The 46,997-nt window shown below is 70.6% G+C and carries 45 protein-coding genes, 1 tRNA gene and 2 pseudogenes; 25 read left to right on the forward strand and 23 right to left on the reverse strand.

What is annotated here, in order from left to right; translation table 11 throughout:
- Positions 1 to 459: pseudogene (locus ND748_RS01880) on the reverse strand (hypothetical protein); the annotation flags it as partial.
- Between the two features lie 188 nt (positions 460 to 647).
- Here ND748_RS01880 and ND748_RS01885 point away from each other — a divergent pair.
- From ND748_RS01885 to ND748_RS01900, 4 genes are read left to right on the forward strand one after another with little or no spacing between them, the layout of a single operon-like run.
- Positions 648 to 1,067 carry a roadblock/LC7 domain-containing protein gene (locus ND748_RS01885; protein WP_044885945.1) on the forward strand — a complete coding sequence of 140 codons (420 nt, stop codon included), beginning with the start codon at positions 648 to 650 and terminating at the stop codon, positions 1,065 to 1,067.
- A complete protein-coding gene (locus ND748_RS01890) occupies positions 1,064 to 1,423 on the forward strand; it encodes a DUF742 domain-containing protein (protein ID WP_044885944.1) in 360 nt (119 codons plus the stop codon). Before ND748_RS01885 ends, ND748_RS01890 begins: the two co-directional genes overlap by 4 nt.
- A complete protein-coding gene (locus tag ND748_RS01895) occupies positions 1,404 to 2,030 on the forward strand; it encodes an ATP/GTP-binding protein (protein WP_251743637.1) in 627 nt (208 codons plus the stop codon). The genes ND748_RS01890 and ND748_RS01895 overlap by 20 nt, the downstream gene beginning before the upstream one ends.
- Positions 2,027 to 3,307: a cytochrome P450 gene (locus ND748_RS01900; RefSeq protein ID WP_251743638.1), complete on the forward strand. Its 1,281-nt coding sequence runs from the start codon at positions 2,027 to 2,029 to the stop codon at positions 3,305 to 3,307. Before ND748_RS01895 ends, ND748_RS01900 begins: the two co-directional genes overlap by 4 nt.
- An 88-nt stretch (positions 3,308 to 3,395) precedes the next feature.
- Here ND748_RS01900 and ND748_RS01905 read toward each other — a convergent pair whose 3' ends face one another.
- Positions 3,396 to 4,244: an alpha/beta fold hydrolase gene (locus tag ND748_RS01905; RefSeq protein ID WP_251743639.1), complete on the reverse strand. Its 849-nt coding sequence runs from the start codon at positions 4,242 to 4,244 to the stop codon at positions 3,396 to 3,398.
- 232 nt (positions 4,245 to 4,476) lie between these two features.
- On the opposite strand from ND748_RS01905, the gene ND748_RS01910 reads away from it, so the two are divergent.
- Positions 4,477 to 4,549: transfer RNA gene (locus tag ND748_RS01910), tRNA-Lys, on the forward strand.
- 198 nt (positions 4,550 to 4,747) lie between these two features.
- Here the strand turns inward: ND748_RS01910 and ND748_RS01915 are convergent.
- Positions 4,748 to 4,966, reverse strand: a complete 219-nt coding sequence (locus tag ND748_RS01915) for an XRE family transcriptional regulator (RefSeq protein WP_308205571.1) — start codon at positions 4,964 to 4,966, stop codon at positions 4,748 to 4,750.
- Between the two features lie 127 nt (positions 4,967 to 5,093).
- Positions 5,094 to 5,783, reverse strand: coding sequence for a histidine phosphatase family protein (locus tag ND748_RS01920; RefSeq protein ID WP_374215823.1), 690 nt, complete (start codon positions 5,781 to 5,783; stop codon positions 5,094 to 5,096).
- A 272-nt stretch (positions 5,784 to 6,055) separates the two neighbouring features.
- On the opposite strand from ND748_RS01920, the gene ND748_RS01925 reads away from it, so the two are divergent.
- The 9 genes from ND748_RS01925 (at position 6,056) to ND748_RS01965 (ending at position 16,490) form a co-directional block, all read left to right on the forward strand.
- Positions 6,056 to 6,964, forward strand: coding sequence for a hypothetical protein (locus ND748_RS01925; protein WP_251743642.1), 909 nt, complete (start codon positions 6,056 to 6,058; stop codon positions 6,962 to 6,964).
- 172 nt (positions 6,965 to 7,136) lie between these two features.
- Positions 7,137 to 8,057: a MurR/RpiR family transcriptional regulator gene (locus ND748_RS01930; protein ID WP_251743700.1), complete on the forward strand. Its 921-nt coding sequence runs from the start codon at positions 7,137 to 7,139 to the stop codon at positions 8,055 to 8,057.
- Positions 8,058 to 8,197: 140 nt separating this feature from the next.
- Entirely contained in the window at positions 8,198 to 10,396 is a 2,199-nt protein-coding gene (locus tag ND748_RS01935; protein WP_251743643.1) for a PQQ-binding-like beta-propeller repeat protein, read from the forward strand.
- Positions 10,393 to 11,319, forward strand: a complete 927-nt coding sequence (locus ND748_RS01940; protein WP_251743646.1) for a carbohydrate ABC transporter permease — start codon at positions 10,393 to 10,395, stop codon at positions 11,317 to 11,319. The genes ND748_RS01935 and ND748_RS01940 overlap by 4 nt, the downstream gene beginning before the upstream one ends.
- A complete protein-coding gene (locus ND748_RS01945; RefSeq protein WP_251743647.1) occupies positions 11,316 to 12,146 on the forward strand; it encodes a carbohydrate ABC transporter permease in 831 nt (276 codons plus the stop codon). Before ND748_RS01940 ends, ND748_RS01945 begins: the two co-directional genes overlap by 4 nt.
- A gap of 135 nt (positions 12,147 to 12,281) precedes the next feature.
- Positions 12,282 to 13,610: a hypothetical protein gene (locus ND748_RS01950; protein WP_251743649.1), complete on the forward strand. Its 1,329-nt coding sequence runs from the start codon at positions 12,282 to 12,284 to the stop codon at positions 13,608 to 13,610.
- A gap of 6 nt (positions 13,611 to 13,616) precedes the next feature.
- Positions 13,617 to 14,720, forward strand: a complete 1,104-nt coding sequence (locus ND748_RS01955; protein WP_251743650.1) for an ABC transporter ATP-binding protein — start codon at positions 13,617 to 13,619, stop codon at positions 14,718 to 14,720.
- Complete coding sequence (locus ND748_RS01960) at positions 14,717 to 15,430, forward strand: HAD family hydrolase (protein WP_251743652.1); 714 nt, start codon at positions 14,717 to 14,719, stop codon at positions 15,428 to 15,430. Before ND748_RS01955 ends, ND748_RS01960 begins: the two co-directional genes overlap by 4 nt.
- Positions 15,423 to 16,490 carry a metallophosphoesterase gene (locus ND748_RS01965; RefSeq protein ID WP_251743654.1) on the forward strand — a complete coding sequence of 356 codons (1,068 nt, stop codon included), beginning with the start codon at positions 15,423 to 15,425 and terminating at the stop codon, positions 16,488 to 16,490. The genes ND748_RS01960 and ND748_RS01965 overlap by 8 nt, the downstream gene beginning before the upstream one ends.
- Before the next feature lie 109 nt (positions 16,491 to 16,599).
- Here ND748_RS01965 and ND748_RS01970 read toward each other — a convergent pair whose 3' ends face one another.
- The gene (locus ND748_RS01970) at positions 16,600 to 17,088 is read right to left on the reverse strand and encodes a universal stress protein (protein WP_251743655.1); all 489 of its coding nucleotides are present in this window, start codon (positions 17,086 to 17,088) and stop codon (positions 16,600 to 16,602) included.
- 1 nt (position 17,089) lies between these two features.
- Positions 17,090 to 18,544 carry an MFS transporter gene (locus ND748_RS01975; protein WP_251743658.1) on the reverse strand — a complete coding sequence of 485 codons (1,455 nt, stop codon included), beginning with the start codon at positions 18,542 to 18,544 and terminating at the stop codon, positions 17,090 to 17,092.
- 1,375 nt (positions 18,545 to 19,919) lie between these two features.
- Between ND748_RS01975 and ND748_RS01980 the strand changes: the two genes are divergently transcribed.
- Positions 19,920 to 20,132, forward strand: coding sequence for a hypothetical protein (locus ND748_RS01980; RefSeq protein WP_251743659.1), 213 nt, complete (start codon positions 19,920 to 19,922; stop codon positions 20,130 to 20,132).
- 239 nt (positions 20,133 to 20,371) lie between these two features.
- Here ND748_RS01980 and ND748_RS01985 read toward each other — a convergent pair whose 3' ends face one another.
- Both ND748_RS01985 and ND748_RS01990 read right to left on the reverse strand, forming a co-directional pair.
- Positions 20,372 to 20,644 carry a hypothetical protein gene (locus ND748_RS01985; RefSeq protein ID WP_251743661.1) on the reverse strand — a complete coding sequence of 91 codons (273 nt, stop codon included), beginning with the start codon at positions 20,642 to 20,644 and terminating at the stop codon, positions 20,372 to 20,374.
- Between the two features lie 58 nt (positions 20,645 to 20,702).
- Positions 20,703 to 20,957: a hypothetical protein gene (locus ND748_RS01990; protein ID WP_251743663.1), complete on the reverse strand. Its 255-nt coding sequence runs from the start codon at positions 20,955 to 20,957 to the stop codon at positions 20,703 to 20,705.
- A gap of 200 nt (positions 20,958 to 21,157) precedes the next feature.
- On the opposite strand from ND748_RS01990, the gene ND748_RS01995 reads away from it, so the two are divergent.
- Both ND748_RS01995 and ND748_RS02000 read left to right on the forward strand, forming a co-directional pair.
- Entirely contained in the window at positions 21,158 to 21,964 is an 807-nt protein-coding gene (locus ND748_RS01995; protein ID WP_251743665.1) for a helix-turn-helix transcriptional regulator, read from the forward strand.
- Between the two features lie 2 nt (positions 21,965 to 21,966).
- Complete coding sequence (locus ND748_RS02000; RefSeq protein ID WP_251743667.1) at positions 21,967 to 22,434, forward strand: NUDIX domain-containing protein; 468 nt, start codon at positions 21,967 to 21,969, stop codon at positions 22,432 to 22,434.
- 292 nt (positions 22,435 to 22,726) lie between these two features.
- Here the strand turns inward: ND748_RS02000 and ND748_RS02005 are convergent, their stop codons facing one another.
- Positions 22,727 to 23,188, reverse strand: coding sequence for a MarR family transcriptional regulator (locus ND748_RS02005; protein WP_251743668.1), 462 nt, complete (start codon positions 23,186 to 23,188; stop codon positions 22,727 to 22,729).
- Positions 23,189 to 23,693: 505 nt separating this feature from the next.
- On the opposite strand from ND748_RS02005, the gene ND748_RS02010 reads away from it, so the two are divergent.
- The gene (locus ND748_RS02010; RefSeq protein ID WP_251743670.1) at positions 23,694 to 24,635 is read left to right on the forward strand and encodes a methyltransferase domain-containing protein; all 942 of its coding nucleotides are present in this window, start codon (positions 23,694 to 23,696) and stop codon (positions 24,633 to 24,635) included.
- An 8-nt stretch (positions 24,636 to 24,643) separates the two neighbouring features.
- On the opposite strand, the gene ND748_RS02015 is transcribed toward ND748_RS02010, so the two are convergent.
- From ND748_RS02015 to ND748_RS02025, 3 genes are all read right to left on the reverse strand, one after another.
- Positions 24,644 to 27,352, reverse strand: coding sequence for an FAD/NAD(P)-binding protein (locus ND748_RS02015; protein ID WP_251743672.1), 2,709 nt, complete (start codon positions 27,350 to 27,352; stop codon positions 24,644 to 24,646).
- Between the two features lie 414 nt (positions 27,353 to 27,766).
- Positions 27,767 to 28,378 carry a hypothetical protein gene (locus tag ND748_RS02020; RefSeq protein WP_251743674.1) on the reverse strand — a complete coding sequence of 204 codons (612 nt, stop codon included), beginning with the start codon at positions 28,376 to 28,378 and terminating at the stop codon, positions 27,767 to 27,769.
- Positions 28,379 to 28,767: 389 nt separating this feature from the next.
- The gene (locus ND748_RS02025; RefSeq protein ID WP_251743676.1) at positions 28,768 to 29,703 is read right to left on the reverse strand and encodes an SDR family oxidoreductase; all 936 of its coding nucleotides are present in this window, start codon (positions 29,701 to 29,703) and stop codon (positions 28,768 to 28,770) included.
- Positions 29,704 to 29,850: 147 nt separating this feature from the next.
- Here ND748_RS02025 and ND748_RS02030 point away from each other — a divergent pair, with 147 nt between their 5' ends.
- Positions 29,851 to 30,444 (forward strand): TetR/AcrR family transcriptional regulator, encoded by a 594-nt coding sequence (locus ND748_RS02030; RefSeq protein ID WP_251743678.1) that lies wholly within the window; start codon positions 29,851 to 29,853, stop codon positions 30,442 to 30,444.
- 22 nt (positions 30,445 to 30,466) lie between these two features.
- Here the strand turns inward: ND748_RS02030 and ND748_RS02035 are convergent, their stop codons facing one another.
- Positions 30,467 to 31,321 carry a helix-turn-helix transcriptional regulator gene (locus ND748_RS02035; RefSeq protein ID WP_251743679.1) on the reverse strand — a complete coding sequence of 285 codons (855 nt, stop codon included), beginning with the start codon at positions 31,319 to 31,321 and terminating at the stop codon, positions 30,467 to 30,469.
- Positions 31,322 to 31,464: 143 nt separating this feature from the next.
- On the opposite strand from ND748_RS02035, the gene ND748_RS02040 reads away from it, so the two are divergent.
- Positions 31,465 to 32,460 carry an aldo/keto reductase gene (locus ND748_RS02040; protein WP_251743681.1) on the forward strand — a complete coding sequence of 332 codons (996 nt, stop codon included), beginning with the start codon at positions 31,465 to 31,467 and terminating at the stop codon, positions 32,458 to 32,460.
- 12 nt (positions 32,461 to 32,472) lie between these two features.
- Here ND748_RS02040 and ND748_RS02045 read toward each other — a convergent pair whose 3' ends face one another.
- The 3 genes from ND748_RS02045 to ND748_RS02055 form a co-directional block, all read right to left on the reverse strand.
- Positions 32,473 to 33,231 (reverse strand): SDR family NAD(P)-dependent oxidoreductase, encoded by a 759-nt coding sequence (locus ND748_RS02045; protein ID WP_251743683.1) that lies wholly within the window; start codon positions 33,229 to 33,231, stop codon positions 32,473 to 32,475.
- 531 nt (positions 33,232 to 33,762) lie between these two features.
- Positions 33,763 to 34,449 (reverse strand): nucleoside deaminase, encoded by a 687-nt coding sequence (locus ND748_RS02050; RefSeq protein WP_251743685.1) that lies wholly within the window; start codon positions 34,447 to 34,449, stop codon positions 33,763 to 33,765.
- A 23-nt stretch (positions 34,450 to 34,472) separates the two neighbouring features.
- Positions 34,473 to 35,624, reverse strand: coding sequence for an aromatic ring-hydroxylating dioxygenase subunit alpha (locus tag ND748_RS02055; RefSeq protein WP_251743686.1), 1,152 nt, complete (start codon positions 35,622 to 35,624; stop codon positions 34,473 to 34,475).
- Between the two features lie 393 nt (positions 35,625 to 36,017).
- On the opposite strand from ND748_RS02055, the gene ND748_RS02060 reads away from it, so the two are divergent.
- From ND748_RS02060 to ND748_RS02075, 4 genes are all read left to right on the forward strand, one after another.
- Entirely contained in the window at positions 36,018 to 36,632 is a 615-nt protein-coding gene (locus tag ND748_RS02060; RefSeq protein WP_251743688.1) for a hypothetical protein, read from the forward strand.
- A 173-nt stretch (positions 36,633 to 36,805) separates the two neighbouring features.
- Entirely contained in the window at positions 36,806 to 38,020 is a 1,215-nt protein-coding gene (locus ND748_RS02065) for a septum formation family protein (RefSeq protein ID WP_251743690.1), read from the forward strand.
- A 234-nt stretch (positions 38,021 to 38,254) separates the two neighbouring features.
- A complete protein-coding gene (locus ND748_RS02070; RefSeq protein ID WP_251743692.1) occupies positions 38,255 to 39,124 on the forward strand; it encodes a DUF72 domain-containing protein in 870 nt (289 codons plus the stop codon).
- Positions 39,125 to 39,293: 169 nt separating this feature from the next.
- The gene (locus ND748_RS02075) at positions 39,294 to 39,707 is read left to right on the forward strand and encodes a hypothetical protein (RefSeq protein ID WP_251743693.1); all 414 of its coding nucleotides are present in this window, start codon (positions 39,294 to 39,296) and stop codon (positions 39,705 to 39,707) included.
- A 165-nt stretch (positions 39,708 to 39,872) separates the two neighbouring features.
- Here ND748_RS02075 and ND748_RS02080 read toward each other — a convergent pair whose 3' ends face one another.
- Positions 39,873 to 41,021, reverse strand: a complete 1,149-nt coding sequence (locus ND748_RS02080; RefSeq protein WP_251743694.1) for an acyl-CoA dehydrogenase family protein — start codon at positions 41,019 to 41,021, stop codon at positions 39,873 to 39,875.
- A gap of 169 nt (positions 41,022 to 41,190) precedes the next feature.
- Positions 41,191 to 42,036 carry an SAM-dependent methyltransferase gene (locus ND748_RS02085; protein ID WP_251743701.1) on the reverse strand — a complete coding sequence of 282 codons (846 nt, stop codon included), beginning with the start codon at positions 42,034 to 42,036 and terminating at the stop codon, positions 41,191 to 41,193.
- A 245-nt stretch (positions 42,037 to 42,281) separates the two neighbouring features.
- Between ND748_RS02085 and ND748_RS02090 the strand changes: the two genes are divergently transcribed.
- Positions 42,282 to 44,195, forward strand: a complete 1,914-nt coding sequence (locus ND748_RS02090; RefSeq protein WP_251743695.1) for a DEAD/DEAH box helicase — start codon at positions 42,282 to 42,284, stop codon at positions 44,193 to 44,195.
- A 50-nt stretch (positions 44,196 to 44,245) separates the two neighbouring features.
- On the opposite strand, the gene ND748_RS02095 is transcribed toward ND748_RS02090, so the two are convergent.
- The 5 genes and pseudogenes from ND748_RS02095 to ND748_RS02115 form a co-directional block, all read right to left on the reverse strand.
- Complete coding sequence (locus tag ND748_RS02095) at positions 44,246 to 45,376, reverse strand: thiolase family protein (RefSeq protein ID WP_251743696.1); 1,131 nt, start codon at positions 45,374 to 45,376, stop codon at positions 44,246 to 44,248.
- Positions 45,373 to 45,816: a Zn-ribbon domain-containing OB-fold protein gene (locus ND748_RS02100; protein ID WP_251743697.1), complete on the reverse strand. Its 444-nt coding sequence runs from the start codon at positions 45,814 to 45,816 to the stop codon at positions 45,373 to 45,375. The genes ND748_RS02095 and ND748_RS02100 overlap by 4 nt, the downstream gene beginning before the upstream one ends.
- Positions 45,817 to 46,063: 247 nt before the next feature.
- Positions 46,064 to 46,411, reverse strand: a complete 348-nt coding sequence (locus tag ND748_RS02105; protein WP_251743698.1) for a glyoxalase/bleomycin resistance/extradiol dioxygenase family protein — start codon at positions 46,409 to 46,411, stop codon at positions 46,064 to 46,066.
- 1 nt (position 46,412) lies between these two features.
- The gene (locus ND748_RS02110; protein WP_374215824.1) at positions 46,413 to 46,625 is read right to left on the reverse strand and encodes a CopG family transcriptional regulator; all 213 of its coding nucleotides are present in this window, start codon (positions 46,623 to 46,625) and stop codon (positions 46,413 to 46,415) included.
- A gap of 171 nt (positions 46,626 to 46,796) precedes the next feature.
- Positions 46,797 to 46,997: pseudogene (locus ND748_RS02115) on the reverse strand (TetR/AcrR family transcriptional regulator); the annotation flags it as partial.

Raw genomic sequence — 46,997 nt, forward strand, 5'->3', positions numbered from 1 at the left:
CCGCAGGGCTGCCCGTTCGCGTCGCCGGTCGAGCGCGGCGACGGCCTGGGCGATCGAGGGCAGCTCCGCGGCGTCCCCGGCCCCGGCCCCGGCCGGCAGCGTTGCGGCAGGTCGGGCCGCTGAGCTGCCGGTGGGCCGGTCGACGCCGTCGCGGCCGAGGACATTCGGGAGATCGGCGAGGTCGTCGGCGGTGAGGTCGATGCCCCGCGGCCGGAACCAGTCGCCGGTCGGCGTGTACGAGGCGAAGCCGCCCAACGCAGGCTCCTCGCCGGACACGGAGACCTCGCCGGGTGCCGGGACCTCGCCGGGTGCCGGGATCTGACCGAAGTCGGGGCTCGTGCCGGAGGAGGACACCTGACCGAGGGTCGGCGTGTCAGCGAGAGCGGCCGAGCCACCGCCGGCGGCAGGGTTCCGGCCGTTGCCGCCGTTGCCGCCCTTGCCGCTACCGCCGTCACGCACGGGACCGACCGCGCTGCCGGATCCGGCGGAAGGGCTCCCCGATGCCGGGGGCACCGCCAGCAGTCCGGACAAGGGCACGTGGTTCCAGACGCGGGGCGGGGCCGATGCCGACGGGCCCACCCCCGGCGGCCGTCCCACCGGGCGCAACGGCAACTCCTGATCGCTCCTACGCACGGCCGGAGAAAAGCATGAACACGAGAACCCGTGACCTCGACTGGCTGCTGGAGAACCTGTTGGAGCGGACTCCGGGAACCCGACACGCCCTGGTGCTCTCCAAGGACGGGCTCAAGCTCTGCCGCAGTTCCGGGCTCAGCGTTGATCAGGCGGACCAGCTCGCCGCCATCGCCTCCGGGATCCAGAGTCTCTCGCACGGCGCGTCGGTGGAGTTCGGGGATGGCAGCGGCGGCGTGCGGCAGTCCATGACCGAGTTCCACGGCGGGCTGCTGTTCATCATCGAGGCCGGCCAGGGCGCTCACCTCGCCGTCGTGGCGACCGATGACGCCGACGCCGGCGTCATCGGGCACAACATGAACGAGCTGGTCGAGCAGATCGGCGACTACCTCAGCGCCCCGCCCCGCGAGGCCGCCCCCGGGTTCGCGGCCTCGTGATCCGCGAGGCCATTGACGGAGAGAACCCCGACCGGCTCTACACCGTCACCGGCGGGCGCAGCCGCGCCGACGAGAACGCCTTCGACCTCGTCACGTTGATCGTCAGTGAGAGCGACCCGGCGCCGGGCATGCAGTCCGAGCACGCCGCGATCCTGCGGATGTGCCGAACGCCGGTCGCCGTCGTGGAGCTCGCCGCCGAGCTGAAGCTGCCGGTGAGCGTGGTGAAGATCCTGCTCTGCGACCTGCTGGACACCGGTCGGATCGCGGCGCGACATCCCTCGGCCTCCGTCGTCAGGACGCCGTTGCCCCATCCCGAGATCCTGAAGCAGGTGCTCGTTGGACTCAAGAAGCTCTGAGGTCACCGACCAGGCCCCGCCACGCTCCCGCGCCCCGCTGGCAAACACGGTCAACGACGCGCTGAAGATCGTGATCGTCGGCGGATTCGGGGTTGGTAAGACGACGATGGTCCGCGCGGTGAGCGAGATCCGTCCGCTGAGCACCGAGGAGACGATGACCGGCGCCGGCATCGGCATCGACGACACGGGCAGCGTGCGGGAGAAGTCCACCACCACCGTTGCGTTCGACTTCGGCCGGATCAGCCTGAACGAGCGGATGGTGCTCTACCTGTTCGGCGCCCCCGGGCAGGAGCGCTTCTGGTTCCTGTGGGACCGGCTGTTCGCGGGCACGCTCGGCGCGGTGGTCCTCGTCGACACCCGCCGGGTCGCGGACTCCTGGTACGCGATCGACCGGCTGGAACACCACGGGATGCCCTTCATCGTCGCGCGCAACAACTTCGGCGAACCGGAGCACACGCTGCCGCAGTTGCGCGAGGCGTTGTCGCTGTCCGACGACGTCCCGCTCGTCGACTGCGACGCCCGGCACCGCGCGTCGAGCAAGTCGGTGCTGATCGCACTTGTCAACCACCTGTACGCCCTGTCCACCGCCCGGGAGACCTCGCCGTGACACATCCGCACCACGACCACGTCGACGGCTGGGGGCCGGCCGTGGCGGACCACCCGGCGCCGGCCCCGGGCTTCCCGGACCATCCGGGGGCGGTCCGGCTGTACGGCCCGCGCTTCCAGCACAACCCGGCGCAGATGTACCGGGAGATGCGCCGCGTCCACGGCCCCGTCGCGCCGATCCTGCTCGAGGGTGACATCCCCGCCTGGCTGGTCCTCGGCTACCGGGAGCTGCACTACGTGACGAGCAACCCGGAGCTGTACGGCCGCGACCCGCGCCGTTGGAACGCCTGGGACCGGATCCCGCCGGACTGGCCGCTGCTCCCCGTCGTCGGCTACCAGCCGTACACGATGCACCTGGAGGGCGTCGAGTTCGAGCGCCGCTCCGCGATCATGAACGACGTGCTCAGCGACGTGGACCTGTTCGAGCTGCGGGCGCTGTGCGAACGGACCTGCGACGAGCTGATCGACGGTTTCGCCGGGCGCGGCGAGGCGGACCTCATCACCGAGTACGCCCAGTCGATGCCGATGCTGCTGACCGGCCGCATGATCGGCATTCCCGAGGCCGGCCTGCCCGAGCTGCTCGCGTCGATGAACGCGGCCACGGACGGCTCCGGCCCGGAGGCGGTCGCCGGCCACGCCCGGTACGTCGCCATCATCAACGCGCTGCTGGCCGACCGGCGGGCCCGCCCCCGGGCCGACCTCCCGTCCGCGCTGCTCGCCCATCCCGGGAAGCTGACCGACGAGGAGGCGTCCTGGGACCTGCTGCTGATCGTCGGGATCGGCCAGCAGCCGATCACCGACTGGATCGGTAACACGCTGCGGCTGATGCTCACCGACAGCCGCTTCGCCGTCACCCTTTCCGGTGGCCGGCGCAGCGTCGCGCAGGCGCTCAACGAGGTGCTGTGGGAGGACACCCCGCTGCAGAACATGTCCGGCCGCTGGGCGATCCGCAGCACCCAGCTCGCCGGCCAGCACATCCAGGCCGGTGACATGCTCGTGCTGAGCTGCGCCGCGGCGAACGGCGACCCGCAGGTGCGGCCGGACTCCTTCGACGGCCCCGGCGGCAACCACGCCCACATGTCGTTCGGCCACGGCGAGCACCGCTGCCCGTATCCCGCGCAGGAGATCGCCGAGACGATCGTGCGGGGCGCCGTCGAGGTGCTGCTCGACCGGCTGCCCGACGCCGTCCTCGCCGTCTCCCCCGACGCACTGGTCTGGCGTCCGTCACCCTGGCTGCGCGGCCTGTCCGCCCTGCCGGTGCACTTCTCGCCGGCCTGACCCACCGGGCGACGGGCCGCCGACCTGCCGTAGAGCCGCCGTAGAGCCGCTGGACGGTCGCCGGAGGGTCATCGGAGAGCCGACGAGCTCAGACCTCGCCGGAGCGGGGGGCCAGCGCCCAGGCGAGGGCAAGGTCGGCGACCTCCTCCCAGCCGGGCACGCTGGCCGTCAGGTGCGGGCGGCCCGGGAACTCGTGGTACGCCGTGATCGCCCCCGACTTACGCTGGCGGGTGTACGTCTCCCGGCTCACCGATGCCGGGACGGTGTGGTCGGCGCCGTTGCCGAGGACCAGCAGCGGCGCCCGGTCGGTCTTCCCGAAGTCGACCTTGCTCGGCGCCTTCGGGTTGACGTTCGCGAACGCGGCCTGCCACAGCGGCCGGCCCGGGGTGGGCACCTGCAGGCGCGCGAACAGCTCGTCGGACTCGGCCCGGCTGACCGTGTTCGCGAACGCGTAGAACCACTGGTCCGCGGTCAGCCCGACCACCCGGCCGCGAGTCGCCGGCTTCGTCAGCACCGGCGCCGACGAGCGCAGGGTGGCCAGCGGCAGCCGCAGCACGCCCTTCACCGGCGCGGGCGAGATCGCCACCCCGGCCGCCCCGAGCCCACGGTCGAGCAGAAGCTGGACGATCAGCCCGCCGAACGAGTGCCCGACGAGGATCGGCGCCTCCGGCAGGGCCGCGACGATCTTCGCGTAGCTGTCCGTCACCTCGGTCACGCCGACGTGGTTGTCGGCGGTCGGCGCGTCCCGCAACGCCTCGAGGTCACGGTCCATCCCCGGCCACTCCGGGGCGAGACCGGAGTGCCCCCGGGCGGCGAACCGGTCGATCCACGGCTGCCAGCTCGCCGACGTCAGCCACAGCCCGTGAATGAAGACGATCGTGTGCCCCGCACTCGCGACGTTCGGTTCGGATTCGGCGGCCGGGCTGATGTCGCTCACGTGGGCTCCTCGACGCTCGCGGATGCTCGTCCCCCGGCCCGCCTCGGTAGCGTGACACGTCCGGAATCCGGAAGGTGAGGTCGGAGATCGCCATCATCGACGGAAGCGCCGGTCCGGCGCACTGTGACCCGCGTCGCACTATGACCCGCGTCACACTGTGACCACCACCCGGCTCGCATCCCGCGGCCGAAGGCTTCGAGGACCACCCCAACCCGGGTAGGATCGCCCCGCGGGGCCGTTAGCTCAATTGGCAGAGCAGCCGGCTTTTAACCGGCGGGTTCAGGGTTCGAGTCCCTGACGGCCCACCCACTTTCTGGTCATGCTTCTGACCTGGGTGAATACGGTTCGCGATCGATCGCTTTAAGATCCAGCACCATGGAACAGTGCTGGTCAGGGCCTTGACATCTGGTTCGAGCCCTGACCGGACAACCATGTTGCAGCCATGCGAACCGCCTCCGCCTGGCCGAGACGCTGGGGGCGGGCGACGCTACTGGTCGTCGGTGTTAGGTCAGGCGGTACTCCCGATCGCCGAAATCGGCGACGATGCGAAGCTTGCCACCGAGGGCACCAACATAGGCACGCAGGGTGGAGAGGGTGACGCTGTCGAGTTCGCCCCGTTCGAGGGCGGAGACGCGCGGCTGGGAGACTCCCATCGCGGCGGCGAGGTCGGACTGGGTGCGGTCCTGCTCGGCACGGACCTGGGTGAGGTGCCACGCCCGGATGTGATCTTCGGTAACCCCACGTTATTACCGTTGCGCCGGGACCCCAACCCCATCGGTCATTCCTCTGACCGGGTGAAAAGGACACCCGCGGTCGCCACCGGCGGCCGCCGGATCAGTACGACCAACGTTACCCGGCCGCGCGATTCTCGGAGACGGCCTCGCGCAGCGGGGCGCCAGCGACATCGTGGGCGGCGACGTCAGGAAGGGCGGACCCGCCCAGCGGTTCGCCATGCCACTGAACGAGGTTCCAGCCGGCCGAGGGGTCGCCTTCGAGCGTGACCATTCCGGTGTTCGCGAGCCACCGACCCTCGACGGACCCGATGTCGCCGACCCGTATGCCGACCCAGGTTCGGATCGCGGCACCGTGACTGACGAGCACGAGAGCGTCGTTCCTGCGGTGTGTGGCCGCGATGTTCGCGATCGCGGTGTCATAGCCGGCGACGAACATGTGACCGTTCGGCCCACCCGGCATCACACGGTCCAGATCGCCGTGGATCCAGGCGGCGGTGACGTCGAAGTAGGCCGCGATGGCTGTCTTGTCGCTGCGCAGCTCGAGCTCGCCCGCGGCGATCTCCTCGATGCCTTCCACAACTCCGACTCCCAGCCCCCGTGATTCGGCGAGGGGCGCCGCGGTGAGCTGGGTGCGAACGAGGACCGAGGCGTAGATCGCCGAGATCGTCTCACCGCGGAGTGCGTCGGGCAGCGCGCCGGCCTGCGCGTGGCCCAGGGCGGTCAGCTCGGCTCCCGGCCGCCCCGTGTCGAGGGCGCCGACGATGTTGGAGGGGGTTTGGCCATGTCGGAGCAGCATCAGGCGCATCGCGACCGAGTCTAGCGTTGGCGCCGTGGCAGAGCTGTTTCCCCTGCATGCGCTCGTCGACGAGCTACCCCGCGGGACGCCGACACCGCCGGCCGGTCCTGGCCCAGGGCTCACGTGGTCGCGGATGCCGACCCACCCGGCCGGACATTCACCCCACGTTGGATAGGTCCGCCGGTCATTGCTCCACGGCCCGTCGTGGCGTAACCACGTCGACGTAGGCGTGAACCAGGAGGAACGTCGCGGCCGCGAGGCGAGACCGGGGAGGTTCCAGGGTGCCGGAGCATGTGCCGGAGCGTGGCGTCGCAGCTCAGCCGGGTGTGGTGCCCGGGATTCGCCGGGCCGCGGGCACCATGTTCGCTGCTTTGTACGGCGAGTTGGTTCCGCATGCCTGGCGCGATCCCGGGTCGGAGCTGGACGCCTACTCGCTTTTCTACCATCGGTCGATCGCCATGGGTTGGCTTGACGACACCTCGGCCGGGGGCGGCATCGAGGACCGCATGCGGCGCGCACCGGGGCTGTGGGGCATGAACGACGCCGGGTGGAGTCACCCCCTCGCTGCCGCCGGAGCGGGGCTGATCTCGTGGTTCCAGGTCGGGGCGAGCGCGGTGGCCGACGACCGGCCGCTGCCGGTGCAGCCGTTCCTGCGGTGCGCCGTGGACGCGACAGCGCGGGCCGGCACGCCGCACCTGTCCACGGTGCAGGTTCTCCTGCCGGTGCAGGGTCTCGACCCCGCGTCGCGCCCGCCGTACGCGCCCGTGCCGGCGATCCAGACGGTCCCCTGGTTCACCGAGTGCGATCCGGCTGCACGAACGTCGGTGAAGGTCAACATCAACAGTGGCCGGGATCCGGTGATCGGTGCTGTCGCCCAGCGCCTCGTCGACCACCTTGGCCGCCTGGATCAGCACGCGTTCGCCTGCGGATCCCACGAGGTCGCAGGCCAGGACGCCGTCGTCCCTCCGCCGCTCCACGACCGCTCCTGGAACGGCCCTTGCCTGCACGGCGTGGCGCTACGTGGCGAGCTGGCAGAATGGTCGTGCGACGCGGTCGGGTGGCTGGCCGAAGCTGTCGCCGACTGCACCGCCCGCCTTGGCATCCGCCTGCCTCTGCTACTCACCGTCACCCGTTCCCGCGATGGGATGATCACGACGCCCGCGCCGGAGGCTTCTCGCTACAGCAGGTGATGGAAGGCGCGGTCACTGTGCACGCGCCAGCAGCGACCCGGGTCGAACGCCCCAGGATTCCGGCACCATGAAATGTATTTTCGACCCGTCGATCCAGGTGAAACGTTCATCCGTGCTTCATCTGGGCACGATCGGGTGTTCCAGGGCGGGGCCTAACGTGAAATTCGTGACCATGACCCCGCAGAACGTCACCCAACCCGGACCCGCGGGCGTCGCGCCCGGCTCGCCCGGCTCGCATGGCTCGCATGGCTCCCTCGGCCCGATCATGGAGCACGTCCGCGCCAATTCCGCGTCGCTGTCGGCGGCCGAGCAGCGGGTCGCCCGAGCCATCCTGTCCGACCCGGTCGGGGTCGTGCATCTGTCGGTCAGCGACCTGGCCCAGATCGCCGGCAGCTCCCCGGCGACGGTGGTGCGGTTCTGCCAGGCGCTGGGTCTGCGGGGCTTCCAGGAGCTGAAGCTGGCGCTGGCCCGCGAGTCGATCCCGGCCGAGCGACAGCTGCTCGACGAGATCGAGCCGGGCGACGGTCCGGCCGAGGTGACCACCAAGGTCCTCTCCGGCGCGGCCAATGCCCTGCAGTCAGCCGCCCAGTCGGTCAACGCCGAGGCGATGGGGCAGGTCGCCGAACTGCTCGGAGACGCCCGTCGCATCGTCTTCGCCGCCGTCGGTACCTCGGCCTCGCTCGCCGCCGACGTCGCCTACCGCTTCACCACCATCGGACTCGACGCCTCCTTCGCCGCCGACGTGCACGTCCAGCACGTCACGGCTCGGATGCTCACCGCCGAGGATCTGTGCTTCGCGATCAGCCACACCGGCTCGACCGTCGAGACCCTGGCCACCGTCCGAGCCGCCGCCGCTGCGGGCGCCGCGACCGTGGCGCTGACCAGCTTCGCCACCTCGCCACTCACCGAGCTCGTCGATCACGTGCTGGTGGCCGGGAGTCGCGAAACCGCCTATCGCATCGAGGCGATGACCAGCCGCATCGTCCACCTGACCATCCTCGACGCGCTGTTCGTGCTGCTGGCCCTGCGCCAGCCCAACGCCCAGCTCGCCCTCGCCGAGACCGCCGACATCCTCATCGAACACCGCCTGTAACACCACCTGTAACACCGCCCGTACACCGCGTGTGACCCCCGCTGCACCCAACCATTTCCGCCGACCGCCGTGGCCCGAACGGCCATGCCGTGCTGCCCGAAACATGCCGTGCTGCCCACGAGCAGCGAAAGGGAGAAGCGATGCAGGGAAAAGTGCTCGGCGCGCGGGGGGAGCCCGTCCCCAACGTGATGATCAGCGACGGACAGACGATCACGCGCACCGGCTTTGACGGCACGTTCAGCCTGACCCCCACCGGGCCGTTCGTGTTCCTCACCCGCCCGGCCGGCTTCACCGCGGCCCCGTGGTTCGTCCCGGCCACCGCCACCGACGTCACCTTCACCCTCGTCCCGGGCGAGACCGCCGACAGCGGCGTCTACCGGTTCGTGCACGTCTCTGACCTGCACGTCTCGGTCGACAACGGCACGAAGTTCTACCCGCCGGGTGCGGAGATCGGTTCACAGGACGCGCTGAGCCTGTTCCTGCGCGGGCTGCCCGAGCGGGCGGCCGAGGTGCAGTCGGTGATCGCCACCGGTGACCTCACCGACCTGGGCAGCGACGCCGAGTTCGACGCGCTGCGCCGGGCGGTCGACACCTCGACCCTGCCGGTGCACGTGCTACCCGGAAACCACGACCACATGGCCGGCGGCGACGAAGTCGGCTTCGTCGTCAGTCGAAACAACTACGCGATCAACACCGGTGAGCCGAGCGGCTACGAACGCAACCTCGGTCCCCGCTGGTTCTCCTTCGACCTGCCGGGCCTGCACGTGGTGGCGCTCGACTGGCACACCCACGAACTCGGCCTCGACGACGCGGCCCAGGATGCCTGGCTGCGGGCCGACCTCGAGGAGATCGGGCCGACCACCCCGTGGATCCTGCTCAGCCACGACCAGCCCTGGACCTCCATTCTCGACGGGCTGCCCAGCGACCCGGTGGCCACCTTCTCCGGGCACCGGCACACGTCCCGGGTGGTTCGCATCGGCAGGACGATTCATGTCAACACGCCGACGCCGCTGTTCGCCGGGCTGGACTACTCGCCCCCGTCGTACCGGATCGTGCGCTGGGACGGCGAGCAGCTCGGCCTGGAGACACGGGCCATCGCCCGCACCGGCCTGGAGCGGGCCACCTTCGCGATGCCGGCGGCGATCCACCGCGGCACCGCCGGGGGTAACGCGGCCGAGGGCGGCGCCGGCGGGGGCGACGCCAGCGAGGGGGATGCCAGCGAGGGGGATGCGGTCGTGCGCTGGCGCCACCAGCTCTCCGGAGCCGGTCACCGGGCGCCGGTCCGCGTCGAGGGCGATCGGGTCATCGCCGGCGTCAAGCGCGAGGACCTCCCCTCGGGCGCGGTCGAGGTGCTGTCACTGCGCGACGGATCCCAGCTGTGGCAGGCCGAGCTACGGGCCTCGACCAAGGGCACGCCGGTGACCCACCACGGTCACGTCATCGCCGTCGAGGTGAGCGGCGACGTCGTCAGCCTGGACGCCGAGACCGGCACCGAGCGCTGGCGGGTTCCGTCACCGGACCCGCTGCGGCTGTTCGCCTGGGCCGATCCGGTGGTCGCCGACGGCATCCTCATCGTCGGCGACCTGTCCCACGTGCGCGCCCTGGACGCCGACACCGGTGAGCTGCGCTGGGAGCGCACCGACCTGTGCGCGTACCAGACGCTGGTCTCGCACTCCAACCCGCTCGTGCTCGGCGACACCCTCATCCTCGCCAACTTTCCGGCACCGATCGGCATCGCCGGCCTCGACCTGCACACCGGCGAGGTCACCTGGCAGCTCGGCGGCAACCTCACCGATCTCATCGGCAGCCTCTGGCCCATCGGCACCCCGCTCTACGACCAGGCCAGCGACACGTTGTGCGTGCCGACCCCGTCGGGGTTGTCGGCCATCGACGCCCGCGACGGGGCGGGCCGCTGGCAGCTCACCACCGAGCTGCCGTTCAGCCCGGCCACCCCGGCCTCGGTCCCCGACGGCATCGCGGCCGTCTTCGCCGGCACCGACGTCGTCCTGCTCGACCGGGTCGACGGCTCGATCCGATGGCGCACGCCGATGGAGTCGGCCGCCGAGCTCGCGATGGCCAGCTACACCCGCACCCCGCAGGTGCTGTTCGCCGGACCGGTACCCGTCCCGGCCGAGGACGGCTCCGACGGCTCGGTGCGGCTGTTGGTCTCCGGCCTCGACGGGCACATCTACGCCCTCGACGCCGCGTCGGGCAAGCGGCTGGCCGAGGTGAACGTCGGCGCCCCGGTCGCGGCGCCGGTGGCCGTCACCGACGAGCTGATCATCGCCATCGCGGTCGACGGGGTGGTCACCGCCATCGAACGAAACGCGCTGCTGTGACGACCGTCCTCGACAAGCCGGTGCCATCGCCGGCCGCGGCCGACACACTCATCGACCCCAACCGCACCCGCGCGACGCCCTACGTCTTCATCGCCCCGGCGATGAGCGGCATCGGGCTGTTCGTCCTGCTGCCGGCCCTGCTCTCCTTCATCGGCAGCTTCTTCGCCATCCCGCTCGCCCCCGGCGCGAACTGGAAGTGGGTGGGCTTCGACAACTACACGTCCGTGTTCGGCGACCCGGCCGCGCACCGGGCGATCGAGAACACCCTGCTGTACTGCGTGATGACGATCATCCCGAGCCTGGTTCTCGGACTGCTGCTCGCGCTGCTGGCCGAGAGCCTGCGACACGGTCGGACCCTGGTGCGGACCGCGCTGTTCCTGCCGATGACGGCCAACCTGGTCGCGATGGCCGTGGTCTTCAAGTGGATCTTCGCCCTGCAGGGCGGGTTCGCCAACCAGGCGCTCGCCTGGATCGGTGTTGCGCCGATCAACTGGCTCAACGACACCCGGTACTCGCTGATCTCGGTGGCCCTCGTCGGGGTCTGGCGCGGTGTCTCGCTGACCATGCTGCTGTTCCTCGCCGGGCTCACCACCATCCCCGGGGCGATCCACGAGGCAGCGGCGGCCGAGGGTATCCGCGGCTGGGCCAAGCTGCGCACGCTGATCCTACCGATGATCAAGCCGACGATCGTCTTCGCCACGGTGCTCTCGATCCTCACCTCCATCCAGGCCTTCGACCAGATCAACGTGATGACCCAGGGCGGTCCCCAGGAGTCCTCGGAGACCGTCCTCACCTACACCTGGAAGGTCGGTTTCTCGTACTTCCAGCTCGGTAAGGCGTCGGCCCTGTCGTTCGTGCTGATCGCGGTGCTCATCGGCATCGGGCTGATCCGCCGCCGCGCGTTCTCGGCGGAGCAGCGATGACCACCACTGCGCTCCCAGCGCGGCTGATCAGATGGCTGCTGGTACTCATCGCCGTCGTGATCTCGCTGTTCCCCTTCTACTGGATGCTGCGGACCGCACTCGCTCCGCAGAGCCAGCAGCTGGCCGACGGGCTGGGCTTCTGGCCCTCGCACCTGGACTTCGGCAACTTCGCCCGCGCCTGGGACAAGGCCAACCTCGGTCAGGCACTGCTCAACGGGCTCATCATCACCGGCGCGATCCTGCTACTACAGCTGATCACGTGCGTGCCGGCGGCCTACGCCTTCGCCAAGATCCGGTTCAGGGGCAGCGGCGTCCTGTTCGGGGTCGTGCTGGCCTGCCTGCTCATCCCGACCCAGGCCACCATGGTGCCCACGTTCATCGGCATCAACATCTTCGGGCTGGGTGACACCCGGATCGGGCTCGTGCTGCCGTTCTACAGCAGCGCGTTCGGCATCTTCCTGCTCCGCCAGCAGATGCTCGCCATCCCCGACGCGCTGCTCGACGCGGCCAGGACCGACGGGCTCGGCCCGTGGCGCACCCTGCTGCGGGTCGTCGTGCCGATGTCCATGCCCTCGATCGCCGCCTTCGCGATCTTCTCGGTGTTCACCCACTGGAACGACTACCTCTGGCCGCTGCTGGTGGCCCGCAGCCCCGACCTGGCCACTCCCCCACTGCGGCTCGCGGTGTTCCAGCAGGCCGACATCGGCTTCGACTACTCGGCCCTGGCCGCCGGCGCGGCCATCGTCACCGCACCCATCCTGATCCTCTTTCTGTTCGCCCAGCGCCGCTTCGTCCAGGGCATGGCCGGCGGCGAAATCGCCGGCTGACCGTTCCTGACCCGGCGACCCGATTCGCTGATTCGTCCCAAGCGGCCCACGACTTCGCGTTCACCTCCGTCACGCCCGTTCGCCCCCGTTCGCCCCCCACGGCAATCCTCGCCGAACCCAAGGAGTAGGTCTGCCATGTCCACTCGTCGTTCTCTGCTCGGCACCGCGGCACTGGCCGCGGCCACCGCGCTGGCTCTCGCCGCCTGCGGCAGCGGCTCCGGCTCAACTGCCGGTGCCGGCGGCCCGGCGCTGACCGGCACCGTGGCCAAGGCCGCCGACCTGGCCACCTGCAAGCCCGACGGTGTCACCCTCAAGCTCAACTTCGGCCCGCAGTCCGCGCCCGCGGTCAAACTCGCCGTCACCGCGATGGAAAAGAAGTACCCGGGCCTGAAGTTCGACGCCAAAGCCTCGGCGACCGCTTCGTACAACGATCTGACCAAGCAGGTCGTCTCCGACGCCGCCGTGGGCAAGCCCGACGACCTGATCAACACCGGGCTGTCCCAGCTGACCTTCTGGGTCGACAGCTACCACCCCGCCGAGATCGACCAGAGCACGCTGCCCGCCGGCTACCAGAAGCAGTTCCTGGCTGCCGGCACCGCCAACGGCAAGGTCTACATCGCGCCGTTCCAGATCTCGGCCCCGGTGCTGCTGGTCAACCAGACGGCCCTGAAGAACGCCGGCATCGACCCCAGCACGCCGATCACCAGCTACGCCGAACTGATCAAGGCCGCCCAGACGCTGACCGCCAAGACCGGCAAGCCCTCGATCAACATCTCCACCGACGGGCTGCCCGACTGGTTCAGCCAGGGCTTCGTGCAGGCCGCCGGCGGAAAATTCGTCAACGCCGATGGGAGCGCCGGGTTCGGCGACGCCACCGGGGTCAAGGCGCTGAGCATCTGGAGCACCCTGGCCAAGGACAAGGTGCTGCTCAACGTCGGCGGCACCGACGCGATGGCCCAGTTCATGGCCGGCAACCTGCCGTTCATGGCCTACACGACCTCGATCGTGGCCACCATCGGAAAGGGCGTCGGCTCGAAGTTCCAGTGGATGCCCGTCGACCTGCCGACCCTCAACGGCACCGACGCCGGCCCCCTGCCCGCCGGCGGCAACGGCTGGCTCGTGCTGTCCCAGGACCCGTGCAAGGCCGCCTACGCCAACGCGATGATCTCCCTGATGCTCAGCAAGGACATCTCCCTGGCCGCCAGCGGCACCGGCTACAGCTACATCCCGGTGAACTCCGACGCCGCGACCGAGCTGCTGGCCGGGTCGACCGCGACCCCGCAGCTGAAGTACGCCTGGTCCTACGACAAGCCGCTGTCGGTCTGGGGCGGGTTCAAGGGCAGCGCGACGAAGCAGATCTTCGACACGCTGACCACCACGACCCAGCAGCTGTCCACCGGTGCCGATCCGCAGGCGGCGGTGGCCTCGGCGGTCAGCCAGGTCAACAAGCTCGTCGGGAAGTGACGACCGATGCCCACCGTGGAACTGCGCGGAGTCGAGAAGAACTTCGGCACGGTCAAGGCCCTGGACGCGATCGACCTGTCGATCGCCGACGGTGAGCAGGTGGCGATCCTCGGCCCGTCCGGGTCGGGCAAGTCCACCCTGCTGCGGGTCATCGCCGGGCTCGAGACGCATGACTCCGGGACGCTGACCGTGGACGGCGTGGACCAGCGCGCCGTCCCGGCCCACCGCCGCGACATGGCGATCGTGTTCCAGCACTTCGCCCTCTACCCGCACCTGTCCTCGCTGGGCAACATCACCCTCGGCCTGCGGCACGGCCTCAAGCTGTCCAAGCAGGAGGCGCGGGCGCGGGCCCACGACGTGGCCACCCGCATGCAGGTCGAGCACCTGCTGGACCGCAAGCCGCGGGAGATGTCCGGCGGCCAGCGTCAGCGCATCGCGCTGGCCCGGGCGCTGGCTCGCAGGTCGGGCATCGTGCTGCTCGACGAACCACTGTCCGGCCTGGACGCCCAGCTGCACGCCGCGCTGCGCGTCGAGATCGCCGAGCTGTTGCGCTCGGTGCACGCCACCGGGGTCAATGTCACCCACGACCAGGTCGACGCCATGGCCATGGCCGACCGGGTCGCCATCGTCAACCACGGCAAGGTCGAGCAGCTGGGCACCCCGGACGAGCTGTACGCGGTGCCGGCCACCGTGTTCGTCGCGTCGTTCGTCGGCAGCCCGCCCATGAACCTGGCCCCGGTGGGCGAGGATGGCTCGTCGGTGTTCGGCGCGCGGCGGCTGCGGGTGGACGGGCCGGTCATCCTCGGCGTGCGACCCGAACGTCTGCGCTTCACCGCAGGGGACGTCGACCTCGACTGGCACGCCCGCGGACGCGTCGCCCTGATCGAGCCGAACGGGGCCGACCGGGTGGTGCACGTCGAACTCGACACTCCCGGACCCCGCCGCACCTTCGCCGTGCGCTGCCGCTCCGGCGAGCAGCCCCCGCTCCACGCCGCCGTCGACCTGAGCTGCTCGCCGGACGACGTGCACGTCTTTGCCGGCGAGCAGGGCCGACGCAGGGGCACCGTCGCCGAACTCGGCGGCGAACCGGCCATGGCGGGAGCCCAGTGAGCCACGACCACCCCCGCCACGGCGACCACCCCCACGACGGCGACCACCCGAGGAACCCGTACACCGGCGCGGGCATCGAGGCCACCATGGGTGACCTACTGGTGCTCTTCGACTGGAACGGCACGATCGTGGCCGACGCGGCCCGAGCCCGGGCCGCCACCAACACGGTGCTGACCGAACGCGGGCTGGCGGCGATATCGGCCGAGGAGTTCCGCCGCGAGTTCCGCCTCCCCCTCGGGGTCATGTTCACCACGCTGGGCGTGCCGGCCGGCGAGGCGCCGAGCGCCGAGCGGCAGTGGAACCACCTCATGGCTGCCAGCACCTCCCCAGCCCGAGCCGGGGCCGGACCACTCCTGGAGACGCTGCGCGCCCGCGGAGCGCGGGTCGGCGTCGTCTCCGCCGCCGCGGCGGAGACCGTCTGGATCGACCTCAAGCACCTGCACCTCGACGACCTGCTGCACACCGTCGACGCCGGAACCGTCGACAAGCTCGCCACCCTCGCCTCGCGACGCGCCGAGCGGACCCGAGCCGTCTACGTCGGCGACACCGAATACGACATGGTCTGCGCGGTGGATGCCGGCTACACCGCCATCGGAGTCTCCGGCGGCTACTGCCAACCCGAACGGCTGTTCGCTGCCGGCGCCGAGATCGTCATCGACCAGCTCAGCGAGCTGATCCCCCTGCTGGAAATAGAGACCTTCCATGACTGACACACCGTCCACGGCCCACGTGCCGTCCACAGCCGAGACGCCGTCCACGGCCGAGACGCCGTCCACGGCCGAGACGCCGTCCACAGGCGAGGCTTCGTCCACAGCCGAGGCGTCGTCCCTCCCGCCCGGGCTGCGTCTCGACATCCAGGATGGTCCCAACCCGTGGACCGGGCTCGGCCTGCCCACCTCCGCCCACCGGTTCAGCTTCGTGCTGATCTCCGACCGCACCGGTGGCGCTCGGCCCGGCGTCTTCGAACGTGGCCTGGCCGTGACCGACCTGCTGGCGCCCAGCTTCGCCATTCAGCTCGGCGACATGATCGAGGGCTATACCAACGACCAGGCCGAACTGGACACGCAATGGGACCAGATCGACGCCATGTTCGCCGGGCTGACCACCAACGTGTTCCACGTGCCCGGCAACCATGACGTCTCCTCCGACTTCCAGTTGCAGACCTGGCGCCGCCGCTACGGCCGCACCTACTTCCACTTCCGCTATCAGGACGCCTTGTTCCTGCAGCTCGACACGCAGGACACCCCCGACGTGATCCCCGCCGAGGCGCTCGAAGGCCTCGAGCGTTTCGCCCAGGCGCAGAGCACCGATCCGATCGGGCTGCGAAAGAGCGTCGAGAACGCCCTGGACTGGGACGGCACCCAGCCCGCCAAGCTCGGTGCGGACCAACTCGCCTACGTCGAGGACGTGTTGCGGGAGAACGCCGACGTCCAGTGGACATTCCTGTCCATGCACATGCCGCTGTGGCAGGGCGACCACCCGGCCTGGCGGCGCATCCGAGCCGCGCTCGCCGACCGCCCATACCACGCTTTCGCCGGACACGTTCACAACTACAGACACGAACACATCGACGGCAACTCCCACGTCCGCCTCGGACCCACCGGCGGACTCTGGGTCCTCGGCGGCCCCGAAGGCAACTTCGACCACGTGACCCAGGTCACCGTCACCGACCACGGCCCGATCCTCGTCAACGTCCTGCTCGAAGGCGTCCGCGACGTCGACGGCCAACCCGTGCTCCCCCTCGCCACCCGCACCGTGCCGATCATGTAGCGCACGTCGAGAGGGGAGGCCGACGGGCCCGCCCGGGCCCGCCCGCCTCCCCGTTGTTCTGCCCGCAGCACCGGGCGACGCCGTTGCTGCCCGCGCTGACCGGCCCGGATCAGTCGCGCTGGTGGACGACCAGCACAGCGCCGGGGGCGTGGGCGACGACGGAGGTGGCCACGCTGCCGAGCAGGTGGCCGGCCAGCCGGGAGTGCCGATGGGCGCCGAGAACGATGAGCTCCGCCTGGCGCTCGGCGGCGGTGGCGATGATGCCCTTCCAGGTCGGTGCCGCCTGGACGGTGGCGCTCTGGGCGCGGAATCCGGCGGCGTCCGCAAGGTGGGCACCGTGCGCGGCGATGTCGGCCGCGGCCTTCTCGACCTCGGCGGCACTGTTCGCGTCGAAATGCTGCGAGCCGACCGGGGTGAATCCGACATCGGCCGGCTGCCAGGCGCACAGGACGAGCGCCTCGCGTCCGGGCGGAAGCTGCGTTGCGGCGTACTGGATGGCGTAGCCGGCAATGTCACTGCCGTCGTAGGCGAACAGCACCGGGCCGGTGCGGCCGGCTTGGGCACCGGGCTGCACGGCGTCCGGGTGGGGTGAGGTCATGTCAGTCGACGCTTTCCGGGACGGGGAGGGCGAGGTCCAGATCATCCAGGTCGGTTCGGCGGACTCTGGCCAGCAGCGGGGGAGAGTACCAGGCCGGACGCAGGGCACCCAGGAACGTGTCGACGTCGGGGGCCTGCGGGCGGGCACCGCTCAGGGCGTAGATCGCGATGCCGATGGCGCCGCCGACGAGGGCCAGGCCAAGGCCGATCCACAGGGCGATGTTCGTTCCCTCGTTGAGGTCGCCGGTCACCGTGGCCGCGAAATGGGCGAAGATCGGCGCGATCATGAAGGCGGCGACCGCACGGAGCAGTTCGACCAGGGCGAACACGCGCTGAAGGTTGGCGGACGGCAGGGAGAAACCGGCCACGAACAACGCCGGCGCGACCGTGGCGCCGAGAGCGAGCCCGGTCAGTGCCGAGCCGACCAGCGCCAGCGGCTGGCTCGCCGGCATCGCGAACCAGAAGACCAGGATTCCGGCGGCGAGCAGGACCATGCCCACGAGCGGCATGTAGTGCACGGCACGCCGGGTGATGACGAAGCCGAACGCGATCGCGGCGATCACCGCGCCGCCGAGTTCGGGCAGGTAGAGCAGCCCGACGCGCACCGGGCCGTATTTCTCCGCGAGCACCGCGGCGGTCAGTCCCGTCGCGGACACCGACGCCGCCGCGGCGAACAGCGCGATCACCACGCCCGCGACCGGAATCGAGCTGGTGAGCATCTCCCGGACCATCAGCAGCGGCTGCGAGGCCCGGTACTGGTAAACGACGAGGACGACGATCAGTGCCAGCCCGCCGAGCAGCGGTGCGATCACCTCGACGTCCAGGATGCTGTGGCTGGTCAGTTCGGACGCGCCCAGGAAGGCCGCCAGGCTGCCGACCGCGGACAGCGCGATCGCCGGCAGGTCGCGCGGGGCATCGGGGTTCGCCGGCGGTGCGTCCTCGAAGGTGAGCACGACCAGCAGCAGCGCCAGCACCGAGACCCCGGTGACGACCCAGAACAGCGGTCGCCAGGCGTTGGCGTCAGCCTGCAGACCACCGATGAACGGGCCGAGCGCGACCGCGCCGAAGATACCCATATTCATGATCATGACGGTGGTGCGCAGCTTCTCGCGCGGGTAGCCGATCGCCAGCGCAGGGGCCGCAGCGATCAGCAGCATGCTGGTGGCGAGGCCCTGCAACAGGTGGCCGACGATGAACATGGCCGCGTCCTGTGCCGCCGCCGTCAGCACTGATCCGACGACGAGCACAACCGCGTAGACGAGCAGCATCCGCCTTTGCGGCAGGTGCAGACCCAGCTGGACGGCGAGCACCGTCCCCAGCGCGTAGGCCGCGTTACCCAGGCCCGAGCTGATGCTCATCGTCTGCGCGCTCATGTGCAGTTGCTTGGCGACGATCGGCGCCAACGGCTCCAGCGCGGCCGACAGAGCCAGGTAGGGAATAAGTGCGAATATCACCATGGCTGCGGACGCCGCGTATCTGCCAGCAAGAGGACCTTGACGCATCAATACCTTCTGATTTAGACGTGCGGAATCCATGGGAGGGATCGGGGTGGGACTGCGGACTTTCTCCCGATCCTTCTCTCGTCCCCGGCCGAACGAACAGAGGGGTGGGCAGACTGTGAGAATCGTTACCATTGACTAAATACCGGCTTCGCCAGGAATACCTGAAGCGCCGCCGGCATTCGCCGCTCGCTTCCGGCCCGGCCTCGGCTTCGGTCCTCGCTCCGGACGGTCGGGGTTTCGGTCCATGGTCCGGCTCGGGCCTCAGCGCTGGACCCGGCTGCGACCTCGGCCTTTGCTCGGCTGGGTCGGCCCTCGGCGGGACGGGGGCCGTCCGACTGGGCGGTTGGCGGGCGGGGTGGGTGCCGTGTGCGTCCGCCAACGCGGTGGCGGCGGACCGAGCGGTCCCGGCCGGACGGGCCGTTGCCGCCCGGAGTGGAGTCCACGCCCGCGGTATACGGAGCCGCCGAAGCCGCCGAAGCCGCCGGACCGGGCCGCGGGCCGGCGCCGGCGGTGCAGCAGCCACCCGGCCGCTGCCGGCGGATCCGACCAGCCGGATTTCTGGCGACGCCGACGCCGACGCCGACGGCGACGGCGACGGCGACGGCGACGGGAAATCCGAGTCGTCGAAGTCGACGCCCGCGGGGCCCTTCGGCTACCGAAATCCCGTCAACAAATTCCTACGAAAACGCTACGCAACTACCCGCCGAATCCGCGGATGCGTCAACTACTCAACACCGGAGAGCCTAACCGTTCGCCGACTCGGATTATATATTTTTGATTGATCTCGATGAGACTGCCGAATGCCTTCCTGGCGGCAGTGAGACCGATCGAGAACAGCACGCCCCAACCTTTTCCCGGTCCTGACGGCGCGTACCGGTCTGGGCCGATCACAACTGTCCGTCACGATCGCTCGTCTCGTCTCCCGCGGCCTGGTGGCTCTGGCCGAACGGGCACGGCGAGGCAGGAACGCTGTCTACCGTCTCCTGTTCGCCGAGAAAGAGCGTCCGGACAGCCGGACCCAGAACGCGCCGACTGGTACCGATCATGACGCGCAGAGCGTCCGGTCTGCCGGGACCCTCCCTGGTGGTTCTCCCCGGAAAAACCCTGTCGCGCGAGCGCGCCAGGCAGCATCGAAGATCAGAAGGACAGGGCCCACGATCCTGCCCCCGTCGAACGCGCCGACGAATCGGCTACGCCCTGCACCACGGCCTGACCTGTCGGCCTTGCCGGAACCACCGGCGTGGGCCGTTTTGGCCGCCAGGGAGCAACTGGGCCGGTTCGCGTCCCCGTTGTCTGTGGCCGCCGTGGCTCGGACGATCGCAGGTGCGGCATGAGGCTCACCCCCACGCAGCGCACCGCGGTCATGGTCCGGCTCTGCCATGAACTCGGCGAGGGGCGCCCGGCCACCCGCGAGCAGATCATCAGGGACCTGTACGGCGCCCCGATCGTGGCCAACAACGGCGTCACCCCGACCGACGTCGCCGTCACCCTGGCGTCGCCCGCGGCGCCCGTGTTCGCCGGCCCGACCGTGCCTGACCACTAGGACGTCATCGTCGATCAGGAACCTGATTCCGTCGTCAGCTTCGCTGAAGCTGCTGCCAGGCTCGGCCTGTCCGTGGGCACCGTGCGCCGCCACTGCGCCCCCTCGTCCCGCAAGCTCCTACGCGTCGGCACCGGGGTGAGCCTGGCATCCGTAGACGCCCTGGCAGGCTGATCGGACGGTCGGACGACGTCCACCAGGACAATGCGTTCGGGCCTGGTCCTGGTGGGCGTCGTTGCAGGTCAGACGGACTCCTCGTTTGCCGTCTCCCTCATCCTGCGTGCGGGGAGCCGCGCGACAACGTCCGCCAGAACGTCACCGGGGCTTCGGGAGCCCCCGTTGGCCGTGTCGACCGACCCGCCCGGGTAGAACAGGCGGACCCGCGCGGCGCTCGGTATGGCGTCATGCAGCCGGCGGGCGATCTTCACGGGGTCATATTCCGGCTCGCTGTCGTCCACGATCACATGAGCGCTCGCACGGTCGGGATTCGCGAAGTCGATGATGACCATCGTCATGTTGCCTCCCCGTCCCCCGAAGCATCGCTCTCCGGCGGGTCGGGTGCCCCCTGAAAGATCAGCATCGCGGCGCCGACGTGCGTGACTGTTTCGACCAGTGGGACATCACCAGGTAGGTAGGGGCCAGGGCCGATGTCAGCGCCGACGCGGTGACTCCCTGGTCGATGACCGCCGTGTGCCTGCCGCTGATCCGGGAGTAGTGAACCGAGATCCCCGGCATGGCCGGGAGCTGTACCGGATAGGTCGGATCTGGGGGCGCCGCATCGTCCGCGGTCTCGGCCGCGTCCGCCTGGCGGGTCCGCTGCTTGGTCACGGTCGCATACCTTCGTCCCCCTGGTCAGCCATTCCGTCTGCCCTCCCGGTGCACGTTGAGGGCACCGGGCACGCCCGCCTGTAGCTGAAGCGCGCCCGGTGCCAGCAGGCGCCCCGCCCGGGGGTCGATGCTGGGGATAGCTGCCCGGACGGAACGCCACACGAGCGTCACGCAGCACGCCGGACACGGCTACCGCCCGCATGGGACGGTCGGGGACGTCCTACGCCTACAGCGTCCCCAAGTGTCCCATCGGAGTCGGCATACGAAATGAGCGCCTCTATTCGGCGTTAATAACGAAGCATTGGAAGCACGCCGACTTCGCCGATGCCTTGGGGGTAGATCAGAAGACCGTGGAGCGGTGGATCTCGAAGGGGCGCACGCCGCATCGCAGGACCGCGATAGAAGCCGCAGCGCTACTGAAGGAGAACCCCGCCTATCTCTGGCCAGACCTTGGCAACCGGCCCGATCAGGACGGGAACCGTGGCGAGGTAGTTACGGTCTACACCGAGCGAAGCGCGGTCCCGAAGTCACTATGGCTGTCGCTTTTGGATCAGGCTAAAGAGAGTGTCAATATTCTCGTCTACGCTGGCCTTCACCTTCCCGAAGCTAATCCGAACTGGGTTCGGGAGCTACGCCGAAAGTGCGAGGATTCGGTTTCGATGCGAATTGCCTTCGGGGATCCGAATTCCGAACAGGTGAAAATCCGGGGAGGCGAGGAAGGTGTCGGGGCCGGGATGGCGGCCCGGATCAGATACGCCCTGGCGTGGTACCAACCGCTGTTCGGCTGCGAGAACCTGGAAATCGGGTTCCACTCCACAGTCCTGTACAACTCGATCTTGCGGTTCGATGACGAGATGCTCGTCAACCCACACGTGCTGGGGATGCCTGCGTTCCGCGCCCCTGTGCTGCACCTACGCAGGATCCCGGGTGGGCCGCTGTTCGAGACGTACGCCGAGTGCTTCGAGAACGTGTGGAAGACCTGTCGCCCCTACGAAGAGGGAGAGTAGACGTGCCTCGCAAGGACTACCTCAACGACCCGAGCGCACCCGCCGCAAACAGCATCGTTCCCGCGGTAAGCGCCATCGTGACAGACGACCGGGGGGCTCTACTCCTTATTCATCGGACCGACAATAAGTACTGGTCGATTCCGGGGGGAGGCATCGAGCCTGGCGAGACCGTGCGGCAGGCAACCGCCCGCGAGGTCAAGGAGGAGACGGGTATCGACATCGAGGTAATCGGCATCGTCGGCATCTTCTCCGACCCCGGGCATGTGGCGGCCTACGACGACGGCGAGGTTCGCCAGGAGTTCTCTATCTGCTTCACCACCCGCATCCTAGGAGGCGAGATAGCTACGAGCTCGGAGTCATCGGAAGTCCGCTTCGTGGCGCCCCAGGAAATAGGCGAATATCGAATTCACGAGTCCCTACGGGTGCGCATCGATCAGTACCTAGCCGGGGGCGAGCCTTATATCAGCTAGGCAATATGCGCTCGGCCCGGACTTCACTCTGTGGGACGGCACCGCACGCCGCATCGCCGCCAGCCTCACCGCCTGAGCCGACGGCATCGTCACTGCATCCCTCAGGCCACCTACCCGACCCGTTCCCAGCCGCCCAGGTCGCCCAGCTCCAAGCCGCCATCGCCGCCGCCCAACACCACCTCGACACCCAGCCAGGCCGAGACGCCCGCACCGCCGCCCTGTTCGCGATGGCCACACCCAGACACCCGAGCAGCAGTTCCATTCCGGCGGCGATGCGTTCGACTCGGTGGTCTCAGCGCCGGGTCGGGTCGGCCGCGCCGGCTGACGGGTCGGCCGCTCGTAGGCGGGTGACGAGCTCGCGCAGGAGCGCGCGGGCGTGGGTCACGTCAGTGAGCGGGATGTCGACGAGCAGTTCGCGGTGGTCCTCGGCGGCGCGGGCGGCCATCCGGCTCAGGGCGTCGTGGCCGTGGTCGGTGAGCTGGAGCAGGCCGGCGGTCCGGTGGTCCGGGTTGGCGATGACGTGGGCGAGTCCGTCGTCGACGAGTTCGTTGGCCGTGCGTTGCACGGCCTGGCGGCTTAGGCCGAGTCGCCGGGCGGCGGCGGGCACGGTGAGCGGGGGCCCGGAAAGCACGCCGAGTAGCTGCCATTGGGCCTGGGTCCGCCCCTCGGCGGAGGCGACGCGCTGCCCCCAGCGCCGTAGCGCGCCGGCGGTCTCGTAGACGTCCGCGATCAGCAGGGCAAGTTCGTCCGCCACGGCCACCTCCACCATCTTGACAACATGTTGCCGTGTGCCGCATTCTACCCATAACGACAACATATTGCTGATTCGATAATGTGCTGCACGGTAGGGCCTGTGACGCGCGAGGAAGAGTGCGAGGAAAGAAGAAAGGAAGGACGGATGACGAAGGACGTCACGCGGATGCTGGCCGAGGCGCAGCGTCTGGCCGCGCGAGTGCGGCCGGACGTCGGCGGGTTCCCGTACCTGGCGGAGGTGCTGCGCACCGCCGGCTGACGATGTCGGCGCGGTCGAGGGCGGCGGCGTGGGCGGAGCAGGCGGCGTGGGCGGCGTGGGCGGCGATGCCACCCCCGGCGGCCCCCATCGATCGTCCGGCCGAGGGGTGCTGCCGCCGGTACGGGCGGGAGCCGATGCCCGTTCGCGCAGCTCAGGGTGACCGGGAGCATGCCGGGGATCGCGCGGAAGAGGTTCGCGGCACCGCGAACGGGACAGGCCCCTAGTGATGAGGAAGGAGCACTGCCTGATGCAGCCGTCCCCGACCAACGACCGTCGATCGTCCGGCCGAGAGGTACCGCCGCCGGTGGACCCGGCCGCCGCTGGGCCCCGGGTACTCGCCGTCATCGACGGCCCGGACACAGCCGACTACACGGACGCGGCCGACTATGTGGCGCACACTGCGACGCTGCGGGGAGTCATCCGGCAGCGGCTGGTCACCCGCGCGCTGATCGAGCATCTGCCACCCGCGCCAGCGCGGCTGCTGGACATCGGCGGCGGAAACGGCGTGCAGGCGTTGGAATTCGCCCGGCGGGGATACCACGTGACCGTCTGCGAGCCCGACCCGCGGATGTTGGCCGAGACGCGACGCGGGCTGGCCGACGCCCCCGAGTCGGTCCGGCGGCGCGTCGAGCTGATCCAGGGGGACGGCCGGGACGCCGTCCACCTGGTGGGGACCGGCTGGGACGCCACCTTCTGCCACGGCGTCATCATGTTCGTCCCCGAGCCGGCGCCCCTGTTGACCGTCCTCGTCGAGCTCACCCGGCCCGGTGGAATCATCTCCGTGGTCGGCAAGAACGGCCCGGCCCTCGCGCTGCGTGCAGGACTGCAGGGCCGCTGGCAGGACACCACAGCACTGCTCGGCGAGCCCAGCTCCGCCGAAACGACCGAAACCGCCGGAGCCGCCGGAGCGAGCGGGCAGCCGGCGGTGCAACTGCCACCCGGCGACGATCCGGCGAACGTCGCCGCGATCCTCACCGCCGCCGGGACACAGCCGCTCGCCTGGTACGGGATCAGAACCTTCACCGATCATCTCGGCGACAGCCCGCCGGGGCCGGACGTGGACGCCGTCGTCAACGCCGAGTGGGCAGCCGGGGCCCGGGACCCCTACCGCGGGATCGCCCGCCTCATCCATCACGTTCATCGCCGGACGGGGATAGCCCGGCGGCGACTCGCATCAGACCGGCGGTGAGGTACCGGTCAGTCGCCCGGTGAGGAGCGCCCGGTCTGGTGGCTGGTGAGGAGTTGTGCGCGGCGGTGGACGTCGCGGGGGGAGCAGCGGCGGTCGAGGCGAGTCTGCAGAAGTGACTGGGCGACGTCGCGCCGGTTGGCCTGGATGGCACAGTAGATCGTGGTGTCCTCGACGATCTCACGCTGGGCGGCGCTGCCCCCGAGCCGCTCGACGCCGGGCAACGCGATCAGCGCGTCGGTCGCCCGATCGGGATCACCGTGCAGAAGGTGCATCAGGGCGTCAGCCAGCGGCGCGACCGTGTCGGTGAACACCTCGCTGCTCCGGGCGGCCGCGGACCGGCGCAGTTGCGCGAGTCGGCGGCAGTCCCCCACGGCGGCGAGGGCGATGGCCGAGTGGAGCCCGACGAAGGGCGTCGGCGGATCGACGAGCAACGCGCCGGGTACGGTCTCCAACACCGGTCCGAGTTCCACCGACGTCCAGGCGCCGGCCGCGAAGCCGCGCCACAGCAGCGACGCCGAGTCGATCAGGGCCCGGACGCCGGAGACGGCCGGCGGCGAGAGCTGGGCCGAGAAGCGTGCCCGGGTCGCGTTGTCGTCACCGAGTGCGAGTTCGTGCAGGGCCGCATGCCAGGAGAAGTGCGCCCGATACGACGAATCCGACCCGCAGGTCGAGATCCAGGCGTCCAACCAGGCCAGCCCCGCCTCGTGGTCGCCGGTCTCGTAGTGGACGTGGGTCTTCGCGTGGACGGCGTGACCGGCGGTCGGTTCGACGGCCAGCGCCAGCGCGGCGAGTTCGGCCGCCTCGTCCCACCGCTCCTGCTCCTGGCGGGTGAAGGCGAGCAGCCCCCGGTACCACCAGTCGTCGCGGTAGACGGCGGCGAGTCCTTCGACCAGGGCCCAGGCCTCGGCCGGCAGCTCCGTCGCGCCGTTGAACGCGATCGTCGGCACGGCGATGCTGACGGCCAGGGCGTCTTCCGGGTATGCCTGGATGTAGCTGAGCAGTGCCGCGGCCGAACCGGCTCCCCCCGGCTCGCGGATGCGGTCGGCGACGACCTCGATGAAGCGCCGTTCACGCTCGTCGGCCCGGCCGGCGTGGCGTTGCGCCTCCCGCAGGGCCGTTTCCACGTCGACATCGGCGCCCCACTCGGCGCCGAGCAGCGCCAGCACCGCCTGTCCGAGGGCGAACTGGGGGTCGGCCGCGACCGCTTCGGCCACCAGCGATTCGGCGCCGGACCGGACCCGCAGGATCCGTCCGAGCCCGGCGACGTAGCGACCGGCCGCCGCCGGGCTGGCGGTGAGGGGCAGGCCGTAGGGGTCGCGCACCCGCCGAACGACCCGTGGCCCGGGCAGGGCGGTCACGATGGCGCGGGCGAGCGCGGCGGCCTGGCCGCGGATCTCGGGAATCGCCGTGCTCTCCCACAGCTCCCCGCGCCGCAGCGGTCCGATGGCCCAGATGGCCGGCCGGGGACCGTCGGCCGCGACCAGCCGCCCGGACGCCTCGGTGGCGAAGCCCAGGTCCAGGCCGTCCGGGGTCGCCAGGCCGGTGGCGAGCAGGTTCATGACGAGGGGATCGTGGCTGGTCCGCACGCCGGCGCCCGCACCGGTGCAGTTGACCACGGCCGCGGCGAGTACCCGCGAGCCGTCGCTGAGCGAGACCTCGACGCCGGCCGCGGTGTCGGCAGCGTCGACGACCCGCGCGGCGTGCACGACCAGCGATCCCTCGGCGCGGCGTTGCTCCAGCCAGGCGTGGATGGCGGGGTCGACCCGGTGTCGTGCCCGGTCCCAGCGCCGCATCGTCGTGGCGACGAAGCTCGCCCGGCCAGCCGCGTCCAGGCGTGACCACAGCTCGGCCGTCACCGGGCGCATCGCGTCCACGGCCCGCCGCCAGTCACCATCGGCCGCCCGGATGTGATCGAAGACAAGCCGACGCGCCTGGCCGAGGCTCACCGGTCCGTCGGGCAGCTCCGGGGCGGCGAACGGCGGCGCCGGCTCCAGCGCGTGGGGCAACGGAAGCAGCCCATGACGCGAGGTCACATGCAGGCGCACGCCGGCCCGGCTCCAGCGCTGGGCCATGTCGGCCATGGTCAGGCCCGAGCCGACGAGCAGCACGTCGCTGCCGGCCGGGACGTGCGGCGGGGCATCCGCCCGCCACGGATCACCGACGAACCGGGGCGACCGGGCCAGCGCCGGCGGAGCCCACGACGTCGGCGCAGCGCCGTGTCCGAGCGCGAGGACGACGCCGTCGACCGAATGGCTGGTCCCGTCGTCGAGCGTGAGGCGCAGCCGCCGGCCGTGCCGGCGGACGTCCGTCGCTCGGGCGCACACCCGCTCGTAGCGCACCCCGCTCGCGGCGCGCAGCGTCTCCTCCAGCGTGTGGCGGAGGTAGTCGGCAAAGAACTGGCGGGGCGCGAAACCCCCGGCCGGAAAGTCGACCGCGACGTGCCGACGAAGCCAGCGCAGGAAGTGCTGCGGGTCATCGTCGAACGCGCTCATCTTCGCGGCCGGGACGTTGAGCCGGTGCCGCGGATCTCGCGTCAGATACGCCAGCCCCTCGCCGACGTCGTCTGGTTCGACGAGCAGTATCGTGAAGCTTCGGCCGGTAACCGCCACGGACCTTGCTAGCTGGGCGGTGGCGAGGCAACCGCTTGCCCCCCCACCCACCACCGCGACGACCACCGGCGCACTCATCGGGACCGTCGACAGTATGTGTGCGGACACCTGGGCATAGAGATCTCCTTCCCGGGCCATACAGATCGCTGCCAGGTTAAGCACAGGCGGGGCAGGTCGTGGCCCAGATCGACAGATCGTTACTTTCGCAGTGCGACCACGCCCGTTCTCGGGCACCCGACTGACCCTCGGTACTGACCTGTCGGCGTACGGTAGCGAGACGATCGGTGGCGCCCCTGTCGCGAGGGCCTCGCGGCGCCAGCGGCGCAGGCGGGGCCCCAGCGCCTTTCCAGCCAGGCGGGTGCGTCCCCGGTTACCGCCCTCGGCCGACAGCACCCCGCCACTTATAGCGATCACAGGAGGTCGGCGACCAGACACGACCTCGGCTGACTGTGCAGAACCCCTTTTCGGTCGGGCGGTGCCGAAGCGCCGCCCGACCTTGTCAGAGGCCCTTCCCGAATGGTCTCAGGCCAGGTTGGCCCGGTTGCAGACCGACCTCGCGACCACCGCGTGCTCGATGCCCCCGGGCAGGCTGAGCGCCAACGCATCGACCGTCAGCGTGCCGTCCGCCGCGATGGTCTGCTGGTTGATGGCCAACGCGCCCAGGTTGCCGGGCAGCACGATCGTGGTGCCCGGGGCCGGGTTCGGCTGGATCGTAATCGGCACTCCGAACAGCAGGATCGTCCCGTTCCTGATGTCGGCGGTCCCGCTCACCGTCCCGGTGAACGGGTTGTAGAAGCAGCTCGACGTGACGGTGCCGGCGGTCACGGCCGCCACCGGCCCCAGGGCCGCGGCGAGGCCGCTGACCGCCACGCTGGCGCTGGTCGGAGTCGCCGCGGTGCTCACGGCGCCGCTGTTGAGCAGCGGGAGGAGACTGAGACCCACCACGCTGTTCGGCGAGGTGCCCGGGAAGGCGCTGGCGGGGAACGGGCCGCCGGGGATGAGCCCGGTCGCCTGGAAGCCGATTGCCTTGTTCGGCGCCGCCGCGGAGGCGGGTGACGCGGCCGCGAGTGCCACCCCGCCGACGACGGCGAGTATGCCGAGACACCGAGCCGTGCGTTGTGCCCACATTTTCATGAATGCTCACTTCGATGCGTGTCGGGAACGGTCCTCACGACATCGCCGGGCTGCCGGGCACCGTTGTCCGGGTCGCTCTCCCAGCACTGCCATGACTTTAATTCCCGGGCCGAAGGTAACGTGCGCTACGTCAAAACATCGTCCTCCTACCAGGAGTGGAGGTTCACCGCCGAAGACACCACCGACTTTTTACCGACGCATACACGTCGTCTCGGTAACGAAGCCAGATCGCGCGAACATCGAGGCGTCTCGTCCCGCGTCCGCGCGACGGCGGGACACGCACCGTTCCACCGCGGCCGAGACCCACACGAATCATTCCCGGCCGCGTTGGAGGTGGACTGCGAGGCGTCCGGCGCGACGTGACCAGCTCGTTCGAAGAGGTGATCACCTCAGGCGAAGTAGTGGCCTTCCTTGAGGTCGGCGATCAGGCCCGGCCGGGTCGGCTGCCAGCCGAGCAGGTCACGGGTGATCTGCGCGGAGGCGGGACCGTCGAATCCCCAGAAGCCGCCGAGGAAGCCGACGTAGTCCCCGATCTGGTCGGGGGTGACGCCGACCGCGGGAATGTTGAGATGGGCGGCGAGGACCTCGGCGACCTCGCGGATGGGGACGCCCTCGTCGCCGACCGCGTGCAGCGCCGTACCGGGCGGCGCCGCCTCGAGCGCGAGGCGGAACAGGCGTGCGGCGTCGTCGCGGTGGACGGCAGGCCAGCGGTTGGTTCCGTCGCCGACGTAGGCCGCGGCGCCCTTCTGGCGCGCGAAGCCGATCGCGGCCGGGATAAAACCGTTGTCGCCGTCGCCGTGCGTGGCCGGTGGCAGCCGCACGGCCGAGGAGCGAACCCCGCGGGCGGCGAGCGCGAGTGCATAGTTGATGTTGTCGATCCGCCCGTTCGCCCCGCTGATCGGAACCTCGGGATCGGAGTCCTGCGCGGCCCGGCCGTCGTGTTCGGTGGCGACGACTCCCGACGGGAGGCCGAGCACGCCGAGGATGCCGGCGGCGATCACGAACGGCTTGTCGGTGCCGGCGAGGGCCTCGCCGAAGGTCTCGATCGCCGCGCGGTCGGCGTCGGTGGCGCCGGCGAAGTCGCCGGCGAAGGCGATGTCGTGCTTGAACGCGAGGTGGATGACGCCGTCGGCGGCCGCGGCGGCGGCACGCAGGACGTCGAGGTCGTCGAGCGATCCGGCACGGACCTCGGCCCCCGCCGCCCGCAGCGCAACGGCCGCGGCGTCGGAGCGGGCCAGGCCGGTGACCGCGTGACCGGCGGCGATCAGGTCGGGGACGAGTCCACGGCCGACCCAGCCCGACGCTCCGGTGACGAACACATGCATGGGAAACCTCCACGGTGGGGGCTGCGCGGGAGCGCAGCCCCGGCGGGCGCCCGCGATGCCCGTTGCCATTGATAGTACGATCGTTCTAGAAAAGAACGTATGCGGTCATGCTAGAAACGTCAAACCGTGTTGACCAGGGAGGCGGCCATGGCGGGACGACCGGTCAACCATCAGCGCCGGGCCGAGCTGCTGGACGCGGCGGTCGAGTACGCGGCCGAGTACGGGTTCTCCGAGCTGACGTGGCGGCCCGTCGCCGCCGCACTCGGGGTGTCGCCCACGACGTTGGTGCATCACTTCGGCACCAAGGAGCAGATGCTCGAGGCCATCCTCGGACGCCTGCGGGAGCGCATGTTCGTGGCCACCCGCGACCTGGCCGGCGAGCAGCCCGACCTGGCGACGCAGGCCCGGGCGACCTGGGCACGGGCCTGCGACCCACGACACGAAGCGGAGTTCAGGCTGTTCTTCGCGGTGTACGGACGCGCGCTGCAGGCTCCGCAGCAGTTCGCGGCGTTCCTCGAGCACGTCGTCGCCTACTGGATGAACTCCCTGGTCGACGCCCAGGGACCGGACACCGACCCGGCGACCGCGACGCGCACGGCCACCCTTGTGATCGCGACCATCCGCGGGCTGCTGCTCGACCTGCTCGCCACCGGCGACCGGGACCGGGTCCAGGACGCGGCCGAAAGCTTCCTCGCCACCCTCGAACACAGCACCCAGCCGTCGGCCGCACGGCCCCGGTGAGCCGGCGGCGGACCGCCTCACGTCATGGGCGTGCCGGTAGCTCCTTGGGGAAGTCCTCGAGGCCGAGCACGCGCAGCAGCTCCAGCCGCTCGCGGGCCTCGGTATCCGCCGGGGTGAGTACCAACAGTTTCTGCCCCTGGTCAGGGGTGACCAGGGTCTCGCAGTCCATCAGCAGGCGGCCCACCCGCGAGTGAATCATGGTCTTGCGGTCGGCCCGCCTTACCGCCACCTCGTGCTCGGCCCAGAGCCGGCAGAAGTCGCCACTCACGGCCTGCAACCGCTCCACGAGTCCCGTGACCGTCGGGTCGCGGGACCGCCGGCCGGCGACCGCGCGCAGGTCGGCGACAATCTGACGAGCCCGGTGGTCCTGATCTTCCGCCGGGCAGACGGCCCGGGCGGCGGGGTCGGTGAACCACCGATACGCGATGTAGCGCCGGTCGCCGGCGAAGCCGGTGTGATCGCCCTGCAGCAGGACAGCCGCCCGGTTCTGGGCGAGCACCTCCCCCAAGTCGGACAGCACCAGGGCCGCGGTGTCACCGAGCAGGTCAAGCATGCGCACCAGGCCGGCGCGAGCCAGCCGGGCCACCGCGTCGGCGGCCGGGGGCTGGTGGCCGGCCAGGTGGAACAGGTGGTCGCGTTCGTCGTCGGAGAGGCGAAGAGCCCGGGCCAGCGCGCCGAGCAGCTGGGTCGAGGGTTGACTGCTACGGCCCTGCTCCAGTCGTACGACGTAGTCGACCGACATGCCGGCGAGCATGGCCACCTCCTCCCGGCGCAGGCCGGTGGTGCGGCGGCGGCGGCCGTCGGCGATCCCGACCTCGGCCGGGCGAATCGACTCTCGGCGGCGGCGCAGGAAGTCGGCGAGCTCGGCACGCTGCATGGCTTCATGCTCCCCGGGGCCGGCAAGCCGATCCAGGGAGCGGCTCTCCCACGATGAACACTCCGCTCCCGCGCGTCCCGGTGCAGGCGCAGGGTGGGTGGCGACACCGACGGGCAAGCGACACCGACGAGGAGGAGAACGCGATGCAGACACGAACCCTGGGTAGCACCGGCCCGACCGTTTCCGCGCTGGGCCTGGGTGCGATGGGCATGTCGGGCGCTTACGGCGCGGCCGACCGCGCGGAGAGCATCGCCACCGTGCACGCCGCGCTCGCGGCCGGCGTCACGCTGATCGACACCGCGGATTTCTACGCCATGGGCCACAACGAGCTGCTGCTCAGCGAAGCGCTGCGCAGCCGGGACCGGGACAGTTACGTGCTGAGCGTCAAGTTCGGCGCGCTGCGGGGGCCGGGCCCCGAGTTCCACGGGAACGACGGCCGTCCCGAGGCGGTGCGCAACTTCGTGGCCTACTCGCTGACCCGGCTGGGCACCGATCACCTCGACATCTACCGTCCCTCCCGGCTGGACCCGGCGGTCCCGATCGAGGACACGGTGGGCGCGATCAAGGAGCTGATCGACGCCGGGTACGTGCGGCACGTCGGCCTCTCGGAGGTCGACGCCGAGACGATCCGCCGGGCGCACGCCGTGCACCCGATCGCCGACCTGCAGATCGAGTACTCGCTGATCTCCCGCGCGGTCGAAGCGGAGGTCCTGCCCACGCTGCGGGAACTCGGCATCGGCCTGACCGCGTACGGGGTGCTCGGCCGCGGACTCATCTCCGGGCACTGGTCCGCCGGCCGCACCGCCGGCCCTGGCGACTTCCGCGCCTTCAGCCCCCGGTTCTCGGCCGGGAACGTGGAGCACAACCTGGCCTACGTGGAGGCGCTGCGCCGGGTCGCCGAGGCGAAGGGGTGCACCGTCGCCCAGCTCGCCATCGCCTGGGTGGCCGCGCAGGGCGAGGACATCGTGCCGCTGGTCGGCGCCCGCACCCGCGAGCGGCTGGCCGAGGCGCTGCCCGCCACGGAGCTCGCCCTCACCGCGGACGACCTCGCCGAGATCGAGAAGGCGGTACCGGCGGGCGCGGCGCGCGGCGACCGCTACCCGTCCGCGTTCATGTCCGGCCTCGGCGTGGGGAACTGACGCCGGCGACGGTCACAACAGGTGACGGCCCCCGTCGACGTTGAGCGTCTGGCCGGTGATGAAGGCGGCGTCGTCGGAGGCAAGGAAGAAGATCGGTCCGACCAGGTCCTCGGGAGTTTCGTCGCGGTGGAACGCCCGCGCATTGCGCTGCTCCGCCAGCAGGGCCTCGGGAAGCACCGCGGCGGCCGCTGGGGTGACAGTAAGTCCCGGGGTAATCAGATTGACCGTGATGCCGTATCCGCCGAGTTCGCGGGCCAGGACACGGGTCAGGCCCAGGACCCCTCCCTTGGACGCCACGTAGTGGGACTGCATGGGGGTACCGCTGAAAACCGAGCCGGACCCGACGTTCACGATGCGACCGTGGCCGCTCGCCTTCAGGAGGGGGACGAAGGCCCGGATCATGAGAAAGGTGCCGGTGAGGTTGACGTCGATGACCTGACGCCACTCGTCGGTGCTCATCTCCTCGAAGGCGGTCTGCGGAAAGTGGCCGGCATTGTTGATCAGAACGTCGACCGTGCCGAGGTTCTGTTGCACGGCCTGGACCAGCGCGGCGACGCTCTCCTCGCTGGCGATGTCCGTGGCGACGGCATGCAGCGACGGGTGCTGCCCGCCGGGCGCGCCCGAGTCCCACCGGGCACGCCAGGTGTCGAGCGCCTCCTGCGAGAGATCGGCCGCGACGACCGTGTCGCCGTGGGCCAGGAAACGGTCGACGATCTCGGAACCGATGCCGCCGGAGGCGCCGGTGACCACGACGGTGCGTGCTGTGCTCATGACCACTCCTCTCAAGCTGGATCGTGCCCAAATCGGCCATTTTATCATTTGGCTGATACTTGTCCCACGCCGCTAGCTGGCATGGTCACGAATGAGCACAGCGCGTGCCAGCGGGTCGACCGGGCGCTGCGGGAGTTCCCACCAACCCACGCCCAGCTCGGACCGAAACACTCCTGGACACCACCGATCACGCACAGATATGAGAGTCGGTCCGCGGCAGTCCCGGCCACAGGGCGGCCGGCAGATGCAGGAGGTTCCTGACCGTCAAGCGGCTTGGCCTCACTCTTACCGTCAACAAGCTCCTGCAATTGCCGACGCAACCAAGACGGGCACCAGCCCGACGGTGGGCGCGGCGCGGATGTCGTCGTCGATCCGTCCGGACGCGCCGCGCTCGCCGCCCGTCACGGCCGGACGTTGCGGCCCGACGAGCCGCTGTCCGCCGCCCTGGCTCGGGCCGATGCTCGCCGCCTCCGGCTGGCGACTGGACAGCCAGGACGACCCACCGCACCGCTTCCTGGCCCGCGCGACCCGTCAGGTTGTCGGGGCGGCGCCGCGGCGGGCGTTGTAGACGACGACGTCGTCCCGGCGGCCGTAGTCGGCGAAGACCTTCAGGGCCTGGTCGCGCAGGATGTCGGTACGCACCGTGATGCCACGGCGGGCGAACTGCTCCTGCCAGTCGTCGCGCATCGGTCCCTCGTCGAAGCCGGTGAGCTGTTCGACCTCGTCGCCTACGCCGGCGATGGTGAGCAGTTGGACGCCGGACCACATGACGGCGCCATAGCACATGACGCAGGGACGCCAGTTGACGACGAGCTCGACCGGCGTGCCGACGGCGCTGAGGTCCCAGCGTCCGAGCCGGGCCTGGGCAAAGGAGAGGGCGACGACCTCGGCGTGCATCGCGGACAGCCCGGAGGCCAGGACGAGGTTGACGCCCGCGGCGTAGATCTCGCCGGTGTCGGGGTCGGCGACGACGGCGGCGAACGGGCCGCCGCAGCCCTCCCGATGGTTGCGGGCCGCGAGCCGGTGCACGAGGTCCATCCGCTGCTCGACGTCGGGGAGCACGGTGCCGACGGCGTCGACCTCGTCGTCCACCCAGGCCGGCAGGGTGACGCCGAGGGCGGCGACGGGACGGGAGGCGTCGAGACAAGGGGCGTCGAGGCGGGAGGCGTCGAGACGGGGGGCGAGAGGCGTCGCCGGGTCGGTGGGGCTGGCGCTCATGGCGGATGTGGCCCTTCTCGGATTCAGGCGGTGAAGAAGTGGCTCAGGCCCATCGCCCGCAGGCCGCGCCGGTAGGCGACCGAGCTGCGATCGGCGGGGATGTTGACCTCGATGCGCGGATCGAGCGGGAGGTTCTCGGGGCGCTGGGCCTCGACGATGGCCCGGTCCTCCTCGAAGATCCGCAGGTTGAAGTCGTGGATTTCCTGGTCGGGCTGGTCGGTGTTGAAGTTCTTCGCGATCGGCGCGAACATCCGGGTCTGGCGGGCCGAGACCGGTGCCGCCGCATTCATGATCGAGAGTCGGCCGCCGTCGGGGAAGTGCACGACGAGCGTGGCGGTGAACGGCAGATGGGCGTCGAAGCGCCGGAGCCATCGGAAGCCGGGCTCGCCGCGTTGGGCGCCGTGGGGATAGTTGCCGACGGTGCTCCAGTAGTCGGCGGTGAAGCCGTGGGGGGTCGGGGTCGGGGTGTAGTCGGGGACCTCGGTGTTGTTCGGGTCGGCGAAGGTGGCGGCGTGGACGAAGGCGAAGTGCGCGACGTCGAGGAAACCCTCCACCTGGCGGCCGGCGAACGCGGCGACGTCGAACCCGGGACAGGTCACCCGTTGGAACCCGGGGTCGTCCCAGTGCGGCATCCGTGGAATCGGCGACGCGAGCGACCCGTCGAAGCCGAGTTCGGCGACGTGGTCGGCGCCGGGGTCGGGGTCGACGTCGGGGGCGGAGTCGACGTCGGGGGCGGGGTCGACGTCGGGGGCGGCGCGGGTGCCGCGGTCTGGGCGTAGGCAGGTCCAGACCAGCCCGTAGCGTTCGGTCGCGGGATAGGCGGTCAGGGCCATCCGGGTGGGGATCTTCGCCGTCGGGTGCGCAGGTATCGCGACGCAGGCGCCCGCCGCACCGAACCGCAGGCCGTGATATGCGCAGGCGACGGTCTCGCCGTCCCCCGTCCCCATGCTCAGCGGGACCCCGCGGTGGGGGCAGAGGTCGCGGGCGACGACCACCTCGCCGCCCGCGCGGTAGATGACGAGCCGCTCGTCGAGCAGCCGGGCCGCAACCGGTTGGTCGCGGACCTCACGCGACAGTGCGACCGGGTACCAGTGTCGGGCCAGGATGGCCCAGTCATCCGGGTCGAAGGAACAGTCGGGCGGAACCGTCGCCAGCACGGCAGGGTGGTCGACCACAGGGCGCCTCGGCAGGGTGGGACCGTCCGCCTCGAGGCGGACGGAGAACGGCGGGGGATCGGCGGGCTGTCGTCCGACGCCCTGCAGCGCCGACCCGGCCGGGGCCGCGTCGCCGTCCGGCGGACCGGAGTCGCCGGCGGACCGGAGTCGCCGGGGGGCCGGGGCGTGGACGTCGTCGGCGTCAGGCGCCGTGCGCGATCCGCCCACGGGTCCAGGCGTGCCGATGGACGTGGCGACGCACGTCGACCTGACGGTCCTTCACCATCCGACACACCTCCTTCCCTCCGTGGGCCCCTCGACTGTCCGCCACCGTCGTTACGGGTCGGTGGCGCTCGTCGAACATCCGCGTGTCGACCGTCCGGCGATCACGCCCGCCGCCATGCCGTGGCCGCGGTGAGTACTCGTACCCTCGTGGCCATGGTTACCGGAGAGGCGTGGCCGCCCGCCAGGCGGGTCAGGGACGACGGCACCTGGCGCATCGGAACTGACGCCGAGGTCGGGTGGATCACCGCCGGCACGACCCCGGGCCTGACCATCACCGCGGCCATCCCGCCGGTCTTCGACGCCTACGCCACGGTCATGCTGCCGGCCAGCGAGGACAAGCAGAAGAAGCATGAACAGGCCATGTTGACGCTTCTTCGTGAGCACTCGGCAGACCAGCCATGGTGGCTCGGATACCTCGACACCGGCGCGGACGACATCGTGTTCCCCGACGCGCCGATGGTGAACCTGTATTCCGGTTGGCGATACGTGCTGGTGGAGGCGGGGCCGGCGCAGGCCGCCGCCTGGCGTCGGAGCGGCCCCTGGTCTTTCTGGAAGGGCGTGCTGCCCAACCTGATGTTCCCAGCTGATCGCTCGTGGCTGCTCTCGACACTGTGGGACGACGTCTGGAGCTGCCTCGGCGGGTCCGCCGGGCTCGTGCGCGGATTCCTGGGCCACCCGGACCTCCAGACGAGGCAGGTAGTCCTCGGCCAGGACGCCACCCCGCCGGGCCAGGTGGCGCTTTGACGATCCGCTCGGAGTACCCGAGCAAGGGCCGTTGCTATCATTGCACGCCGCTCGTTCTTGGCACTCGCATCACCGACGTGGGTTGATGGTGTTCGAGGTGCCACGGTTGTTGCGGACGGCCGCGATCCGTCGCGACGCATCCTGATCCCGTGTGTTCCCGAGGAGTGAGCGGCATGCCGGAAAACAACAATGAGGACGGGTTGGGCGGCGCGGAGCCCGATCCGTTTGCCGACCTGGTGCTCGACGAGAATTTCGTCCAGGCCGCGACCAGATACGAGCCCCCGGCCAGGACCAGAGCCGCCCTTGCCCGCTTCGGCTCCGCCGCCGACGCCACGCCGCGGCGGAAGGTCCACCCTCGGCGCGCGGCGCGGTCGGGGCGCAGCCGGACGTCGCGGCCGTCGCCGACCACCGACTCGGGGCCGCGGTCGCGAGCCGGCATCGTCGTCGCGCTGATCGGCATTCCCCTGCTCGTCTGGACCGCCTACACCATGCTCAGGTCGACGGGCGACGCCCCGCGCACGGCCCTCCCGGCAGTCGATCCAGGCGGATCCGCCGCTGCCGGCGGCGCGGACGAGTCCGGTTCCGGCGAGGGGCGGGAGCCGGAGCTTCTCCGCTGGGACTGGAAGCCGCAACGGTGCTACAGCTGGAACCAGCCCGACCCCCGGACCCGGGTTGACGAGGTACCGTGTAACGGGTGGCATCTGTTCGAGGCCGTGGGCGACCTGGACATCAGCCCGGCCTATCCGGCCGGCCAGCGGTATCCGTCCGAAGCGGAGTGGGTGGCGATCGCGCAGTACCACTGCGGCCCACTCATCACCCCGTACCTCGGTTACTCCCTCGATCCGTTCGGCCGATTCGGCGCCGGCACCATCCACCCGCGGCACACCGAATGGGAGACCGGCACCCGGCGCATCGTCTGCGGCCTCATCGCCCGCTCGCAACACGCCGACCCACTCCGGCTGGCCGAGTTCGAAGGGCCGGTGCGCGGCGCCGATCAGGCGGTCACCTATCCCGCCGGCGCCTGTTTCCGGGGCGGCAGCGACGGCAAGGACGAGGAAGTGCCATGCACGGAGCCGCACCTCGCGCAAAGCGTCGGGGCGGTCATGTTGGCGAATACTCCCGACGGAGCGCCGCCGTCGGAGGAACGGTTCAACGAGCTGGCGGCCGGCGCCTGCGCGCCCCTGCTGGCGCCCTATCTGAAGCAGCCGCAATTCGGCGGCGCGGTCGGGCAGGGCGGCTGGCACCTGATTCCCGCCGAGAGCTGGCGTGCCGGCACGCACACCACGACCTGCACTATCCGTTTCACCGACGCGGCGGGCAACCCGACCGACGTGATCGGCACCTTCACGCCCGGCGCGGGCACCGGCTCGTTCACCGCCGCCACCTGAGACGTCGTTGACGGACGGGCAGTGGGCGGTGATCGAACCGTTGTCGCCCGTGCGGGACCCGCGCCGCGGTGGTGCGGCGTTCCGGGCCGGCCGGGGCGGACGCGGCGCCCGAATACAGTGCAGGCGGGGGCGGTCACAGGCGAGCGCGGTCACAGCCGGGGCGGTCGGAACCTGACAAGCGCACTCGGTCCCGCCCGCGATGGGTATGGGTGCGGCACGACGGGGAGCGGGGCCATGCGACTGCAGGTGGGATGCGCGATGTGGACGCACAAGTCGTGGCAGGGGCGTTTCGTCGCGCACCCGCTGCCGCCGCAGGAACGCCTGCGGCACTATGCCGGCTGGTGCAACGCGGTCGAAGGGAACACCACCTTCTATGCGACTCCGGCCCGGGACACCGTGGCCTCGTGGGCGCAGCAGACCGACGCCGACTTCCGCTTCGTGCTCAAGCTGCCGAAGGTCATCACGCACGAACGCCGGCTCACCGACGTGGACGAGGCCCTGCACACCTTCCTGGCGGCGATCGAGCCACTCGGCCCGCGGGCCCATGCGGTCTGGATACAGCTACCGGGATCGTTCGCGCCCGCCGACGTCCCCGCGCTCGCCCGTTTTCTGGGCCGGCTCCCCCGGTCCCACCGCTACGCCGTCGAGGTTCGCCACCCCGCGTTCTTCGACGACCCCCGGGCGACGCGCATGCTCGAGGCGGCCCTCGCCGTCGCGGCCGCCGAGTGGATTCCCTTCGACACCACCGCCTTCTTCCGGAGCCCGCCGACCAGCGACGCCGAACGGGACGCCTGGACCAAGAAGCCGCGCATGCCGCTGCGATCGGTCGCGCTGACCGACCGGCCGATCGTCCGTTACCTCGGCCGCGACGACGGCGCACGGACGATCGAAGGCTGGCAGCGTTGGCTCGACGTCATCGTCGACTGGCTGCGCGAGGGCCGTTCCCCCACCGTCTTCATCCACACCCCGAACAACGCCGATGCCCCGGAACTCGCCCGCCGCTTCCACGACGAGGTACGGGCCCGCGTGCCCGCGCTGGCGCCCCTGCCGCAGCCGATACCGATGCCGATGCCGATGCCGACCGAGCCCGCGACCCTCTTCTGAAGCGAGTCACCTGCACGGTTCGCATGACGCCTTTGTGACCCGGCCACGAAATACCGAGGCCGGACTGCTGCCAACAGGCCTCGACATTCGCTTTTTTGGCGGACGTGGCTCGATTCTCCGTGCAAGGATGCAGATATCGGATCTACCGACCATCATGGGGGCTGTTCACATGAGCGGAGTCACGAACCTGACCGTACTCGTCGATGACGAGCCGGCACCAAATGGCTGGACCAAGATCGGCAAGGATCTCAACGCCGGCGCGGGGGGCGCCTACCTCTATTTCGCCTACGAGCGGGCTTCCGGCGCGCCCATCACAAACATCATCTTCCTGCTGAGCAAGGACGAGCCGGCGCCGCCGAGCTACCACCGCATCGATGTCGACCTGAACAAGGGTGCGGGCGGCGCCTACATCTACGCCGCCTTCACGCACGAAGCCCACCTGGGCAGCCCGATCGAGGATCTGGACGTCATTCTCGGCGACAACAGCGGGATCCAGCCGCAGGCGCCATGGCGACGCATCGACGTCGACCTGAACAAGGGCGCCGGCGGCAAATACGTCTACCTGGTGTACCGGAACGCCTGAGTATTTCCCGCCGAGCACTGTTTTTCGCCGAGCACTGCGCGAAAGTCCGCAGGCCGCTCGAGGCGGACACGCGGCCCGCCGTCCCGGCCCGGGCGTGGCCGCGCACGTGCGTGCGACGCCCCTCCCAGCTTGTGGGAAACGAGCCGGGAGGGGTCTGCGCGGGCCTCAGAGACCGAGACTGCGTCCGATGATCTCTTTCATGATCTCATTGGTGCCGGCCCAGATCTTCGTGACCCGGCCGTCTATCCAGGCCTGCGCGGCGCGGTATTCGGTCATGTAACCGTAGCCGCCGTGAAGCTGCACGCAGGCGTCCAGGACGTCGTTCTGGACCTCGGAGGACCACCATTTCGCCTTCGCCGCGTCGACGGCGGACAGTTGTCCGCGGCTGTGGGCCGCGACGCACGAGTCGACGAACGCCTGAGTGACATCGATCTTCGTGACGAGCTCCGCCAGCAGGAACTTGTTATGCTGAAAGCTGCCGATGGCGGCCCCGAAGGCCTTGCGCTCGGCGACGTACGCGAGCGTTTCGCCGAGGATCTGGGTGGCGTGGGCGATGCTGGCGACGGCGACGCTGATGCGTTCCTGCGGCAGCCGCTCCATCATGAGCGGGAACCCGCGGTTGACCTCGCCGATCACCGCGTCTCCAGACACCTTCATATCGGCGAAGAAGAGCTCAGCCGTGTCGGATTCCGGCTGGCCGACCTTCTGGAGTTTGCGGCCCCGGGAGAACCCCGGGGTGTCCGCCGTGACACCGAACAGCGTGATGCCGCGGGCGGCCTTGACGCCGGGATCGGTCCGCGCGGCCAGCACCACGAAATCGGCCGAGTAGCCGTTGGTGATGAAGGTCTTCGACCCATTGATGATCCAGTCCGAGCCGTCCGAGACCGCGGTTGTCCGCAACGCGGCCAGGTCGGAGCCGGCCGCCGGCTCCGACATCCCGATCGCGGCGACCGTCTCGCCCGAGCAGAACGCGGGCAGCCAGCGCTTCTTCTGCTCCCGCGTGGTCAGGTCCGCCACATACGGCGCGACGATGTCGGTGTGGACGCTGAAGGACGACGCGATTCCGGCGCTGACCTTGGACAGCTCCTCGACCCAGACGGCGTTGAACCGGTAGTCGTGGACGCCGCTGCCGCCGAACTCCTCGGCGATGCCGAAACCGAGGAAGCCCGCGCGCCCCGCCTCGTGCCACGCCTCCCGGGCGATGACCCGGTCGGCGATGAACCGGCTGTAGCCGGGACTGACGAACCGCTCGACGAACGCGCGCACCGACTCCCGGAACAGCTCATGATCATCTTCGTAGAGCGCGCGTTCCACGTCGACCTCCTCACCGGTCCGGGCGCCGCCGGCCGCGGGCCCGCGCCGACGCGACGCCCCGGAAACTGAAGGCGATCTCCGTCCACGACAATGCTAGCTAACTGAGTAATACACCATCACTCCGCCGGCCGCAGGAGACCGCCAGGCAACCGCGCGCTGGTACCCCGCACTAGCGCTTTCGCGCGAGTCCGCCGTAGATGTGGACGTGCGTGTCGTCGGGAGCGGGCTGCGCCGGATCCGGGTGCCAGTGGTGGACGAGCACGACCCCGGGGTCAAGCAGTTCCAGGCCGTCGGAGAACCGTTCCACCCGCGCCTTGTCCCGGGCGACGGCGGGGATGCCCGCCGCGTTGTAGGCGGCGACTCCCACGTTGACCTCGTCGGGGGCGCTGTCCGCCGTGGTCGTGGACAGGGCCAGCAGGCTGCCGGCGGGCAGCGGAGCCAGGATTCGGTCGATGATCTCCTGGGCGACCCGGTCGTCGACGATGAAGTGCAGGATCGCCAGCAGACTCACCGCGACCGGCTCGCGCAGATCGAACAGCGCGCGCATCGGCTCGGACGTCAGGATGGCGTCCGGATCGGTGAGGTCCGCGTCGAGATAGTCGGTGCGGCCCTCGGGCGTGCTGGTCAGCAGCGCGCGGGCGTGGACCAGAACGATCGGGTCGTTGTCGACATAGAGGACCCGCGCGTCCGGCCGCACCTGCTGGGCCGCCTCGTGCAGGTTCGGTGAGGTCGGCAGGCCGGTCCCGATGTCCAGAAACTGACGAATGCCGTGCTCGGCGGCGAGATGACGGGCCAGCCTGGCCATGAAGGCCCGGTTTGCCCGCATGGATGTGGGCAGATTCGGCCAGTCCTGGGAAATTGCTCCGGAGGCTGCCCGATCAGCCGGATAATTATCCTTACCACCGAGCAGGTAATCGTAGATTCGGGCCGAGTGAGCCACATCCGTGCGCAGGTCGGCCGCCTTCCCGCCCGGAGTCCCCACCGACGTCTCCGTGCCGCCGCCGCGATCGTTCATCATTCCCCCACCCTGGCCTGACCGTCGTGTCGCTATCAGACCGTTTCCATCCGGATTCTTACAGTAGTGCGACCCTCGCCGGCATCGGGGCCGGATGCGGCGGTCACCCCGGGCCGGGGCCGCTGGTCGGGCGTTCCCCCGGCCGGCCCGCCGCACCGGCACGCGGCAAGCGACTACCTTCGGAGCAGACCTGCCGGCACCAGCGCGGATGCCCGGATCACACACGTCGCGACTGGGGGATGCGCATGAGCTCGACCATCGATCCGGATCCGGATCCGGACCCGACAAGGGACGCGGGTCAGGCCGGGACCGCCGGCCTGGCCCAGGACGCCGCCCCGGCACGAGACGCCGCCCCGACCCCGGCACGAGACGTTGACCCGGCAGGAGACGTCAGCACGGCACGAGACGTTGACCCGGCACGAGACGTTGACCCGGCAGGAGACATCGAGCCGGCAGGAGACATCGAGCCGGCAGGAGACATCGAGCCGGCCGACGACGTCGCCGGCTTTGCCGAGCTGGCGCTGCGGCCCGAGCTGCTGCGCAGCCTCGCTGCCCTCGGGTACGAGGAGCCGACGCCGATCCAGCGGGAGGCCGTTCCGCTCCTGCTCGCCGGCCGCGACCTGCTCGGTCAGGCGGCGACCGGCACCGGGAAGACGGCGGCGTTCGCGCTGCCCCTGCTGCACCGCCTGACGGATGACCGCGCCAGCGACCGTGGCCCGCAGGCCCTCGTGCTCGTCCCGACGCGGGAACTCGCCGTCCAGGTGTCCGAGGCGATCCACCGGTACGGTCGCGATCTCGGCGCCCGGGTCCTGCCGGTGTACGGCGGGGCTCCGATCGGCCGGCAGGTACGCGCGTTGGTGCAGGGGATCGACGTGGTGGTCGCCACCCCCGGCCGCGCGCTCGATCACATGGGTCGCGGGACGCTCCGGCTCGACGGCCTGCACACCGTCGTCCTCGACGAGGCCGACGAGATGCTCGACATGGGCTTCGCCGAGGACATCGACGCGATCCTGGAGCAGGCGCCGCAGAACCGCCAGACGGTGCTGTTCTCGGCGACGTTAGCGCCGCGGATGGACCAGATCGCCCGGCGCCACCTGCGCGATCCGGTCCGCATCCAGATCGGCCGCGCGGCGCCGGAGCCGGGCGCGGCGCCGCTGGTCCGGCAGGTCTCCTACGTGGTCCCGCGGGCGTACAAGACGGCGGCGCTCGGCCGCATCCTCGACGTCGAGTCGCCCCGGTCGGCGATCGTGTTCTGCCGCACCCGGGAGGAGGTCGACCAGCTCGCCGACTCGCTCAACGGGCGCGGCTACCGGGCGGAATCGTTGCACGGCGGGATGAGCCAGGAGCAGCGGGAGCGGGTGATGGAACGGCTGCGCACCGCGACGGCCGACCTGCTGGTCGCGACCGACGTCGCCGCCCGTGGTCTGGACTTCGAGCAGCTCACCCATGTGGTGAACTACAGCGTCCCGTCCGCGCCCGACTCCTACGTCCACCGGATCGGCCGGGTCGGGCGGGCCGGCCGCGAGGGGGTGGCCATCACCCTGGCGGAGCCGCGCGAGCACCGGATGCTCAAGACGATCGAGCGGGTCACCCGGCAGCGGATCGCCGTCGAGAAGGTGCCCACCGTCGCCGATCTGCACGCCCGGCGGCTGGAACTGACCCGTGCCGCGTTGCAGGAAAGCCTGCTCGAGGACGACCTGGAACGGTTCCGCGTCGTCGTCGAGACGCTCACCGACGAGTTCGACCCGATGGAGATCGCGCTCGCCGCGGTCAAGCTCGCCCACGACGCCAGCTTCGTGCCGGACGGCGAGGACGACATCCCCGACCTGCCGCCGGCGACCGACGCACGCGGCGAACGGGCCGGCCGCGACGGCGCCGGACGCCGGGAGCGGCGACCCCGCTCGGCGAGCGGTGGCATGGCCCGGTTGTTCATCGGCGCGGGCCGCGGCGCCGGCGTCCGGCCGCAGGACCTCGTCGGCGCGATCACCGGGGAGACCCGGTTGTCGGGCCGCGACATCGGCGCCATCGAGATCGCGCAGCGGTTCTCGCTCGTCGAGGTGCCCGACGGCGCGGCCGACGAGGTGATCGCATCGCTGCGGGGAAGCACCATCAAGGGTCGCCGGGTCGCCGTCCGCCGCGAACGCCAGGACAGTCACTAGCGCCCGCGGCGGGCGAGCCCGGCCGGGGGGCCGGCCGGGGGGCCGGCCGCCTACGCGCCGGTGAGCAGCATCGCGCCGCTGAAGGGGCCGACGGCGTTGGCCCACAGCGCGACCTCGGCGTCGGCGACCTGGCGTTCGCCCGACTGGCCGCCGCGCAGTTGCCGGGTCGCCTCGATGCAGAAGTTCGCGCCGTGGCGGCGGCCCACGTTGCACGCGCCGCCGTCGGTGTTCGTGGGCAGCGCGCCGGTCAGGCTCGTCCCGCCGCTGCTGACGAACGGACCGGCCTGCCCCGGCTCGCACACCCCCAGTGCCTCCAGCCACTGCAGGGTGATGACGCTGAAGCCGTCGTAGAGCTGGGCGCAGTCGAGGTCGGCGGCGGTCAGGTCGGTGTGGGACCACAGCTGCTGCAGGCAGTGCACCGGCGACGTCCGGACCATGTCGGGCAGCAGCTCGAAGGTCATGTCGTGGTTCGCCGAGAGCCCGGTCGCCTCGACGAACACCGGCTTCTGGCGCAGGTCGCGGGCCCGTTCCTCGGTGGTGAAGATGACGGCCGCGCCCGAGTCGCAGGGGTAGTCGCAGTCGAGCAGCCGCAGCGGCTTGCTGATGTACGGCGCGGCGAGGTAATCCTCGACCGTCATCGGTTCCCGCATCAGCGCCTCGGGATTCTTCGCGGCGTAGCCGCGCTGGGTGACGGCGAAGTTCGCGAAATCCTCCTCGGTCGCGTCGGACTCGTGCAGGTAGCGGTTGGTCAGCAGACCGGCCCACTGCGCCGGCATCAGGTCGCCGAACGGATGCTGGAACTGCGCGTCGAAGGCCATGCCGGTGCCGCCGGCCCACAGGTTGGCCCGGCTCGGCTGCTGCAGGATCACCCGCATGGCCACGACCGTGTCGGCCTGGCCGCTGGCGACCGCGTGGGCGGCGTGGATGGCCGGGCTGATGAAGGCCGGCGAGATGCCGACGTCGAGGTGCCAGCGCAGCGGCGAGAAACCGAGCATGTGCGCGAAGTCGATCGGGTTGCCGCCCCAGGTGGTCAGCCCGTCGATGTCGGCCGACTCGAGACCGGCGTCCGCGAGGGCCGCTCGGGCCGCCTGGGCGGCGTGGTGACGTTCACTCAGCCCGGTGCGTCGCCCGGCGTCGGAGTAGCCGACACCGACGATGGCGACCCGGCGCCCGCCCCTCACGCGAGGCTCCCCGCGGGCACGAACACCGGGATCGTGAGGTCCGGCGAGAGATCCTCGAAGGTGACCTCGACCGCCATCCCGAACCGGACGTCGGGCTCGGCGATCCCCACCAGGTTGGACAGGATCCGCAGGTCGGCCTGCTCGGCCAGCTCGATCGACGCGAGCAGGTAGGGGACCCGGTCGGCGAAGAACGGATGGAACACCCGGCGCGTCTCGGTGTAGCTGTACACCGAACCCCGCCCGGACACCGGCTCGAACGCCAGGCGGAAGGAGCCGCAGCGCCGGCAGACCGGCCGCGGGAGGTGGATGAACAGACCGCAGTCCTGACAGCGCTGAAGCTCCAGCCTGCGTTCCCGCGCCGCGGCCCAGAACGGCGCGCTCAGCGCGTCGATCACCATTTCAGGGGGCGCGGGCCTCGCTAAATCTGCCTGCTGCGTCATGCCGGCTTCGTCCTCTCGGGCTGGAACAGCCCATCCTCGGCGCCGGGGGCGGCTCGGCCTGGGACCAGGAGACCACGGCAGCAACCACCCCGTCCGCGCGCCGAAGACCGCCCTCGCCGATCGTGACCGGCAACGGCGTCGTCCGGCACTTGCTCCCACCAGCACCGTAGTTCGGCCCGTCGGCCCCGAGCAAGGAGCGCGGCGCGGCGCGAACCCGCCGACGCCCCGGCGTCAGACCGCGAGCTGCTCAGGCCTTGGTCGGGGCCTGAAGGCTCCAGGTGCGTCCGTCGGGGTCACGGACGATCATTTCGCGGGTGCCGTAGTGGGTCTCCTCGAACTCGGTGACCACCTCGACGGCGGGGTCGAGGCGGAACGCGTCCGGGTCGGCCACCGTCAGCACGGGTTGGATCGTGGGCGCCTCGTCGGCGGGAACCTCGCGGAGGAACACGTAGGGACCGTCGTCGCCGCCACGCAGCAGCCCCGAGCCGTGATCGGTCTCGAACTCCAGGGTGAAACCGAGGGACTGGAAGAACCTGGCCGCCCGACCCCAGTTGTGGGTCTCCACGACCATGCCCTCGATGCCCTCGGTCGCCATGTCAGATCCCCTTCCCGGACGCCTGCCCGCGCTGGTCGCGGAGGTCGTGAACGTCGCGGAGGTCGTGGGCGTCGTGGGCGTCGAGGTAGGTCCGCAGCGCGTCGGCGACCAGGGCCGACAGGGACAGCTCCGACTCGATGGCGTGGTGCTTCACCCGCTTGATCAGCCCGATCGGCAGGTACACATTGAACTGCTTGACGTCCTCGTCCCCCACCGGCACGACGCTAGCATCCTAGCCGGCTCGGCGCTCGGCGTACGTCCACCTGCGCCTCCCACCCCGGGCGGTGCGCGGGCGGTCGTGCCGTGCGAAGCGCACGACCGCCCGCGGGTCCGGAGCGGACAGAACGCACCGCAATCGCACCCCGCCGTGGCACGCGAGTCTGGATCACCGCTCGGCCACGTGGTACCTGCCGGCGATCCCGGTGGCGAGCAGCTCCAGGCCCAGCCGGAAACCCCGCTCGTCGACTCCGAGCACGCCGTCGATGTCGGCCAGCCGGCTGAGCTGGGGGTACTCGTCGGCCGGAAGCCGCCTGCCGGAGGCCGACGCCACGGCCGACGTGCCGGCCCCGCCGGCCGCCGCGGGGGC

Source organism: Frankia sp. AiPs1 (genome assembly GCF_023716945.1).
In the GTDB taxonomy this organism is placed as follows: Bacteria; Actinomycetota; Actinomycetes; order Frankiales; family Frankiaceae; genus Frankia.

Coding starts and splice junctions, on each gene's coding strand:
- ND748_RS01885 (WP_044885945.1), top strand. CDS start 648: ATGAACACGAGAACCCGTGACCTCGACTGGCTGCTGGAGAACCTGTTG.
- ND748_RS01920 (WP_374215823.1), bottom strand. CDS start 5,783: ATGCGCCTGATGCTGCTCCGACATGGCCAAACCCCCTCCAACATCGTC.
- ND748_RS01930 (WP_251743700.1), top strand. CDS start 7,137: ATGACCCCGCAGAACGTCACCCAACCCGGACCCGCGGGCGTCGCGCCC.
- ND748_RS01935 (WP_251743643.1), top strand. CDS start 8,198: ATGCAGGGAAAAGTGCTCGGCGCGCGGGGGGAGCCCGTCCCCAACGTG.
- ND748_RS01945 (WP_251743647.1), top strand. CDS start 11,316: ATGACCACCACTGCGCTCCCAGCGCGGCTGATCAGATGGCTGCTGGTA.
- ND748_RS01950 (WP_251743649.1), top strand. CDS start 12,282: ATGTCCACTCGTCGTTCTCTGCTCGGCACCGCGGCACTGGCCGCGGCC.
- ND748_RS01955 (WP_251743650.1), top strand. CDS start 13,617: ATGCCCACCGTGGAACTGCGCGGAGTCGAGAAGAACTTCGGCACGGTC.
- ND748_RS01965 (WP_251743654.1), top strand. CDS start 15,423: ATGACTGACACACCGTCCACGGCCCACGTGCCGTCCACAGCCGAGACG.
- ND748_RS01970 (WP_251743655.1), bottom strand. CDS start 17,088: ATGACCTCACCCCACCCGGACGCCGTGCAGCCCGGTGCCCAAGCCGGC.
- ND748_RS01975 (WP_251743658.1), bottom strand. CDS start 18,544: ATGGTGATATTCGCACTTATTCCCTACCTGGCTCTGTCGGCCGCGCTG.
- ND748_RS01980 (WP_251743659.1), top strand. CDS start 19,920: ATGAGGCTCACCCCCACGCAGCGCACCGCGGTCATGGTCCGGCTCTGC.
- ND748_RS01985 (WP_251743661.1), bottom strand. CDS start 20,644: ATGACGATGGTCATCATCGACTTCGCGAATCCCGACCGTGCGAGCGCT.
- ND748_RS01995 (WP_251743665.1), top strand. CDS start 21,158: ATGGGACGGTCGGGGACGTCCTACGCCTACAGCGTCCCCAAGTGTCCC.
- ND748_RS02010 (WP_251743670.1), top strand. CDS start 23,694: ATGCAGCCGTCCCCGACCAACGACCGTCGATCGTCCGGCCGAGAGGTA.
- ND748_RS02020 (WP_251743674.1), bottom strand. CDS start 28,378: ATGAAAATGTGGGCACAACGCACGGCTCGGTGTCTCGGCATACTCGCC.
- ND748_RS02025 (WP_251743676.1), bottom strand. CDS start 29,703: ATGCATGTGTTCGTCACCGGAGCGTCGGGCTGGGTCGGCCGTGGACTC.
- ND748_RS02030 (WP_251743678.1), top strand. CDS start 29,851: ATGGCGGGACGACCGGTCAACCATCAGCGCCGGGCCGAGCTGCTGGAC.
- ND748_RS02035 (WP_251743679.1), bottom strand. CDS start 31,321: ATGCAGCGTGCCGAGCTCGCCGACTTCCTGCGCCGCCGCCGAGAGTCG.
- ND748_RS02040 (WP_251743681.1), top strand. CDS start 31,465: ATGCAGACACGAACCCTGGGTAGCACCGGCCCGACCGTTTCCGCGCTG.
- ND748_RS02045 (WP_251743683.1), bottom strand. CDS start 33,231: ATGAGCACAGCACGCACCGTCGTGGTCACCGGCGCCTCCGGCGGCATC.
- ND748_RS02050 (WP_251743685.1), bottom strand. CDS start 34,449: ATGAGCGCCAGCCCCACCGACCCGGCGACGCCTCTCGCCCCCCGTCTC.
- ND748_RS02065 (WP_251743690.1), top strand. CDS start 36,806: ATGCCGGAAAACAACAATGAGGACGGGTTGGGCGGCGCGGAGCCCGAT.
- ND748_RS02070 (WP_251743692.1), top strand. CDS start 38,255: ATGCGACTGCAGGTGGGATGCGCGATGTGGACGCACAAGTCGTGGCAG.
- ND748_RS02075 (WP_251743693.1), top strand. CDS start 39,294: ATGAGCGGAGTCACGAACCTGACCGTACTCGTCGATGACGAGCCGGCA.
- ND748_RS02085 (WP_251743701.1), bottom strand. CDS start 42,036: ATGAACGATCGCGGCGGCGGCACGGAGACGTCGGTGGGGACTCCGGGC.
- ND748_RS02090 (WP_251743695.1), top strand. CDS start 42,282: ATGAGCTCGACCATCGATCCGGATCCGGATCCGGACCCGACAAGGGAC.
- ND748_RS02100 (WP_251743697.1), bottom strand. CDS start 45,816: ATGACGCAGCAGGCAGATTTAGCGAGGCCCGCGCCCCCTGAAATGGTG.
- ND748_RS02105 (WP_251743698.1), bottom strand. CDS start 46,411: ATGGCGACCGAGGGCATCGAGGGCATGGTCGTGGAGACCCACAACTGG.